54 protein-coding genes and 2 pseudogenes (2 of these 56 cut by a window edge) are annotated in these 56,859 nt (G+C 60.0%); 33 read left to right on the forward strand and 23 right to left on the reverse strand.

Annotation, left to right across the window (positions count from 1 at the left end):
* The 4 genes from HGI47_RS05195 to HGI47_RS05210 form a co-directional block, all read right to left on the reverse strand.
* Positions 1-460: the 5' end (the start) of an FAD-binding oxidoreductase gene (locus HGI47_RS05195; protein WP_168851709.1), read on the reverse strand. Its footprint begins 1,172 nt before the window's first position; only the first 460 of its 1,632 coding nucleotides appear in the window; the start codon lies at positions 458-460; its stop codon lies off the left edge, out of view.
* On the reverse strand, positions 457-786 hold the full coding sequence (locus HGI47_RS05200) for a cytochrome c (RefSeq protein WP_168851710.1): 330 nt from the start codon (positions 784-786) through the stop codon (positions 457-459). Before HGI47_RS05200 ends, HGI47_RS05195 begins: the two co-directional genes overlap by 4 nt.
* Positions 787-886: 100 nt before the next feature.
* Positions 887-1,537, reverse strand: a complete 651-nt coding sequence (locus HGI47_RS05205) for a TetR/AcrR family transcriptional regulator (RefSeq protein WP_168851711.1) — start codon at positions 1,535-1,537, stop codon at positions 887-889.
* Positions 1,534-2,442 carry a helix-turn-helix domain-containing protein gene (locus HGI47_RS05210; protein ID WP_168851712.1) on the reverse strand — a complete coding sequence of 303 codons (909 nt, stop codon included), beginning with the start codon at positions 2,440-2,442 and terminating at the stop codon, positions 1,534-1,536. The genes HGI47_RS05205 and HGI47_RS05210 overlap by 4 nt, the downstream gene beginning before the upstream one ends.
* A gap of 112 nt (positions 2,443-2,554) precedes the next feature.
* Here HGI47_RS05210 and HGI47_RS05215 point away from each other — a divergent pair, with 112 nt between their 5' ends.
* Together HGI47_RS05215 and HGI47_RS05220 are read left to right on the forward strand one after the other, a co-directional pair.
* On the forward strand, positions 2,555-3,742 hold the full coding sequence (locus HGI47_RS05215; RefSeq protein WP_168851713.1) for a cytochrome P450: 1,188 nt from the start codon (positions 2,555-2,557) through the stop codon (positions 3,740-3,742).
* A gap of 153 nt (positions 3,743-3,895) precedes the next feature.
* Positions 3,896-4,510, forward strand: a complete 615-nt coding sequence (locus HGI47_RS05220) for a murein L,D-transpeptidase catalytic domain family protein (RefSeq protein ID WP_240949990.1) — start codon at positions 3,896-3,898, stop codon at positions 4,508-4,510.
* Here the strand turns inward: HGI47_RS05220 and HGI47_RS05225 are convergent, their stop codons facing one another.
* Positions 4,511-5,371 (reverse strand): LysR family transcriptional regulator, encoded by an 861-nt coding sequence (locus HGI47_RS05225; RefSeq protein WP_168851715.1) that lies wholly within the window; start codon positions 5,369-5,371, stop codon positions 4,511-4,513. It abuts the gene before it with no gap.
* 101 nt (positions 5,372-5,472) lie between these two features.
* On the opposite strand from HGI47_RS05225, the gene HGI47_RS05230 reads away from it, so the two are divergent.
* From HGI47_RS05230 to HGI47_RS05255, 6 genes are all read left to right on the forward strand, one after another.
* Complete coding sequence (locus HGI47_RS05230; RefSeq protein WP_168851716.1) at positions 5,473-6,636, forward strand: isovaleryl-CoA dehydrogenase; 1,164 nt, start codon at positions 5,473-5,475, stop codon at positions 6,634-6,636.
* Between the two features lie 20 nt (positions 6,637-6,656).
* Complete coding sequence (locus HGI47_RS05235) at positions 6,657-7,658, forward strand: alpha/beta hydrolase family protein (protein ID WP_168851717.1); 1,002 nt, start codon at positions 6,657-6,659, stop codon at positions 7,656-7,658.
* Positions 7,655-9,259: a carboxyl transferase domain-containing protein gene (locus HGI47_RS05240; protein ID WP_168851718.1), complete on the forward strand. Its 1,605-nt coding sequence runs from the start codon at positions 7,655-7,657 to the stop codon at positions 9,257-9,259. The genes HGI47_RS05235 and HGI47_RS05240 overlap by 4 nt, the downstream gene beginning before the upstream one ends.
* A complete protein-coding gene (locus HGI47_RS05245) occupies positions 9,256-9,597 on the forward strand; it encodes a nuclear transport factor 2 family protein (protein WP_168851719.1) in 342 nt (113 codons plus the stop codon). The genes HGI47_RS05240 and HGI47_RS05245 overlap by 4 nt, the downstream gene beginning before the upstream one ends.
* Positions 9,594-11,537: an acetyl/propionyl/methylcrotonyl-CoA carboxylase subunit alpha gene (locus HGI47_RS05250; RefSeq protein WP_168851720.1), complete on the forward strand. Its 1,944-nt coding sequence runs from the start codon at positions 9,594-9,596 to the stop codon at positions 11,535-11,537. The genes HGI47_RS05245 and HGI47_RS05250 overlap by 4 nt, the downstream gene beginning before the upstream one ends.
* 131 nt (positions 11,538-11,668) lie before the next feature.
* A complete protein-coding gene (locus HGI47_RS05255; RefSeq protein ID WP_168851723.1) occupies positions 11,669-12,127 on the forward strand; it encodes a MaoC family dehydratase in 459 nt (152 codons plus the stop codon).
* On the opposite strand, the gene HGI47_RS05260 is transcribed toward HGI47_RS05255, so the two are convergent.
* Complete coding sequence (locus HGI47_RS05260; protein ID WP_168851725.1) at positions 12,102-13,001, reverse strand: LysR family transcriptional regulator; 900 nt, start codon at positions 12,999-13,001, stop codon at positions 12,102-12,104. The genes HGI47_RS05255 and HGI47_RS05260 overlap by 26 nt on opposite strands.
* A gap of 122 nt (positions 13,002-13,123) precedes the next feature.
* Here HGI47_RS05260 and HGI47_RS05265 point away from each other — a divergent pair, with 122 nt between their 5' ends.
* The 5 genes from HGI47_RS05265 (at position 13,124) to HGI47_RS05285 (ending at position 17,817) form a co-directional block, all read left to right on the forward strand.
* Positions 13,124-13,846: a pirin family protein gene (locus HGI47_RS05265; RefSeq protein ID WP_168851727.1), complete on the forward strand. Its 723-nt coding sequence runs from the start codon at positions 13,124-13,126 to the stop codon at positions 13,844-13,846.
* A gap of 59 nt (positions 13,847-13,905) precedes the next feature.
* Positions 13,906-14,322: a DoxX family protein gene (locus tag HGI47_RS05270; protein ID WP_168851728.1), complete on the forward strand. Its 417-nt coding sequence runs from the start codon at positions 13,906-13,908 to the stop codon at positions 14,320-14,322.
* A gap of 78 nt (positions 14,323-14,400) precedes the next feature.
* A complete protein-coding gene (locus HGI47_RS05275) occupies positions 14,401-14,979 on the forward strand; it encodes a nitroreductase family protein (RefSeq protein WP_168851730.1) in 579 nt (192 codons plus the stop codon).
* Between the two features lie 43 nt (positions 14,980-15,022).
* Complete coding sequence (locus HGI47_RS05280; protein ID WP_168851732.1) at positions 15,023-16,642, forward strand: NAD(P)/FAD-dependent oxidoreductase; 1,620 nt, start codon at positions 15,023-15,025, stop codon at positions 16,640-16,642.
* Positions 16,639-17,817 (forward strand): NAD(P)/FAD-dependent oxidoreductase, encoded by a 1,179-nt coding sequence (locus tag HGI47_RS05285; protein ID WP_168851734.1) that lies wholly within the window; start codon positions 16,639-16,641, stop codon positions 17,815-17,817. Before HGI47_RS05280 ends, HGI47_RS05285 begins: the two co-directional genes overlap by 4 nt.
* On the opposite strand, the gene HGI47_RS05290 is transcribed toward HGI47_RS05285, so the two are convergent.
* Positions 17,814-18,017 carry a hypothetical protein gene (locus HGI47_RS05290; protein ID WP_168851735.1) on the reverse strand — a complete coding sequence of 68 codons (204 nt, stop codon included), beginning with the start codon at positions 18,015-18,017 and terminating at the stop codon, positions 17,814-17,816. The two genes, HGI47_RS05285 and HGI47_RS05290, sit on opposite strands and share 4 nt — an antisense overlap.
* A gap of 358 nt (positions 18,018-18,375) precedes the next feature.
* On the opposite strand from HGI47_RS05290, the gene HGI47_RS23035 reads away from it, so the two are divergent.
* A complete protein-coding gene (locus HGI47_RS23035) occupies positions 18,376-19,944 on the forward strand; it encodes a HAMP domain-containing sensor histidine kinase (protein ID WP_168851737.1) in 1,569 nt (522 codons plus the stop codon).
* The gene (locus tag HGI47_RS05300) at positions 19,941-20,624 is read left to right on the forward strand and encodes a response regulator transcription factor (RefSeq protein ID WP_168851739.1); all 684 of its coding nucleotides are present in this window, start codon (positions 19,941-19,943) and stop codon (positions 20,622-20,624) included. The genes HGI47_RS23035 and HGI47_RS05300 overlap by 4 nt, the downstream gene beginning before the upstream one ends.
* 61 nt (positions 20,625-20,685) lie before the next feature.
* On the opposite strand, the gene HGI47_RS05305 is transcribed toward HGI47_RS05300, so the two are convergent.
* Both HGI47_RS05305 and HGI47_RS05310 read right to left on the reverse strand, forming a co-directional pair.
* On the reverse strand, positions 20,686-23,112 hold the full coding sequence (locus HGI47_RS05305; RefSeq protein ID WP_168851740.1) for a TonB-dependent receptor: 2,427 nt from the start codon (positions 23,110-23,112) through the stop codon (positions 20,686-20,688).
* 156 nt (positions 23,113-23,268) lie between these two features.
* A complete protein-coding gene (locus HGI47_RS05310; RefSeq protein ID WP_168851742.1) occupies positions 23,269-24,096 on the reverse strand; it encodes a nuclear transport factor 2 family protein in 828 nt (275 codons plus the stop codon).
* A 299-nt stretch (positions 24,097-24,395) separates the two neighbouring features.
* On the opposite strand from HGI47_RS05310, the gene HGI47_RS05315 reads away from it, so the two are divergent.
* The 8 genes and pseudogenes from HGI47_RS05315 (at position 24,396) to HGI47_RS05350 (ending at position 31,228) form a co-directional block, all read left to right on the forward strand.
* Positions 24,396-25,430 carry a TIM barrel protein gene (locus HGI47_RS05315; RefSeq protein WP_168851744.1) on the forward strand — a complete coding sequence of 345 codons (1,035 nt, stop codon included), beginning with the start codon at positions 24,396-24,398 and terminating at the stop codon, positions 25,428-25,430.
* A gap of 13 nt (positions 25,431-25,443) precedes the next feature.
* On the forward strand, positions 25,444-25,818 hold the full coding sequence (locus tag HGI47_RS05320; RefSeq protein WP_168851746.1) for a DUF6379 domain-containing protein: 375 nt from the start codon (positions 25,444-25,446) through the stop codon (positions 25,816-25,818).
* Positions 25,819-25,942: 124 nt separating this feature from the next.
* Positions 25,943-26,776: a DUF1080 domain-containing protein gene (locus HGI47_RS05325; RefSeq protein WP_168851747.1), complete on the forward strand. Its 834-nt coding sequence runs from the start codon at positions 25,943-25,945 to the stop codon at positions 26,774-26,776.
* Between the two features lie 337 nt (positions 26,777-27,113).
* Positions 27,114-27,743, forward strand: a pseudogene (locus HGI47_RS05330) (transposase); the annotation flags it as partial.
* Positions 27,744-28,151: 408 nt separating this feature from the next.
* Entirely contained in the window at positions 28,152-28,361 is a 210-nt protein-coding gene (locus HGI47_RS22570; protein WP_240949991.1) for a hypothetical protein, read from the forward strand.
* A gap of 103 nt (positions 28,362-28,464) precedes the next feature.
* On the forward strand, positions 28,465-28,962 hold the full coding sequence (locus tag HGI47_RS05340) for a heme-binding protein (protein ID WP_168851749.1): 498 nt from the start codon (positions 28,465-28,467) through the stop codon (positions 28,960-28,962).
* A 96-nt stretch (positions 28,963-29,058) separates the two neighbouring features.
* Entirely contained in the window at positions 29,059-30,228 is a 1,170-nt protein-coding gene (locus HGI47_RS05345; protein ID WP_240949992.1) for an FAD-binding oxidoreductase, read from the forward strand.
* Positions 30,229-30,334: 106 nt separating this feature from the next.
* Positions 30,335-31,228: a LysR substrate-binding domain-containing protein gene (locus tag HGI47_RS05350; protein WP_168851752.1), complete on the forward strand. Its 894-nt coding sequence runs from the start codon at positions 30,335-30,337 to the stop codon at positions 31,226-31,228.
* On the opposite strand, the gene HGI47_RS05355 is transcribed toward HGI47_RS05350, so the two are convergent.
* The 9 genes from HGI47_RS05355 to HGI47_RS05395 all read right to left on the reverse strand — a co-directional run bounded on the left by HGI47_RS05355 (position 31,194) and on the right by HGI47_RS05395 (position 42,986).
* A complete protein-coding gene (locus HGI47_RS05355) occupies positions 31,194-32,783 on the reverse strand; it encodes an amidase (RefSeq protein WP_168851754.1) in 1,590 nt (529 codons plus the stop codon). The two genes, HGI47_RS05350 and HGI47_RS05355, sit on opposite strands and share 35 nt — an antisense overlap.
* 16 nt (positions 32,784-32,799) lie before the next feature.
* Complete coding sequence (locus HGI47_RS05360; RefSeq protein WP_168851756.1) at positions 32,800-35,415, reverse strand: TonB-dependent siderophore receptor; 2,616 nt, start codon at positions 35,413-35,415, stop codon at positions 32,800-32,802.
* 620 nt (positions 35,416-36,035) lie between these two features.
* Complete coding sequence (locus HGI47_RS05365) at positions 36,036-37,346, reverse strand: aminotransferase class V-fold PLP-dependent enzyme (protein WP_168851757.1); 1,311 nt, start codon at positions 37,344-37,346, stop codon at positions 36,036-36,038.
* Between the two features lie 40 nt (positions 37,347-37,386).
* Positions 37,387-37,851: a RidA family protein gene (locus HGI47_RS05370; RefSeq protein ID WP_168851759.1), complete on the reverse strand. Its 465-nt coding sequence runs from the start codon at positions 37,849-37,851 to the stop codon at positions 37,387-37,389.
* A gap of 9 nt (positions 37,852-37,860) precedes the next feature.
* Positions 37,861-38,592, reverse strand: coding sequence for an amino acid ABC transporter ATP-binding protein (locus HGI47_RS05375; RefSeq protein ID WP_168851760.1), 732 nt, complete (start codon positions 38,590-38,592; stop codon positions 37,861-37,863).
* On the reverse strand, positions 38,589-39,674 hold the full coding sequence (locus HGI47_RS05380; RefSeq protein ID WP_168851761.1) for an amino acid ABC transporter permease: 1,086 nt from the start codon (positions 39,672-39,674) through the stop codon (positions 38,589-38,591). Before HGI47_RS05380 ends, HGI47_RS05375 begins: the two co-directional genes overlap by 4 nt.
* Positions 39,671-40,798, reverse strand: coding sequence for an ABC transporter permease subunit (locus HGI47_RS05385; RefSeq protein ID WP_168851762.1), 1,128 nt, complete (start codon positions 40,796-40,798; stop codon positions 39,671-39,673). The genes HGI47_RS05380 and HGI47_RS05385 overlap by 4 nt, the downstream gene beginning before the upstream one ends.
* Positions 40,798-41,832 carry an amino acid ABC transporter substrate-binding protein gene (locus HGI47_RS05390; protein ID WP_168851763.1) on the reverse strand — a complete coding sequence of 345 codons (1,035 nt, stop codon included), beginning with the start codon at positions 41,830-41,832 and terminating at the stop codon, positions 40,798-40,800. Before HGI47_RS05390 ends, HGI47_RS05385 begins: the two co-directional genes overlap by 1 nt.
* Positions 41,829-42,986 carry a PLP-dependent aspartate aminotransferase family protein gene (locus HGI47_RS05395; protein ID WP_168851764.1) on the reverse strand — a complete coding sequence of 386 codons (1,158 nt, stop codon included), beginning with the start codon at positions 42,984-42,986 and terminating at the stop codon, positions 41,829-41,831. Before HGI47_RS05395 ends, HGI47_RS05390 begins: the two co-directional genes overlap by 4 nt.
* A 273-nt stretch (positions 42,987-43,259) precedes the next feature.
* Between HGI47_RS05395 and HGI47_RS05400 the strand changes: the two genes are divergently transcribed.
* The 4 genes from HGI47_RS05400 to HGI47_RS05415 all read left to right on the forward strand — a co-directional run bounded on the left by HGI47_RS05400 (position 43,260) and on the right by HGI47_RS05415 (position 47,427).
* Positions 43,260-45,308 (forward strand): carbon starvation CstA family protein, encoded by a 2,049-nt coding sequence (locus HGI47_RS05400; protein WP_168851765.1) that lies wholly within the window; start codon positions 43,260-43,262, stop codon positions 45,306-45,308.
* Positions 45,309-45,334: 26 nt separating this feature from the next.
* Positions 45,335-45,475, forward strand: coding sequence for a YbdD/YjiX family protein (locus HGI47_RS05405; RefSeq protein ID WP_370521640.1), 141 nt, complete (start codon positions 45,335-45,337; stop codon positions 45,473-45,475).
* A gap of 61 nt (positions 45,476-45,536) precedes the next feature.
* Positions 45,537-46,787 (forward strand): dicarboxylate/amino acid:cation symporter, encoded by a 1,251-nt coding sequence (locus tag HGI47_RS05410; protein WP_168851767.1) that lies wholly within the window; start codon positions 45,537-45,539, stop codon positions 46,785-46,787.
* A gap of 157 nt (positions 46,788-46,944) precedes the next feature.
* Positions 46,945-47,427 carry a hypothetical protein gene (locus HGI47_RS05415; protein WP_240949993.1) on the forward strand — a complete coding sequence of 161 codons (483 nt, stop codon included), beginning with the start codon at positions 46,945-46,947 and terminating at the stop codon, positions 47,425-47,427.
* Positions 47,428-47,545: 118 nt separating this feature from the next.
* Here the strand turns inward: HGI47_RS05415 and HGI47_RS05420 are convergent.
* The 3 genes and pseudogenes from HGI47_RS05420 to HGI47_RS05430 form a co-directional block, all read right to left on the reverse strand.
* Positions 47,546-47,848: pseudogene (locus HGI47_RS05420) on the reverse strand (IS3 family transposase); the annotation flags it as partial.
* A gap of 134 nt (positions 47,849-47,982) precedes the next feature.
* Complete coding sequence (locus HGI47_RS05425) at positions 47,983-48,210, reverse strand: hypothetical protein (protein ID WP_370521636.1); 228 nt, start codon at positions 48,208-48,210, stop codon at positions 47,983-47,985.
* A 7-nt stretch (positions 48,211-48,217) separates the two neighbouring features.
* Positions 48,218-48,460, reverse strand: coding sequence for a hypothetical protein (locus tag HGI47_RS05430; RefSeq protein ID WP_168851369.1), 243 nt, complete (start codon positions 48,458-48,460; stop codon positions 48,218-48,220).
* A gap of 153 nt (positions 48,461-48,613) precedes the next feature.
* On the opposite strand from HGI47_RS05430, the gene HGI47_RS05435 reads away from it, so the two are divergent.
* The 6 genes from HGI47_RS05435 (at position 48,614) to HGI47_RS22370 (ending at position 54,872) form a co-directional block, all read left to right on the forward strand.
* Positions 48,614-49,282 (forward strand): FCD domain-containing protein, encoded by a 669-nt coding sequence (locus tag HGI47_RS05435; protein WP_168851769.1) that lies wholly within the window; start codon positions 48,614-48,616, stop codon positions 49,280-49,282.
* 60 nt (positions 49,283-49,342) lie between these two features.
* Positions 49,343-51,679, forward strand: coding sequence for a TonB-dependent receptor (locus HGI47_RS05440; protein ID WP_168851770.1), 2,337 nt, complete (start codon positions 49,343-49,345; stop codon positions 51,677-51,679).
* Between the two features lie 2 nt (positions 51,680-51,681).
* Positions 51,682-52,641: a fumarylacetoacetate hydrolase family protein gene (locus tag HGI47_RS05445; protein WP_168851771.1), complete on the forward strand. Its 960-nt coding sequence runs from the start codon at positions 51,682-51,684 to the stop codon at positions 52,639-52,641.
* The gene (locus tag HGI47_RS05450; protein ID WP_168851772.1) at positions 52,641-53,423 is read left to right on the forward strand and encodes a cyclase family protein; all 783 of its coding nucleotides are present in this window, start codon (positions 52,641-52,643) and stop codon (positions 53,421-53,423) included. The genes HGI47_RS05445 and HGI47_RS05450 overlap by 1 nt, the downstream gene beginning before the upstream one ends.
* Positions 53,420-54,610 (forward strand): MFS transporter, encoded by a 1,191-nt coding sequence (locus HGI47_RS05455; protein WP_168851773.1) that lies wholly within the window; start codon positions 53,420-53,422, stop codon positions 54,608-54,610. Before HGI47_RS05450 ends, HGI47_RS05455 begins: the two co-directional genes overlap by 4 nt.
* An 88-nt stretch (positions 54,611-54,698) precedes the next feature.
* The gene (locus tag HGI47_RS22370) at positions 54,699-54,872 is read left to right on the forward strand and encodes a hypothetical protein (RefSeq protein WP_206066025.1); all 174 of its coding nucleotides are present in this window, start codon (positions 54,699-54,701) and stop codon (positions 54,870-54,872) included.
* Positions 54,873-55,206: 334 nt separating this feature from the next.
* Here HGI47_RS22370 and HGI47_RS05465 read toward each other — a convergent pair whose 3' ends face one another.
* Complete coding sequence (locus HGI47_RS05465) at positions 55,207-55,989, reverse strand: enoyl-CoA hydratase/isomerase family protein (protein WP_168851774.1); 783 nt, start codon at positions 55,987-55,989, stop codon at positions 55,207-55,209.
* Positions 55,986-56,859, reverse strand: the 3' portion of a protein-coding gene (locus tag HGI47_RS05470) for a phosphotransferase (RefSeq protein WP_168851775.1). It continues 185 nt past the right edge of the window; the window shows 874 of its 1,059 coding nt (coding positions 186-1,059); the start codon falls outside the window, past its right edge — the gene reads right to left on this strand; the stop codon is at positions 55,986-55,988. Before HGI47_RS05470 ends, HGI47_RS05465 begins: the two co-directional genes overlap by 4 nt.

Genomic DNA, 56,859 nt, shown 5'->3' on the forward strand with positions numbered 1-56,859 from the left:
GTGCCGTGCCAAGTTCGGCATCGACTTCGATGATGCGGTTCATCCGTTTGAGATCGAGCACCATCTGGCCCGATGTGGCTGGCGTGGCATTGCCATAGCCCATGTTCTTGCCGGTAGAGACGGGCCAGAGCGGCAGGCCAGATGTGTTGGCAACCTTCAGCACGGCCTGCACTTCCTCGACCGAGGCCGGGGCGACCGCGCCGGATGGCAGGTGCTTGCCATCTGGGTCTGGCGTGAACGTGCTGGCATAGGGCAGCGTGCTGTCCGCATCGGCAAAGACCCATTCCGCACCAACGACTGCGCGCAGTTCCTTTACGGCGGCGGCAAATCGATCAGAACCGAGGCCGGGCGGCATCATGCGCGGACCATCGAGTGGGTTGGCGAATGCGCTCGTGGAAGCCAGCGCTGCTCCTGCGGCACCGGCGCGGATCAGATCACGGCGAGAGACTGTGCCGGTCATTTCCCGTGCTCCTCCGCATTGGCTTTGGATTTCTCGATCCAGCGGCTGAGCGCTGCGAGTTCGGCGTTGGTGATCTCTGTCGGGCGGAAGGCGGGCATTGCGCCTCTGCCACCGCGCACCATCGTCTGCACCGTGGCCGCCGGAATGCCGCGACCAAGGATGATCGGGCCGACATTGTGCCCGTGGCAATAGCCGCAGGCGACCGCGTAAACCCGCTCTGGCGGGCGGCCTGCCGGTGGTGTTTCAGCCGCCTTTCCTGCTGCAAGCGCCGCACCGGCAGAACCGGCAAGACCGCAGGCAAGCAGCAGCGCTATCGCCATGCGCATATTGCTCTCCCATTTCAATTATTACGTTATGTCCATTTTGATAATGGATGCAGACGCGCAGAGTCAAGCACCGGAATGCGATTGGTTCAGGCAATTGGGATTACAGGTGGGGGAGAGGCATTTCCGCGCATTGGCGGGCATGGCCGGGCGCACAGCCAAGGCCTGCAAGAACCGCGCGCGCCACGTCAGCCGGATAAGTTTCGGGCGTTTCCTCACGCAACTGGGTGAAGAGCGACGACAGCGCGGTGCCCATCACCATGTTGCGGCCGATACGATCATCATTCAGATTGAATGATTTTGTTTCAATGCCTTCGGCCACGGTCTTGCGAGCCTGTGCGAAGGTTTCTGCGCCAAACACGAAGCCACTGGCCGAAAGATTGACGATGGACCAGGCCCACTGCGGGTCGGCCCTGCCCCGCCCCAGATAGTAACGGATCGCCGCCGCCGTGCGGCACGCGGCATTGGGCAGCGTATCAAGCGCTGTGGTAACGGCGACGAGGAAATCGTGGCTGACTTCGTAAGCCAGCGCATCGCGCAGATCGTCCATGCCGGTGAAGTGGTTGTAGAACGTCTGCCGGGCGACACCGGCGGCTTCACACACTTCCTCGACCCGCGTGTAAAGGCCGTTCTCACGCCCGAAGAGGTCGAAGGTGACAGCGAGAATGCGCGAACGGGTGCGCGCGCGGCGCTCGCGACCGATCTCTGCGCGGCGTGCAGGATCGATATTGCGCTTGCGGGTCTGGCCGGTCATGATGGTTCCCTATCGCGGCGCTCGCCATCCGACCAGACAAGATTGTGGCGGAATCTGCTGGCGGTCTGCCCGCTACGTGCCTTGAAAAATCGGGCAAAATAGGCCGGATCAGCAAAGCCGAGGGCGTAGGCGATCTGCGCCACGGAAGCGCCGGTAAAAGCAAGATTGCGCTTGGCTTCAAGCAGCAGGCGATCATGCAGCAGATCGGCCGGGGCCTGCCCGGTGAGCGCGCGGGTGGCGCGGGTGAGTGTGGAAGCCGTGGTGCCGAGCGCGGCGGCATAGGCCGTGACGGCCCAGTGATCACGATAGTGTGCTTCGACCAGCGTGCGGAAGCGGGCGACGAGCGGCGAGTGGGCCTGTTGGCTCGCAGGGGTGCCTGCCTGAGATACCGCCTGAAGCGCGGTGACAAGGATCAGCGCCACTTGCGCCAACAGGCCCGGACCGGCTGCCTGCCCTGCGCGCTGTTGTTCGGCAAGATCGGTCAACAGCCAATTGAGGCGGGATGCGGCAGCGGGATGCCCCGCCAGAGAGTGTGCCTGTGTGTGCTGCAAATGGGCAAAACCGGTGAGTAGACCGGCAGTGCGCGGATCGTTGATCATATCGGCGGCGAGCGAGAAGACCCAGCCTTCGACGGCGGGTTCGAAATGGAAGGCATGAACGCAGGCGGCAGGGACAACGATCAGCGCCGGACCTTCTACGGACTGCATCGCCGTATCGCCATGAACATGCGCAACGCCGCTTTCGATCAGCAGGAGTTGCAGCATATGCGGATGGGCATGTGGCGCGATCGTCCAATCATGCAGGCTGGAACGATCAAAGATACGTTCGAGATGAACGAACTCTGGCGGCAGCGCCGTGCCGCTTTCGCCATAAAGAGCGTATCGATTGAAGCCGCCGAGTGACATGAGCTGCAATGTGCCTGCTTGCGTGAAAAGTGCAAGATTTTGCACGCAAGCTGCGTGGCGCGTGGTGGCCGTGGTTGGCACTTTCCGCCCACCTGAGAGAGGAAACATGCCAATGGCAAGCGTTCTTGAGCGGCCTAAATTCCGCTTCAATCCCTACTCCCCGGCAATCGATGCCAATCCCTTTCCCGCGTACAAGGTGCTGCGCGACGAACATCCCTGCTTCTGGTCTGAAGAGGCCGGAAAGTGGGTGCTTTCGCGCTATTCCGATGTGCTGAATGCCTTGCAGGACTGGCGCACCTATTCGTCGGCCAAGGGCAATCTGGTGGACGAATTTCCCGGTCGTGCCGGATCGACGCTGGGGTCCAGCGATCCGCCGCGCCATGACCGGTTGCGCGCGCTGATCCAGTCGGCAGTGACCAAGCGGGCGCTGGAACATATCATCGAGCCTGCAAGAGCGGCGGCGCGCGCGCATCTTGCGGAACTGGCAGACAGGCCGGTGTTCGATCTGGTGGGCGATTATACCTCGAAAGTGACGGTGGACCTGCTGTTCTACCTTTTCGCCCTGCCGGAAGAGAACGCCGACCTGGTGCGCCAGAATGCCGTGCTGATGGTGCAGACCGATCCGGCAACGCGGCAGAAATCGCCCGAACATCTGGCCGCGTTCCATTGGATGGCGGACTATGCCGAAAAGCTGGTGCAGGCGCGCAAGGCCGATCCGGGCGACGATCTGCTTTCGAACTTCATCACCGCCGAAATCGATGGTGAAAAGCTGCTCGACAAGGAATTGCAACTAACCGTGACCACGCTGATCATGGCGGGAATCGAAAGCCTTTCGGGCTTTATGGCCATGTTCGGACTGAACCTTGCCGACCACCCGGAAGCACGGCGGGCCTTGGTGGCAGATCCTACGCTGATCCCCGATGCGATAGAGGAATCGCTGCGGTTCAATACGTCAGCCCAACGCTTCAAGCGGACGTTGACGCGCGATGTGGAATTGCACGGGCAGGTGATGAAAGCTGGCGATGCGGTAATCCTCGCCTATGGTTCGGCCAACCGTGACGAGCGGGTGTTCGAGAACCCGGACGTTTACGACATCACGCGCAAGGCGAAGCGACATCTGGGCTTTGGCGGCGGGGTTCATGCGTGTCTTGGATCGATGATCGGCAGACTGGCAACGCAGATCGCGTTCGAAGAACTGCTGGCGGCAGTTCCAGACTTTAGCCGCGTGGACGAAACGCTGGACTGGGTGTCGTCATCGAACTTCCGCAGCCCCAAGGTTCTGCGACTGAAGAAGGGGTAGCCCGCACGGCAGGTGGCGGAACATGCACGATTCGTCGCAAGGATGGTCCGCCACGCTTGCAGGTGTGACGCAACGCATACATTTTGCGAGACCAAGGACGGTAAACCGGGGTCTCGCAGAATGGTTCCTGAGCGGCGCAAATTTTTAGGCGCCATGATTGCTACGGCTGGCAGCGCGATGGTGGGCGGACCGCTCGGCAGCGCGCCCGCATTTGCGATCACGCCGGTGCGCGAACCGGAAGTCTCTCCCTTCGCCCACCCCACCCGCCCGCTGATTGTGCAGCGCGCGGCGGCGGCGCTGGATGCGCATGGCGCGCACATTCGCAACCGCGATCTCGTAGGCTTGGTCGATTTCTCCAAGGCATCGCGCGAGGCACGGTTTCATCTGATCGATATCGAGGGTGGCAAAGTGCTGTCTTCGCACCTCGTTTCGCACGGGTCCGGCTCGGACCCGGCGAACAGCGGTTGGGTGCAGCGGTTTTCCAATCGCTACGGCTCCTATGCCTCAAGCCCCGGGGCATTTCTGACGGGCGCGGCCTATAGCGGCAAGCATGGTCGTTCCCGGCGGCTGATCGGGCTGGAAGACGAAAACAGCGCGGCGATGGAACGTGGAATCGTGATCCACGCCGCCAGCTATGTCAGCGACGAGATGGCGCAAACACAAGGGCGCATCGGGCGCAGCCAAGGGTGCTTTGCCTTTTCAGACAAGGACATAGATGGCGTTCTTGCAAGACTGGGCGAAGGACGGCTGCTCTACGCCGCGAAATGATCAGCCGCTGAAACCGGCGCGGCAGGCTTCGGCCAAGGGGCTGCGCTGTTCTACCAGATCGAATCTTTCACGCGTCGCGATCAGGCCCAGAGTGCGGCGGAAATCGTAGTCCGCTAGCGGCACTGCCACCACACCTTCTCGCGCAAGCGACTGCGGTGCAGTTGTCACACCCATCCCTGCGCGGACCATCTCGATGCAGCGATCATCGTTGGTCGAGCGCAGGAAGAACGGCGGGCGCACGCCGCGTTGGGTGAACCATCGGCTTGTTTCGCCCAGCACCTCGCAGGAGCGGCGGGCGATCATGGTTTCGGCGGCAACATCGCGCGCATCAAGCAGGGCTGCTGTGGCAAGCGGATGGTCTGCGGGCATCAGCAGGCGATAGCCTTCATCAAGCAACGGCAGCGAAGGCCTGTCTGCATCTTCGGGGCGTAGCAGGGTGATCGCGGCATCGATCTGCCCTTCCCCCAACTTGCGGCGCAGTTCCGCATCGGTGCCTTCGAACAGCGCAAGCGGTTGCGCACCAGTCCATCGGCGGACGGTGGCTGAGAGCATCGACGTGGCGATCGAAGGGAGCGCACCAAGGCGCAGAGGCTTAAGCGGCGCAGGCACATCGGCAAATGCGGCTTCGGCGGCGCGAAATTCGCGTTCTATCGCGCGGGCGTGATTGACGAGCCGCGCACCCGCATCGGTCAGCCGGACCTGCCTGCGTTCGCGCAGGAACAGTCTTGCACCGGCGAGACGTTCCAGTTCTGCAATCGCAGCGGACAGCGTGGGCTGGGAAATGGCCAGACGCTCTGCCGCGCGGGTGAAGTTCCCGGTTTCGACAACTGCCAGAAACTGCCGGAGGTGCGCACGCTTCATCATAGAAAAAACCTATCGCAAACCGCGATATAAATCAATTTTGAGCGAAGGTTTTATGATGGTAAGCTTTGCTTCGAAAAGTTTGCGAGAGGATGCCCACAATGCGCGCCACGCCCGATTTCGACTTTGGCCTGACCGAAAGCGCGATGATGATCCGCGAGGCGGCAGGCCGCTTTGCCGATGAACAGATCGCGCCGCTGGCTGCGGAGATCGACCGAAACGATCGCTTCCCTCGCGAATTGTGGGAGCCGATGGGCGCGCTCGGCCTGCATGGCATCACGGTGGAGGAAGAATTCGGCGGACTGGGCCTGGGCTATCTGGACCACGTGATCGCGGTGGAAGAAGTGAGCCGGGCGAGCGGGGCTGTCGGCCTGTCCTATGGCGCGCATTCCAATCTTTGCGTCAACCAGATCCGGCGCTGGGGCAATGAAGATCAGAAGGCGAAATACCTGCCGAAGCTGATTTCGGGCGAGCATGTGGGTTCGCTGGCGATGTCGGAAGCGGGCGCGGGATCGGACGTGGTCTCGATGAAGCTGCGGGCGGAACCTGTGGCAGGTGGATTCCGGCTCAACGGCACCAAGTTCTGGATCACCAACGGCACCTATGCCGATACGCTGGTGGTCTATGCCAAGACATCGCCCGAAGCGGGCAGCCGCGGCATCACCGCGTTCCTGATCGAAAAGGACATGGCCGGTTTTTCCATTGGCCAAAAGATCGACAAGATGGGCCTGCGCGGGTCACCCACGTGCGAGCTGGTGTTCGACGATTGCTTTGTGCCGGAAGAAAACGTGATGGGGCCACTGCACGGCGGCGTGGGCGTGCTGATGAGCGGGCTGGATTATGAGCGCGTGGTGCTGGCGGGGATGCAGATCGGCATCATGCAGGCCTGCCTTGACACCGTGATCCCCTATGTGCGGGAGCGCAAGCAGTTCGGTCAACCGATTGGCACGTTCCAGCTTATGCAGGCGAAAGTGGCGGACATGTATGTCGCCATCCAATCTGCGCGGGCCTATGTCTATGCCGTGGCCAAGGCGTGCGATGCAGGGCAGACGACGCGCTTCGACGCAGCAGGTGCGATCCTGCTAGCCAGCGAGAACGCCTTCCGCGTTTCGGGCGAGGCCGTGCAGGCACTGGGCGGCGCGGGATATACCAAGGACTGGCCGGTGGAACGCTATCTGCGCGATGCGAAGCTGCTGGACATCGGCGCAGGAACCAATGAAATCCGTAGGATGCTGATCGGCAGGGAGCTGATCGGCGCGCGATAAAAGCAACTGCGGAGAGAATGATGCGCCTGAAGACGATCCCTGCCTATGTGGCCATTGCCTGTTTTGCCCTGGCTGGCCTTGGCCAACCCGCGATGGCGCGGGTGGAAAAAACGACCGTTCACGGCGCTTCCTTGGAAGGTAACCTTGAGGGCAATTCGGCTGACCGCACTGTCTATGTTTTTCTGCCCTACAGCTATGACAAGGCGAAGGGCCGTCGTTACCCGGTGGTCTATTTCCTGCACGGCTACAACTCTACGGCAGACCAATATGTCGAACGGACCGATTTCGAAGCTGCCTTGAAAGCCGCAGGCGCGGAAGTGATCGTCGTGGTGCCCGACAGCATGACCAAGTGGGGCGGATCGATGTATTCGAATTCGCCCACAGTGGGGAACTTCGAGGATTTCATCGCCAACGATCTGGTGGCGTGGACCGATAAGACTTTTCGAACCGTGGCGAGCAGAGAGGCGCGCGGCCTTTCCGGGCATTCGATGGGTGGCTACGGCACGCTAAAGCTGGGCATGAAGCGGCCCGACGTGTTCGGCGCGCTCTATGCGATGAACCCGTGCTGCCAGATTCCGCGCCCTGCATCGTCCGCAGACCCGAAGTATGAAAGCTGGACGGTGGATCAGGCGCTGACGGCAGACTGGATGAGCCGGGGCAACTTTGCCGTGGCGGCGGCATGGTCACCCAACCCCGGAAAGCCGCCGTTCTTTGCCGATCTTGGCACCAGCGAAGGCAAGGTCAACGATCTGGTGATCGCCAAGTGGGCGGCCAATTCGCCCGTCGCAATGGCATCGCAATACCTGCCCGCGCTGCGGCGGATGAGCGGCATCGCCATCGACACAGGCGATACGGATTTCGTCCGGGCTGACGATGAACTGATCCATGAAACGCTGACTCGCTTCGGCATAGCGCACGACTGGGAAATCTATGTCGGCGACCACGGCAACCGGGTGAGGGAACGGTTCGGCACGCATGTGCTGCCATTCTTCGCCAAGCATCTGAAAGGCAGCAGACGTTGAGCGCACCGGTTTTATCAAGCAATGTCGACCTTTCGTCGGAACAGGCGCAGGCGCGCGCGGCGCATAACCGCGCGCTGGCGCAAGAGCTTCGGGCGAAGGTCGCCAAGGCGGCGCTTGGCGGCGATGAGCGCAGCCGCGAACGGCACGTTTCGCGCGGGAAGCTGCTGCCGCGTGACCGGGTGGAGCGGCTGCTCGATCCCGGTTCGCCCTTTCTGGAAGTCGGCCAACTTGCAGCCAATGGCATGTATGGCGATGAAGTGCCAGGCGCAGGGATCATTGCTGGCGTGGGCCGGGTTTCGGGCCGCCAATGCATGATCTTTGCCAACGATGCGACGGTCAAGGGCGGCACATACTTCCCGATGACGGTGAAGAAGCACTTGCGCGCGCAGGAAATCGCACAGGAAAACCGACTGCCCTGCGTCTATCTGGTGGACAGCGGCGGGGCGAACCTGCCCAATCAGGCCGAGGTTTTCCCCGACCGCGATCACTTCGGGCGGTTCTTCTATAATCAGGCAAACATGAGTGCGCTGGGCATTCCGCAGATTGCCAGCGTTATGGGATCGTGCACGGCTGGTGGTGCCTATGTTCCGGCGATGAGCGATGAATCCGTGATCGTGAAGGAACACGGCACGATCTTTCTTGCCGGACCGCCGCTGGTGAAAGCTGCGACGGGCGAGGAGATTACGGCAGAGGCGCTGGGTGGCGGCGATCTGCACGCGCGCAAGAGCGGCGTAGTGGATCATCTTGCCGACAATGACGAACACGCGCTGACGATCGTGCGCGATATCATTTCGCATCTGGGTAGCGTGAATGCGCCTGAGGCCCCCGCCTTCGCGGGGGTGCAGGAGCCGTTGTATCCGGCCGAAGACCTCTATTCGATCATCCCCGAAGACGTGCGCGCACCTTATGACGTGCATGAGGTTATCGCGCGGATCGTGGATGGCAGCGAGTTTCACGAGTTCAAGGCGATGTATGGCAGCACACTGGTTTGCGGCTTTGCGCATATCTGGGGCAAGCCGGTGGCGATCCTTGCCAACAACGGGGTACTGTTTTCGGAAAGCGCACAGAAAGGCGCGCACTTCATCGAACTGGCGTGCCAGCGCAAGATACCGTTGCTGTTCCTGCAGAACATCTCGGGCTTCATGGTCGGCGGGAAGTACGAGGCCGAGGGCATTGCCAAGCACGGCGCGAAGCTGGTGACGGCCGTGGCGACGGCGCAAGTGCCGAAGCTGACCGTGCTGATCGGCGGCAGCTTTGGCGCAGGCAATTATGGCATGTGCGGGCGCGCCTATCAGCCGAGGTTCCTGTTCACCTGGCCTAACGCGCGGATCAGCGTGATGGGCGGGGAACAGGCGGCTTCTGTATTGGCCACCGTCCACCGCGATGCGGACAAGTGGACACCGGAAGAGGCCGAGGCGTTCAAGGCTCCGGTGCGGCAGAAGTATGAGGATGAGGGCAACCCCTATTACGCCACGGCGCGGCTGTGGGATGATGGAGTGATCGATCCGGTGCAGACGCGGGATGTGCTGGGGCTGGCGCTGGATGTGTGTTTGCAGGAACCGATAGCGGAGGCGCCCCGGTTCGGGGTGTTTCGGATGTGACCAACCTAACCGAATTCGCACAGCAATGGATAGACGACTGGAACAGTCACGTTCTTGAAAGGGTACTTGACCACTACAGCGAGGACGCAGAGTTTCGCTCGCCATTTGCGGAAAAACGAACTGGCAACGGAATCGTCAAAGGAAAGGCGGCGCTGCGAAACTCTTGGGGACCAGCGTTTGCGCTTCGACCAAATCTTAAATTCACCCTGAAAAATTGTTTTGTTGGGCATCGCACACTGGCGATCCACTACTCGGACGAACTTGGCCGTGAAGTCATAGAAACACTGGTTTTTGACGAAAATGGAAAAGCCACTTTTGGAAGTGGGTGTTACGCATGATCAAATCACTCCTCATCGCCAATCGTGGCGAAATCTCCTGCCGCGTTATTCGCACCGCTCGCAACATGGGCATCCGCACGGTGGCAGTCTATTCCGATGCTGATCGCAATGCGCTGCATGTACGCTCTGCTGATGAAGCGGTGCATATTGGCCCCTCGCCCGCGCGGGAGAGCTATCTTTGCGGGGACAAGATCATCGCTGCGGCCAAAGCTACCGGGGCTGAGGCGATCCATCCGGGCTATGGGTTTCTTTCAGAGAACGCCGAATTTGCGCAGGCCGTGATCGATGCCGGGTTGGTGTGGGTGGGGCCGAAGCCTGCTTCGATCACCGCGATGGGGCTTAAGGATGCCGCAAAGGCACGCATGATCGCGGCGGGGGTGCCGGTGACGCCGGGTTATCTGGGCGAGGATCAATCGCCCGAACGGTTGCAAGCCGAGGCTGATGCGATTGGCTATCCGGTGCTGATCAAGGCGGTGGCCGGTGGCGGCGGCAAGGGGATGCGGCGGGTGGAAAGCTCAGCCGACTTTGCGGAAGGTCTGGCGTCATGCCGTCGAGAGGCGGCGTCTTCGTTCGGCGATGATCGGGTGCTGATCGAGAAATACATCCTCTCGCCCCGGCACATCGAGGTCCAAGTGTTTGGCGACAGCCACGGCAATGTCGTCCACCTATTCGAACGCGATTGTTCATTGCAGCGGCGGCACCAGAAGGTGATCGAAGAGGCCCCTGCCCCCGGCATGAATGAAGCTACGCGCGAGGCGGTGTGCGGCGCGGCGGTGCGCGCGGCCAAGGCGGTGGACTATGAAGGCGCGGGCACCATCGAATTCATCGCTGACGGATCGGAAGGCCTGCGCGCGGACCGCATCTGGTTCATGGAAATGAACACGCGGTTGCAGGTAGAGCATCCGGTGACCGAGGAGATCACCGGCGTCGATCTGGTGGAATGGCAGTTGCGCGTGGCTTCGGGCGAGGCGTTGCCCAAGCGGCAGGATGAGCTGAGCATCAACGGCTGGGCGATGGAAGCGCGGCTCTATGCGGAGGATCCGGCGAAGGGGTTTTTGCCGAGCGTGGGGCGGTTGGAGCATCTGCGTCTTCCAACAGAGTTGCATCCACGCGAGTGGGTCGATCACCTGGGTGAGCGCCACGAGGTTGAGCGCAGCTATGGAAAGCGCGCCCGGATCGACACTGGCGTTACCGAGGGCGATACGATTTCGCCGTTTTATGATCCCATGATCGCCAAGGTGATCTGGCATGACGAAGACCGGACGATGGCTGCTATCGGTCTAAGTTCGGCACTCCAGCAGCTTGAAATCTGGCCTGTGCAGCACAATGCCCAATTTGTTGCTTCGCTCCTGCAAAGTCCGGCCTTTGTGAAGGGGCAAGTCCACACTGGCTTCATCGAACAGCATTGGAGTGTCGATCAGCTACTGACCGAGGCTAGTGAGCCCGATTGCGCCTTTGCTGCTCAAGAACTGGTCGAGATGTACGACCGTGGTGGCCCGACTGGCTTTCGGCTCAATGCGAGTCCGACCCATGAGGTCATGCTGACGGTAAATGGCAAGCCTGCAGTTGGAGATTACAGAGCAAGATACTCGCCGTCGCTTCGGAGCATGTATAGCGTTGAACGCGCCGACGATGAGGCTGTTTTTGTCTCGATATTCGGATTTACAGGACGATACACTGCTCGCGAAGTTCGTGGCAGCTCCATTCACGGCCCACAGGACGGCGCGATCCTCTCGCCCATGCCCGGCAAGGTCATTTCCGTCGATGTGGCGGCGGGGCAGTCCGTCACCAAGGGGCAGAAGTTGCTGGTGCTGGAAGCCATGAAGATGGAGCATGCCTTGACGGCTCCGTTCGATGGCGTGGTGGCCGAGTTGAACGCGGTTGCAGGCGCGCAGGTGCAGGTTGAAGCGCTGTTGGTGCGGATTGAGAAGGCGGATTGATCCTCCCCGATCCGGGGAGGGGGACCATGCGAAGCATGGTGGAGGGGAACTCGGCAGGCGCGGTGTTTTGGGGATAGCCCCCTCCACCACCGCTGTGCTTCGGTCCCCCTCTCCTTGCAGGGGAGGACTTTATGGCAGGGCGGTACTTCGATCAGTGGCAGGTGGGCGACACCATCGCGCATGAAATCCGGCGCACGGTGACCGAGACGGACAATCTGCTGTTCTCCACCATGACGCACAACCCGCAGCCGCTACACATTGATGCCGAAGCAGCCAAAGCCAGCGAGTTTGGGCAGATACTGGTCAACGGGACGTTCACCTTTGCGCTGATGGTGGGGCTTTCGGTGGGGGACACTACGCTGGGCACGCTAGTGGCGAACCTTGGCTATGACAAACTGGTGATGCCCGCGCCGGTGTTCATCGGTGACACCATGCGCGCGACGAGCGAAGTGGTGGAACTGCGCGCCAGCAAATCGCGGCCCGATGCCGGGATCGTGACGTTCCGGCACGAACTCATAAACCAGCGCGGCGAAGTGGTGTGCCGGTGCCTGCGTTCGGCCTTGCTCAAGATTTCACCAGACGCTGCCTGAAGGCTTCGCGCAGCCAGTTCTGTGCTGGGCCACCGGGGCAATCGCGCCGCCATAGGGCGTGGAAGCGATAGGCCATGCCGGGCCATTCGGGGATCGTCAGGCGCTTTAAGCGGCCAGAGGTTAGATCGCTGTCGATCAGGTGCAGCGGCATATTGCCCCAACCGATGCCTTCGCGCATCAGCGCATGGCGCGCGCCGAGATCGCCCAGCCGCCAGGTGCTGGCGGAAAAGACCGAGAAATCGCGCCCTTCGGTGAGTTTGGAACGGTCCGTCAGGACAAGCTGGCGGTGCTTGCGCGCTTCCCCCGGCGGGATCATCTCCATACGCGCGAGGGGATGATCGGGCGCGGCGACGGGGACGAGATCGACCTCGCCAATCGCTTCGCGTTCAAGATCGGGCATCGCGACGAGTTCCGGGCCGCCAATGCCAAGTTGCGCCTCCCCATCGACCACAAGCCCGGCGATGGCCCCCAATGCCTCCACATGGAGGCGCAGCAGGACGGTGGGGAACAAGTCCTGAAATTCCCGCAGGGTCGCGGCGAGCAGCGGCGTGGGGAACATCACGTCGATGGCAAGGCCAAGTTCGGCCTCTAGCCCCTGATTGAAGTTGCGCACGCCGGACAGCAAGGCATCAACATTATCGGCAACCGCCCGCGCCTGCGCCAGCATCGCCTTGCCCGCAGGCGTGAGTACGGGCCTCTTCGATCCCTCACGATCAAACAGGGTCACGCCCAACTGGCTTTCAAGCGTGACGATGCCGTAGCTGACGACAGAGATCGCCCGCCCCAGCTTTCGCGCGGCGGCGTTGAAGCTGCCTTCGTCGACCACGGCGAGGAACAGGCGAAGCTGATCGAGAGTTGGCTGCCCGATGTCCAAATCCGCACCTTTCAATTTATTCGAACATTCTGATTTATTTTATCGGGATATTCCGAACGAACTGCAAGGCCTATGTCCTTCTCATCAGGGCGCGACATGATCGCCCGACCGGAGAAATCGCCATGACCCAGACTGCTATCAAAGCGCACATTGAACTGCGGCCTTTTGCCTCGCTCGGCGCGGCTAATCACGGTTGGCTTGATGCGCATCACCACTTTTCGTTTTCGGAGTACCACGATCCCGCCCGTGTCCACTGGGGCGCTCTGCGGGTGTGGAATGATGATCGCATCGCCCCGCAAACCGGCTTTCCCACCCACCCGCACAGCGACATGGAAATCGTGACCTATGTGACAAAGGGCGCGATCACGCACCGCGACAGCCTGGGCAACGAAGGCCGCACCGAAGCGGGCGACGTTCAGGTCATGTCCGCCGGGACCGGCATTCGCCATTCGGAATACAATCTGGAAGACGAGGAGACTCGCCTTTTCCAGATCTGGATCATCCCCGACCGTCGTGGCCACGCGCCTAGCTGGGGTGCCCGCCCCTTCCCCAAGGACAGCCGGGAAGGCGCATTCGTGCCACTGGCATCGGGCATTGTCGGAGATAGCGACGTGCTGACCATCAACGCGAACGCCCGCGTTCTGGGCGCCACCGTAAAGGCCGGTGAGACGGTACGCTATGCACTGACCGAAGATCGCCATGCATACCTCGTCCCCGCCAAGGGCAAGGTGCGCATCGGTGATGTGGAAGCCAATGCCCGCGATGGCGTGGCGATCACAGGAGTGAATGAGATTGTCGTTATCGCTCTTGAAGATGCCGAACTCGTGCTGGTCGACGCAGCCTGACCATGACTGAAATTTTTCCACACATTCCGCAATCACGACTTTTGCAAAGGACCGATCCCATGACATCCATCACACTGGATGCTGCCCGCGCATCATCCTCGCCATCTGACTTTCTGGCCGTTGCAGGGCGAGTTCTGCTGGCAGCGATCTTTGTGCTGAGTGGCGCGTCGAAGCTGGCAGACCCGGCTGGCACCATCACCTATATCGAAAGTGCCGGGCTGCCGCTGGCAACGTTTGCCTATGCCGCAGCCGTGGCGGTGGAACTGGTCGGTGGCTTGCTGCTGATCGCCGGATACCAGACCCGCATCGTCGCTTCGGCCATCGCGGCATTCAGCCTTGCCGCGGCGTTCAACTTCCATGCCAACCTTGCTGACCAGAACCAGTTCATTCACTTCTTCAAGAATGTGGCGATGGCCGGTGGCCTGTTGCAGGTTGCCGCGTTTGGCTCTGGCCGGTTCGGTTTCGACCACCGCTGAAACGTCCCCCCGCAGGCCGGAGCGCTTGACCGCTCCGGCCTCACCTGTCTTTCTCTCCACCTCTCCAAGGAGTATCCCATGACCCGTACCGCTTCCCCCAAGGTTCTGCCGCTGATCGTAGACCGCTGGAGCCCGCGCGCTTTTGATGGCTCCGCTGTGCCGCAGGCAGACCTTGACGTGATCTTCGAAGCGGCTGGCCTTGCTGCCAGCGCCTATAACTATCAGCCGTGGCGCTTTGCCTTTGCGCACAAGGGCGATGCCAATTTCGATGCCTTCCTTTCAGCGCTGGTGCCGTTCAACCAGAGCTGGGCCAAGGAAGCGGGCGTGCTGGTATTCGCTGTGTCGGACGAATTCATGCGCAGCGACAAGGGCAACAACCCGAACCACAGCCACAGCTTCGACACGGGCGCAGCGTGGGCCAGCGCAGCGCTTCAGGCGATGCACATGGGCTATCACACCCACGGCATGACCGGGGTGGACTTTGCCAAGGCCGCCGAAGTGCTGAACGTGCCCGAAGGCTATCGCGTGGAAATGGCCTTCGTGATCGGCAAACAGGGCGATGTGAAGCAACTGCCTGAGATGCTGCAGGAACGTGAAGTGGTGAGCGACCGCAAGCCGGTGAGCGACATTGCGTTTGCGGGGCCGTTTACAGCTTAACGCACAAGTGGCGCTGCCTGCGCGTTTTCGCTAGGGCGGCGCCATGCTTCGTATCAATGAACTGAAACTGCCTCTCGATCATGCCGCCGACGATCTGCCGGTGGCGATTTGCGCGCGGCTGGGGATTGAGGCCGCAGACCTCGAACGATTCCAGATTTTCCGGCGCGGCAACGATGCGCGCAAGAAGCACGCGATCCTGCTGACCTATGTGGTTGATTGCGTGGTGCGCAATGAAGCCGACGTGCTGGCGAGGTTGGCCGGTGACCAGAACGTGAAGCCCACGCCTGATACATCCTACAAGTTTGCCGTCATGGCTCCCGCTGGCTGGGATGGCGAACGCCCGGTGGTCATCGGTGCGGGGCCATGCGGATTGCTGGCGGCGCTGATCCTTGCACAGATGGGATTGAAGCCCATCATCATTGAGCGCGGCAAGGCCGTGCGCGAGCGTACGAAGGACACCTGGGGCCTTTGGCGGCGTTCGGTGCTGGAGCCGGAATCGAACGTGCAGTTCGGCGAAGGCGGCGCGGGCACATTTTCGGACGGCAAGCTCTACAGCCGGATCAAGGATCCGCGCCATCTGGGCCGCAAGGTGCTGGTAGAGTTCGTAAAAGCGGGCGCGCCTGACGATATCCTGACCGAAGCGCATCCGCACATCGGCACGTTCCGCCTCGTCACGATGGTGATGTCGATGCGCGAGACGATAGAAAGCCTTGGCGGTGAATATCGCTTTCAGACGCGGGTTGAGGATTTCGAGATCGAAACCGGCGCGGATGGTGGCCGGCAACTTGCGGGTCTCCACCTTTCCGACGGATCATTCCTGCCCGCGCGCCATGTGATCATGGCGGTTGGGCATTCGGCACGCGATACCTTTCAGGTGTTGTTCGACCGGGGTGTGCATGTGGAGGCAAAGCCCTTTGCCATAGGTGTGCGCATCGAACATCCGCAAAGCTGGATCGACAAGGCGCGATACGGCCCCAGCGCGGGCAACGAAATCTTGGGGCCTGCGGCCTATTCGATATCGCACACCTGCAAGAACGGGCGCACCGTCTATTCGTTCTGCATGTGCCCCGGTGGGCGCGTGGTCGCGGCGACGAGCGAGGAAGGCCGCGTCGTGACCAATGGCATGAGCCAGTATTCGCGCGCGGAGTTCAATGCCAATTCGGGCATCGTCGTGGATATCGATCCGAACCGCGATTATCCCGGCGGGCCGATGGCAGGCATTGCCTTCCAACGCCATTGGGAAAGCCTTGCCTTCGAAGCCGGTGGACGAAACTACATGGCACCGGGACAGAAACTGGGCGATTTTCTGGCCGACCGCCCTTCGACTCAATTTGGCGAGGTGATTCCCAGCTACAAGCCGGGCGTCCACCTGACCGAACTGAAAAAATGCCTGCCCGATTTCGTGATCGAATCCATCCGCGAGGCTCTGCCCGCTTTCGGGCGCATGGTGCCGGGCTATGACAATTCAGATGTGGTGATGACCGGCGTGGAAACGCGCACATCCTCGCCCGTGCGCTTCACGCGCGGGAAGGACTGTCAGAGCCTTAACACGCGGGGGCTTTATCCTGCGGGTGAAGGCGCAGGATATGCTGGCGGCATCCTTTCGGCGGCTGTCGATGGGATCAAGGTGGCAGAGGCGCTGGCCGCCGAAGTGCTGAAGTGAGCGGCCACACTTTCGATGCCATCGTGATCGGTGCGGGCGCGGCGGGGCTGATGGCCGCGCTTACGGCCGGGCAGCGCGGGCGGCGGGTGCTGCTGGTCGATCATGCCGATGAGCCGGGGAAGAAAATCCTGATCTCCGGCGGCGGGCGTTGCAATTTTACCAACATTCACACGGCGGCAGATCGCTACATTTCGGAAAATCCGCATTTCGCGCGGTCTGCGCTGGCACGCTATACGCCTGCGGACTTTCTCGAAATGGTGAACCGCCACGGTATTGCGTGGCACGAAAAGACGCTGGGGCAACTGTTCTGCGACCGGTCTGCCCGGCAGATCGTGGACATGCTTATGGCCGAATGCCGTGACGGTGGTGTGCAGTTTGCTTTCGGCCAGCCCGTTTCGGCGCTCGATCATGCGGACGGGCAGTTTCGCGTGATGCTTGACGGGCAAGAGCGCAGCGCGCCTGCGCTGGTGCTGGCAACGGGCGGGCTTTCGATCCCCAAGATGGGCGCGACCGGCTTTGCTATGGACGTGGCGCGGCGTTTTGGCCTGCCGGTGGTGCAGACCCGCCCTGCCCTTGTCCCGTTTACACTGGGTGAGGATGAAGCGCTGTTCCGCTCTCTTTCGGGCGTATCCGCCGATGTCGTGACCCGCTGGGGCAAGGCCGCGTTTCGGGAGGCGGCGCTGTTCACGCACAAGGGCCTGTCCGGCCCGGCGATGCTGCAGATTTCTTCCTACTGGCAGCACCGCACGCCGATCACCGTGGATTTTCTGCCGGACGAATTGCCAGACTGGCTAATAGAGGAAAAGCGCGCACGACCAAAAGCAGGATTGCGTTCAGCGCTGGCGCGGCGTTTGCCTGAAAGACTGGCTGAAACGCTGGCGGGCCGGATCGCTCTTGATGGTGAGCTTGGTTCTTGCCGCGATGCAGCCTTGCGTAGTGCGCAAGAGCAACTGGCGCGCTGGCCGTTCCATCCCAACGGCACGGAAGGCTATGCCAAGGCCGAAGTCATGGCCGGGGGCATTTCAACCAAGGCTTTGTCGCAAAAAACGATGGCGGCCACGAAGGTGCCGGGCCTTCATGCCATTGGCGAGGCCGTTGACGTGACCGGATGGCTCGGCGGCTACAACTTCCAGTGGGCATGGGCCAGTGGCCGCGCGGCGGGCGAAGCGCTCTAATCCCCTATCAAATCAAGATAGGCGACCACGTCGTTGTCCGTGGCGATAAACAAGCCTTCCTGCACATCTTGAGGCTGGGCTGCGGCGATTTCCAACGCACGATGAAGCGGGCCGTAGAGCAGCGTTTCCGCCGCCCCTCCTTCGGGGCCATCGGAAAGGTGATAGAGCCTGACACTGACTTCATCGTGGGTCGTGCGCATAGAAAGGGTCTTGGCAGAAGCGGTTACCGGTGTCACGCTTAAGGTAATCTCGCCATGCTGTGATTTTGATCACACGTCGGCAAAAAACCAATTTTTCGTGCTTTCATCGAAACTTAATTGGACTATTCGTTGCGTGTAGTCGACTTGGCCGACAAAATGACCATAGGCAAAACCTGCAAATGCAGCGCAATATCGCTGTGATCGTGTGCGCCGCTGGCGCCATTGGGCGGGTTTCGGGGGAAACGGGTTTGATGTTTGAATACGCACGAGGCGGAGCAAAATCTGCGTCACAATCGAATGCGTGCATTCCTGTAAGGGAAAATGCACAGTCGTGCATTCGGTCAGGAGCCGTCGTTTCGTGACATCACTTCGCATCAAGCTATGGTTTGCGTTGTTGTTCGTCATCGCCCTTGTTGTGGGGCCTGCACTGGTTGCATCGCACGCAATCCGCATGGTCAGCGCGCATTTTGAGTTAAGCGATGCTTCCACCCAATCGCTGAACGCGCTGCAGCGGCTTGCCGTGTTGGGATATACGGTGCAGCAGGAACGCTTCACCGATCCAAGCGCATTCCTTGAAGAACGCGATAGCTATATCGACGGGGTGCGAGCGCACGTTTTGAACGCCGACCGCTACCTCAACAACGAAATCAGGTTGTTGAGCAAAACGCCATTGCCACCTGAACGCCGCGCTGCTGCCATCAAGGAAGAAATGAACCAGCGCGAGCAATTGCAACTGATTGGCACGCATTTGGAGCGGGCGCTGCTGGGCGATGGCAAAGACACACAGTGGGAAGACTACGCCCTCAAGGCTATCAGCGTTGAAGAACGCGAGGTCAAGACGACCAAGCGCGTTGCGACCGAAGTGTTCGAAGGCGTTATCTGGACGCTGCTAGGCACGTCTGTTTTTGTTGGTCTGCTCGGTGTGCTTGGTGTGTTGTGGGCCCAACGCAAGATGATCCGTCCGCTGGGCAATCTGTGGCGCAGCACCCAGACGATTGCCGAGGGTGATTACACCCAGCGCACGCCATTGATCGGCACCAGCGAGTTTCGCGCTATCGCAAACAGTTTCAACGCGATGGCGGAAAAAATCGAAACATCCGCAACGGCAATGCAGCAGGCGAACGATGAACTGGAACGGGCGGTTGCCCGCAGAACGCACGAACTGGCCTCAACCAATCGCTCGCTGGAACGCGCCAACCGATTGCGGCAGCAGTTCCTTGCTGATGCGAGCCATGAATTGCGCACGCCGCTTTCTATCATGCGCAGTGAAGCCGAAATCACTTTGCGCAATGGCGATGCCTCGCCTGACGAATTGCGCGTGGGGCTGAATCGGGTGGTCCGCGTTTCGACGCTGATGGGCGAAATTATCGAAGACATGCTCCAGATCGCAAGAGCGGAAGAACCGTTGCTGCAGACGAGCATTGCGCCGATGGATGCTGCCGCTGCGGTGCAGACCTGTGTAGAGGATTTCCGCCGGGTCATCGAAGCCGATGGCGGACGGATCACCTTGAAACACCCCCTTGAATCCTTGACCGTCGAAGGCGACGAGACGCGACTGAAACAAGTGATCCGCATCGTTGTAGACAACGCCGTTTGTTATTCGTCAGATGCGCCGCAAGTGGACGTGACCGTGGCGGCGGAGGAAGGCGAAGCGGTTATCACCGTGACCGACCGAGGCAACGGGATTGCTGCGGAGGATATCCCGCATCTGTTTCAGCGCTTTCGCCGCGGCGGTCGCAAGGGGCGAGTTGGCGAGGGACAAACGTTACACAACGGGCAAGGTCTTGGCCTTTCAATCGCCCGATCGATGATGGAGACGATGGGCGGCACGATCAGCCTATCCAGCCGCCTTTACGAAGGAACTACAGTTTCGATCCGCCTGCCCCTTATGTCTAACGCCGATTTGGCGCATGGAACCGTGTCATGAAATTGCTGATCATCGAGGATGAAGTCGAACTGGCAGGCGTGCTTCATCGCGGCCTTTCGAAAGAAGGCAGCACGGTTACGCTGGCGACCGATGGCAGCACAGGCATCGAACTGGCGTGCAGTGTCTCGTTCGATTTCATTCTGCTGGACATCAACCTGCCCGACCGGAACGGCTTCGAAGTGTGCGAAACCTTGCGCGAAACGGGCGTGACCACGCCGATTATCATGGTCACTGCACGCGATGATGTGGCCGACCGCATTCGTGGACTAAAAAGCGGCGCAGACGATTATCTTGCAAAGCCGTTTGCCTTCGAGGAATTGCTGGCGCGCATGGATGCCATTACGCGCCGGATCGAACGCCCTGCCGTCCGCGCCGGGCATCCTGACGGCAGGATAACCGTAGGCGATCTGCACTTCGACCCGCGCACAATGACCCTGACCCGAAGCGGTACACCGGTTCAACTGACCGTCAAGGAAATGGGCGTTTTGCGACTGCTGATGGAAGCGCCGGGATCGGTGATCTCCCGCAGCGAAATCCTGAAAGCGGTATGGGGGATCGAAGATGATCCGCTGACGAATATCGTCGAGGTCTACCTCAGCCGCCTGCGCCGCAAACTGCACGCGCTTGGCCCACCGCTGGTCGAGAACGTGCGCGGCTTCGGCTATCGACTGATCGTATGAGGATAACGAAAAAGGGGAGCAGCGATGCGCTCCCCTTCTCCATTTGTAACGCAGCGAAGACTTAGAAATCAACCGCGAGGCGGACGCCGTAAGTCCGCGGCGTACCGAATTGCCAGTTGAACACGTCGTCGTTCGGACCTGCCGAAACGAAGCTACCGTAGGTCAGCGGGCGTTCGTTCTCGAGGTTCTTGGCGAAGGCCGTGATCGAGAAGCGCTCGTTTTCGGGCTTGTACTCAAGGCTGACGTCCGTCTGCGTGAAGGCCTTCTGCGTGCCATCCCGGTAGTTGTAGAAGTCAGTGAAATACTTACTCTTGAACGTGGTATTTGCACTGGCCCGCACGGTTCCAGCGCTGCCCAAGTTGAAGATATGATCGTAACCTGCGGTAATCACCCATTCCGGCGAGAACGGCGGGCGGTTACCCGCAAAGTTCGGCTGCTGTGCGCCCGGTGTGACCGGATCAAGATCACCGATGCCGTTGCGACTGTCACACACGCTTTGCGGGCGTCCTGTGGCAGGAAGGCAGTACACGTTGAACTGTGCAAACAATTCCTTGTACTCGGCGTTCAGGTAATTGGCCGAGGCGTGGAAGCGGTCGTTGTCGCTGAGCGCGAAGTCGGCTGACGCCTCGATGCCCCAGATCTTGGCCTTGCCTGCGTTGAAGGTCTGGCCGCCAACGGTGGTGTCGAGCAGGACCGAAACCTGCAGATCCTTGTAATCGTAGTAGAATCCACCGAGATTGAACTGGTGCTGGCTGCGGTCCCCAAAGGTCTGCTTCCAGCCCATTTCGTAGGCAGTATTCGTTTCGGGCTTGTAATCACCGATCGAGTCAAAACCGCCGCCCTTGAAGCCGGTCGAAACCTTGGCGAACACCAGCGTATCGGCATTCGGCTTGTAGTTCAGGCCAGCAAGCCATGTGATCTTGTCTTCCTTGCTGGAAAGCGGGAAGATCGTCTTGAAACGAAGATCAGTGAAGCTCTTGGGGGTGATTGCACCATTGAACAAGAGCGGATCGGGCGGGCCAGCACCGAACGGCGTCGCATTGCGATAGAGCGCATCGCGCGAGTTCTCTGTATAGCGCAGGCCACCAACGGCAGTCAGCGTTTCGCCGAGCGGCACTTCGACCTGACCAAAGGCCGACTTGCTCTCGCTGGTGATGTCGCGATCGAAGTAGGATAGCGTCACGACATTCGGACCGAAAGTGGTGACGAAGCTGCTTTCGGCGTTGACGGTTTCCTTGAAGTAGAAGCCGCCGACCTGATAGGTGATGCCGTTTACTTCACCATTTAGGCGCAGTTCGTGGCTCTGCGTACTGGTGCGCTGATCCCAGTTGAACGAGCGATAGGTGACCGGCAGCGTCAGGAACTGGCCCGGCGTACCTTCAAACTTGCGGTAGCCGCCGATGTACGAGATCGTAAGGGCATCGCTGACCTCATAGGCTACGCGACCACGGATGGCGTAAGTATCCTGCGTCAGCTTGCCGAGACCGAAAGCAGGTGCGGCGTACTCGCCTCGGTTGATCCCTGCAAGCAAGTTCGTCTCGTTGGGAATGCACAGCACTTGGCCAAGCGCCGATGCATAGACAGGCGCGACGGGCGTGAAGCCGCTGGCAGTGGTGCAGCTGGCGTTGGTCGGACGAACACCTGCTGCGTTGAGGTCAGCTGCGGCAAAGGCCTGCGGCGTGAATTCGCGCTTCGCATATTCACCAGCGAGGTAGACTGTGAGCGCATCGGTCGGCTCAAGCTGGACCGAACCACGCACGCCGTATGACTTGTTGTCGTCCGAGCTGGCGCCCGGGAACGCCGGGTAGGTATAGCCTGCATTGTAGGACGGGCGAGCCGGGTGCTTCACATAGCCGTCGTGCTCGTCATAGAAGCCGGCAACGCGGACGCCGCCGATTTCTCCGAGCGGAACGGTCACGCCGCCGTCAAGCCGCACGGCGTTGTAGTTGCCATAGCTGGCCGAGGCGTTTGCCGCAAACTCCTTGCCGGGTTTGCGGGTGATGAAGTTGATGGCACCGCCGGTCGAGTTGCGGCCATAGAGCGTGCCCTGCGGACCGCGCAGAACTTCGACGCGATCCAGATCGAACAGCGCGATGCTGAGTGCCTGCGGGCGGTTCATGTATTCGCCGTCGATGTTGACGACGACCGAGGTGTCCTGCGATTCGTCGTTCGAGTTCGTGCCGACGCCGCGGACGGTGACCTTGATGGTTCCTTGGTCCTGGTTGAGCTGAACGGCGGGCGCGATCTTGCCAATATCGTTCATGTTCGAGAAGCCGGCCTGCTGCAGCTGTTCGGCGTTCACGACATTGATCGCGATCGGAACGTCGTTGACGTTCTGCGCGCGGTTCTGTGCCGTAACAATGATCGTGTTGGCGTCGATCGTTTCCGCCGCAGTGGATTGGGCGCGGTCCTGCGCCATGACCGGGGTGGAAAGCGCGACTGCCCCCGCGCCTGCGAGCAGCAGATTCCTGATCGATTGAGATTTCATGCCTGTCATCCTCCCTCTTGGTGACATTCGCCGGTTCGCGAATCCGAATGGTGGTTTTGGTATAGCAATTCTATTTTTATCTCGCCACAGAATTTTATTTCAAACTCCGCGTGCGTACCGTGGGGTGGCACGCACGCGGTGCCGCCCAATCAATCTTCAATATTCGAATGTTTCGCTGAACGTGCGGTACGGCTCCGGCGGACGCACCTCCAGCCGCTGCGACGTATCGGTCCGATAGGTGTTGGACAGGATCGTTGCAGGCCCATCGGGCTTTGGCATGAACACGGGCTTGCCGTCATCACCCACATACATCAGGTCGACATTGAAGGCATCGTCCTGCGCCGCTGCTGCGAAAGGAATCCAGCCCATGCCATAAGGTGCGCGGGCCACTTCGAAGCAGTGGAAATGCCAGATCTTCCACTGGCCGTCCTGTTTGATGAAATCGACGCCGTATTTGATGTAGACGTTGTGCATCCACACCTTCTTGCCCTGCACCAGATCCTTTTCGAACATCCACGCAGGCATGTTCTTCGCCTGCTCCACATCGACAAGGCCGGATTCAAGGCCGTTGACGATCCACAGCCCCTTCGCGGTCTGCCCGTCGCCCGCCACTTCGATCACGGGCGTGGTGACATAGTGGAACACCAGCTTGCTGACCGGCGATGGCCGCCCCTGATGGTAGGACATGATCTTATCCCAATCAGTGTAGACGCCAAGATTGCTGTACTGGGCGCGGACGCCCGGCGTCCCCTTCTTCGCCCAGAGCGGGATGATATACGTGTCGCGAAAGGCATTGTGCAGATACATGTATTTGGAGAACAGATTTTCCACCGCGCCCCGGTCGCGCGTAGCTTGAACTTCGGCCTTAAGCGCCGCCACCTGCTCCTTTATCGCGCCGAGATCATCTTTCGCCTGCGCTGGCGCACCAAGGCCGGTTACAGCAGCAAGGCACAGCACGGCCGCCTGCAAGTTCCTCACGGTCATCCACAATCTCCCAATACCAGGCATTTTTGCCGGGCTTCGCAAAGGCGTGTCGATCGCGCCGATCATCGCCATTACCAAAATAAGTATGATCATTCTAAATTGAGATCAAGCTCCATTTGAACGCTCTTGACGACGGGCCCGACTTAGTAGAACGTAAATTCCAATAGAGGGCATTAGACCCTAGGAGAGAGCGGAGGGCGGGCGCTGTGCGCCCTTGCGCAATCCCCGACATGCAAACTCGGCACTGACCCCGTATCAGCCCGTGTCCGGCTATCGCAAAACCCACCAAGAGGTGACCTGTGTCCAGTAAAATCAAGCGGGGCGTAAGCCTCTATTCCTACCAGAACGAGACCTTTCAGGGTAAGATGACCCTTGAGGACTGCATCCGCGTAAGCTCCGAACTCGGTGCAAAGGGCATCGAGATCATCGGTGAGCAGACCTTTTGGGGCTGGCCAGAATGTGGCGTTGCGCAGGATGATGTCGATAACTGGCACCGCCTGATCGCAAAGTACGATTGCACTCCGGTCAGCCACGATTTCATGCTCGATTACAAGCGCTACAAGGGCCGCGAGATGCCCTTCGAAGAGCAGGTGGCCAGCGTCAGAAACGATATCGATTTCGGCGCGCGCCTTGGCATGAAGTATATCCGCGCGCTCGTCTCGATCGCGCCGGAAGTGCTGGTCGCCGCCGCACCTTATGCCGAAGAAAAGGGCATCAAGATCCTGATCGAGGTGCACGCGCCGTTGCACTTCGACCATCCGTGGATCGTCCGCCACGCCGAAGCCTTTGAAAAATCCGGCTCTGATGCGCTGGGCTTCCTACCCGACATGGGCATGTTCCTGTTTTCTTTCCCGCCCGTGTGGAAGGAAAAGTTCATGCGCATCGGCGTGCCCAAACACATCGCCGACTACATCGAGAAGGCCTATGAAGACCGCGTCCTGTCGGAGTACGTGATCCTGAACGTGCAGCAGATGGGCGGCACCGGCCCGGCCATCGCAATGGCGGAAACCATGCGCCACAACGCCGCGTTCGAGCCTAAGCGGATGCTCGACTACATGCCGCGCATCCACAATATCCACGGCAAGTTCTACCAGATGAACGAAGACTGCGTGGAACCTTCGATCCCCTATGACGAAATCGTCAAGGTGCTGCAGCAGGGTGGCTATGAAGGCTACATCTGCTCGGAATACGAAGGCAACCGCTGGATCGAGGATGCCGAAGAGCCGGATTCGGTCGAACAGGTCCGTCGCCAGCAGGTGATGCTCGCCAAGCTGCTGGGCGAAACCGAAGTGCCGACAATCAAGACGCCGCTCATGGCCGTGGCTGCAGAATAAGGAAACCCTGCTGATGATGGACAACAAGATGATCGTCGAAGGCAGCCTTCAGTCTGTCGACGGTGGCTTTTCCTTCCTTGGGCGCCTGCCCTACTACCGTGGCCTGGGTCTTTCGATGATCGAAGACATTCAGGTTACCGTGGATGGCGAAGTTCAGCCGCGTGAATCCGTGCGCTTTGCCGTTCGTGGCAAAACCTACACGCTAGATGAAATGGAAACCTGCTACGACAATCGCTGGAACTTTGGCGAAAAGGCGCAGATCATCGTGCTGAACGGCGGGCTTTCCGCCGGTAGCCACACGATCACGTTCGCCGTGCGCAATCGCGTATCCTACCTGCCCTTCGTCCCCACGACGAAGGACACCAAGGATCTTGCGCTGGCCGCATAAGATAAGATCCGCAGCGCCCCCGCGAAAACGCGGGGGCCTCGGTATCGAACCGCGCCCAAATTTATCGCTGAGTCATCAGTGAGCCGCACTGCGACGGCAAGATTTCTTCAAAAAGCGAAGTCCGATGCTCGCCCGCCGCACCTTGCTACATGGCCTGACCGCCGCGGCGGCCACTGCCGCGCTACCCCGTATCGCCCTAGCCGCGCATACTGCTTCGGAATGGCGTCCGCTGTTCAACGGCCGCGACCTCGATGGCTGGACGATCTATCAGGACGGCGAAGGCAACGTTGATCGCCACAACGCGATCCGAATAGAAAAAGGCGTGCTGCACATGTTGGGCAGCAGCTTTACCGGCCCGGATAAGGCAAGTTTCGGTCACATCGCCACCAAGACCATCCACGCCAATTATCACCTGCGCATGGACTTTCGCTTTGGCGAGCGCCGCTTTGCGCCGCGTGCATGGCAGCGCCGCAATTCAGGCTTGCTGTATCACATGGGCGCTGAGCTTGATCGCCTGTTTCCCGATTGCGTCGAATTCCAGTTCGAAGAAGGCGATATCGGTGATGCAATCATGGTAAACACCAAGGCGCTGCAAGGACCACAACTGGGCGGAACCCCGCTTTGGCCAACTTACTTCCCCGGGTTGCCAACGACTTACACTGATCCGCTCACTGCCGGAGGAATCGCGCGTCAATGGCACCGTCATGCGGGCAATTATGAAAAGATCGATGGCTGGAACACCGTAGACTTGGTTGTCTTTGAAGATCAGGCCGCGCATCTCGTCAACGCACGCATCGTCAACACTCTGTTTCGCATGATCGGGCGCGATGGCAAGCCGCTCAAGCAAGGCCGCATCGCGCTCGAATTCGAAGCGGCGGAAGTGTTCATGCGCAATGTTATGATCCGGGATTTGTCGGTCGATGACATTGCACTGATAAGGAAGCAAGGTTCCTACTGAAACATTCAGCAGTGGCGGGTTGAATGCGATGCGCAGGCCCTGAGCGGCTCATAGAGCCGCCATATGCTGTGGTGCATAGGGGCGCTTCTGCTCGTGACGGCCGACATATAGACCGCGTGACAAAGTGCAGCACAGTTTAAAAATCAGTGCAATCCGCCTCCAACGCAGCGAAGCGCAGCAATTCTAACTATCAGATATAATTAGGAATTATGGTAGCGGAGGAGGGATTTTTCGATTCCGCCTAATCCATTGAATATATTTTATTTTTTACAGCGATCGCGCCAGATACCCCTATTGATACCCCCACAGACTGGATAATGCGACAGTCCTCTCCCTGCTGGGCAGGGATATCGGGCCATCGGAGGCCGAACCCTTCTGGACTGCGTTTCTGCGCAAGCTGACGCGCCGAGGGCTGCGCGAGGTGAAGCTGGTGATCTCCAATGCCCACGAAGGCATCAAGGCGGCTGTCTCCAAGCTGCTGTGTGCTACCTGGCAACGCTGCCGTGTCCACTTCATGCGCAATGCACTAGCCCATGCCGGCAAGAGCGGTCGGCGCGTGGTGTCCGCGTTCATCGGCACCGCCTTTGCTCAGGAAACGCCCGAGGCCGCGAGCCAGCAATGGCGCTCTGTCGCTGACCAGATGCGGCCAAAACTGCCAAAGCTCCCGCTTTGATGGACGATGCTGGCTGAACCCGACGTGCTGGCCTACATGACATTCCCCAAGGAGCACCGCACCAAGCTGCACAGCACCAACCCCATCGAGCGCCTGAATGGCGAAATCAAACGCAGGACCGAGGTCGTAGGTATCTTCCCCAACGAAGCGGCCATAACTCGCCTGATCGGCGCCATCCTCATGGAACAGTCCGATGAAGGGACCGTCCAGCGCGCACGCTACATGACACTTGAAACCATGGCCCCAGTCAGCGACAATCCCATCGTCATGCTCTCGGCTGTACCCGGAGCATGACAGGTTCAAACTGATGCCGAAATCGGCGGTGGCCCAATAAGCTACACCATGCCATGGGACACGATCCCCGATATTGCGAGAGTGGCGCTTGTTTTGAGGCTTGGCCAGTGATCGGCGGTACGGGTCTAAGCTAAGGTCTGGTTCAGGTAGGCAGACGATTGCGGCTCCTTTCAACCAAGGAGTCGTCTCATGACCAATGTTCTATCTGATGCCCCTGTCACTTCCCTGCGTAGGCGCATGATCGAAGACGTGAACATGCGCCGGTTCACGCGGAAGACCCAGTTTGATTACGTGCAACATGTCGCCAGATTCGCCACTTATCTTGGGCGCCCCCCCGATACTGCGACGGCAGAAGAACTCCGGCAATTCTAGGTCGAACAGCGCGAAGCGGGCATAGGCATCCCGACCATGAACGGCAACGCTTCTGCGCTGCGTTTTTTCACGCACACCATTGAACGCCCGGATCTGTCCCGCAAGCTCTATACGGTGAAAAACCCGCGCTCCTTGCCTGTTGTCCTCAGCCGCGACGAGGTCATGCTCCTACTCGGCGCGACCAACTACTTGAAGCACCAGGCTGCCCTGCCCTCGCAGGGGGCACCCATCAGTTCAAACCTATAATCGTGAAACATGGACTTACAACCGAAGGACCATTGTTACTTATCGCCGGGCAGGCGAACATGGAAAGAGGAAATTCGCCCGTCTGAAAAGGTTGCCTTCTTCCATGTCTATCTCTCTGACTTGGTCAGCCCCAGCGCATGGCGTGATGTTTGTGCTATCGGCCTTGCACGCAGGCCCAGCCGCAGCCCAGCAGGGCCTGTACTATGGAGAACCGCTCACCTTGAAGGCGGCGCAAAAGCTTGCCCGCTTGGCGCGGGAAGAGGCGCAAGCGCGCGGGCTGGCGATGGCCGTGGCTGTCGCCGGGCCCTCCGGCGACCCGATCCTGCTTGAAGTGATGGACCGCACGCAATATGCCTCCACTGCGATCGCCCCAGCTAAGGCCCGCACGGCCGCGCGCTTTCGCAAGCCTACCAAGGTGCTGCAGGACGCCACGGCGACAGGCGCGCTCGCCTATGTTGGGGCCGATGGCGCGCTGGCGCTGGAAGGTGGCGTGCCAGTCATCGTCGCCGGCAATATCGTCGGGGCACTGGGCATCAGCGGCGGCACTTCGACGCAGGACGGCGAAGTGGCTGCTGCCGCGCTAAAGCAGTTCAAACCATAAGGGGGCATCACCGCCCTACGACAATCAATCAGGATCAATTGGAGTAACTGTGCCATGACGTTCCAGCGCAGGGCAATTCTTGGTGGGTTCGCGGCCATGGCCGCCGTTCAAGCAGCAGGCGCATTTGCAAAGCCTGGCCGCAAGCTGCGCATCGGCGTGATAGGTGGCGGCCTGATCGGCGCTTCGGTTGCCGCGCAGCTGGCCAAGGCCGGTGCAGAGGTTATCGTCTTCGAGAAGACTCGACCCGCTGCAGGCGCCACGGAAAAGTCGGTCGCATGGATCAACCCGGTGGTCAACGACGCGCACTATATGCAGCTGCGCCTCCAAAGCATGGACGCTTGGCTCGACGATGACCGCACGCTGGGAATGAATGCGATCTGGGGCGGTTCAATCAGCTGGGCCTATGCCGACAAAAAGGACTCCCTCCAGACAAAAGCTAGTCTGCTCGAAACAACCGACGATCCGCCAGTATATCTCACCAGCGAGGGCATCACCCAAGCCAGCCCTGGCGTGTTTCCCGGCGACGAGGTCAAGCTCGCCTTCCAGACCGCCAAGGACGGCCATGTAGATCCGGTCTTCGCCACCCAGCGCTATCTGGCTGCAGCCAAGCGCTACGGGGCCAAGGTGCTTTATCCGTGCGAAGTAACCGCCATCAAGGTCGTCGGCGCCGCGATTGCGGGTGTGAGAACAACCAGAGGCGATTTCGCGCTAGATCATCTGGTTAGCGTGGCTGGTACCGACACGCCGCGTATCATGGCGCTCATGGACCGCAATCTGGAACTTGCACACAAGCCGGGTCTGGTGATTCATACCGCTCCACGCCCTGTCACCACGAAACTTGTGTATGAAGCGTCCAGCATTCTGGAGTTCAAGCAGTATGCCGACGGGCGCTATCTCACCAGCTTCACTGGCGGACCACCGAACCTGCCCCAGCACGCAGAGATCCTGCAGCACCAGATGGCCTATCCGGACCCGGCGCTGCAACAGTTCCACGCAGACATGCTGATTGCTCGCACCGCCGAATACATGCCCGCCATTGCGCAGGCAAAGGCCACCAAAGTTCTGCTCGGCTTCCGCCCCTACCCACTCGACAACAAACCGATCGCCGGGCCGGTGCCTGGTATTGAGGGTGCCTATGTAGTCGTCACGCATAGCGGCATTACGCTCGCACCGATCCTTGGTCGCTATGCCGCGCAGGAGATCATGACCGGCGTGGCCGCGCCGATTCTCACACCCTATCGCCCCACCCGGTACATTTCCGCATGATCTTCGTTGTCCGAACGGGAGTAAGCTTCCCCATCCTACAAGGGCGGCGTTCAATGGCGCCCGGCAAAGAATTTACAGCTTTGCGGCCAAGGACTATCAGTCCTCCATGAATTTCCGACAACTCGAAATCTATCAGGCGCTGATGATCGGTGGCTCCGCGTCCCGCGCCGCAGAGTTGCTGAACATTACCCAGCCCGCCGTCAGCCGGGCTATTTCCGAGCTGGAGTACCGAGTGGGCTTCGCGCTGTTCGACCGGGTGAAGGGTCGCCTCATCGCCACCCCCGAAGGCGAGTTGTTTTTCCGCGATGTCACCAAAGCCTTCACCGGTCTGGATACCCTCCGCGCCTCAGCCGCGCGCATCCGCGATTTCGGATCTGGCAGCCTGCGTATTGCCAGCCTTGCAGCACTGGGCTCTACACTCGTGCCACGCGCGGTGCGCAAATTCCGCGAGACCAATCCGCAAGTCTCGATCACTTTGCAGATTCTATCTTCCGCAGCAGTACGCGACCACGTCGTCAACCAGCATTTCGACATCGGCCTTGCTGCCGACGAGGTGGACCTTTCAGGCGTAGACCACAGCGTGTTCCAGAGTGTACGCGCGGTTTGCGTGATGCCACCTGATCATCCTTTCGCAAACCGGGATGTGGTCCGTGCGGAAGACTTGGATAACATGGCCTTCATCGCGCTCGCCCCTGAAGACCGCGCCCGCGCCCGCATGACCGAAACGTTCGAAGCTGCCGGCGCCCGCCCCCATATCGTGGTCGAAACCCCGGCATCGCTAACGGTCTGCGCGCTAGCTCTGGAAGGTGTGGGCCTCGGCCTCGTCAATCCGTTCGCGGCAGACGGGTTCGAACAGCGCGGACTAGTGATCAAGCCCTACGAGCCGGCAGTCTATTTCCGAGCCTATATCCTGTTCCGGCCGGACGCGCAGCGCGCGCGGCTGGTGCGCGATTTTGTCTCGTCGCTCAATGGCGCCTTGCGTTCGGGGCCGGGTCAGTAAGGCAAACCAGCGCCTTTGCGCTCTCGCAGGGGATGATCCGGGGCAGCGCAAGGCGCGCCTGCCATGCGGCGGCGATGGCCAGAAGCCGACGATCGTCCCCTCGCCTGCCCAGCAGTTCGAGCGACACCGGGCGCAAGCCACCCGTTGTCAGAACCGCACCGATCGGAATGGCAATGGCCGGGCGCCCTGAGTAGGCGGCAAGTCGGTGGGTTCCGGCTGTCTCAGGCCCGGCGTCAGCTGTCGCAAAAGGGACCTGCACGGATGGGTATACGATTACGTCCACGCAAGCACGACCGGAGGTGCAGTCGAACGCTTCGTCCAACCGATCCGCAACATATCGGTCGCGAAACATGCCATTGACCCGGAACCGGGGGTCGCGTGCCGCGCCTGCGCGATTGGTGATGAATTTGGCCACGTCCTCGACAACGCGGGGATCGGTGTTTCCGTTTGCGGCCTGGTGGCGCAGTTCGGCTAGTAATGCGCCTGCATCGTGGGGAACTCCAGCACGCCAAGGCAGATATGCGTCCATCACGCCCGGAAAGTCGAAGACCGAACGGCTGGCAAATGTCGCAGTCTCTCCGATGGGAGCGTTCTTGCCGACCAACACCGTTTCGTCACGCAGATGAATATCGGCTACGGTAGCACCCGCCGCACGGAGCCGCTCCAGCGCCTGCGTCTCAGCCTTCGCATCTGGCCGCATGAATGCGGATAGTACCCCGACCCGCAGGTTTTTGAGCGGCCGACCCGCAGGCGTGTCATGTGTGCTCGTCAGCACAGACCAAACCGCCGCACAATCAGCGACGTGGGTGCACATTGGTCCGATCACGTCCTGCGAGGGGCTGAGCGGCAGCACGCCGCCCATTGGCAACGCACCAAACGTCGGCCGCAAACCGACTAAACCGGACAAGGCGGCGGGCACCCGCGCGGAACCTGACGTGTCGGTGCCAAGAGCAATTGCTCCGAACCCGGCGGCCAACGCAGCCGCGTTGCCGGAAGAAGATCCGCCAGCGCTCTCTGAAAAAGCAAAAGGACTAGTCGTCTGGCCCCGGATGGACGATCGCCCCCGGTAGTTAAAGGCGAACTCGGACATATTTGTCTTGGCGACCACGATCGCCCCGGCTCGCTTGAGCCGTGCCACAACCCATGCGTTATCAGAAGCGACATTACCTGCCAGAGCCACCGAACCGGAGGTGGTCACCATCCCCGCCACATCGATGTTGTCCTTCACCAGCAGTGGCACACAGGCTAGCGGCAAGGCCCGCCTTGCCCTGCGAGGGAGAGCATCGATACGTTGGGCCTCGTCAAGCGCAATAGGACTAATAGCAGTCACGGCATGCAATGATCCGTCGAGCCGCCTGATGCGGTCGAGCCGCGCCTCAATGACGGACACGCAGCTAGTCTTGCCCGAAGACAGCCGAGCCGAAATCTGCGTGATCTGGCTGTCGCCCGCGCCGGGAGGGATCGGCGCGGGCGATCGAGCGGCGGCACTGCTGCCGGGATAAAAAGCGCCCGACAGCGTCAAAAGAATTGCCTTCAAGACGATGGTGCGACGCATCACACTACTTGGCCGCTCAGAACTTAAGTGTGGCCGAGGCGAAGAACGACATGCCGTTGAAGCCGAACGGCGAAATTGCGTTGTAGGGCAGTGTGCCACCATTATCCGAACCGTTGGTCCCCGCCGCGACACTCGCGACGGTGGAGCGCAAGTTCTGCGTAGGATAGATGTCGAACAGGTTGTTAACGCCTGCGCTCAAAGTGATGCGAGGTGTAAAGTCGTAATTCACCTGGATGTCGGTGACGATCTTGCCCTTGAAGTGCTGGATCACCTGCGAGTTGGCGCTGGTCGAGGACACCGGCACCAGCGTGACGTCGTAGCCGGGCGTCACTGCCGCGATCTGCGCGGGGGTGAGACTGGTGAAGGCTACCGCCGAGACCTTGCCATAATAAGTGTTGGTCAGCCCCAGCGAGAAGTCGCCTGACTTCCAGTTAAGGTTGAGCAGCACCTTCGACCGGGGCTGGCTGTCCGAGATACGTACCTGCTGCGTCAGGTCGAACAGCGGCGCAGTGATACCAAGAGCCGCGATTTCAGCAGGCGTCCCGGCGATCTTGTCGAACTTAGTCTTGTTGTAGTTGGCGGCAAGCAGGACCGAGAGCTCGCCTAGTGAACCAAGATCAAACTTGTCCGACAAGGTCACGTCGACGCCCCGCGTTGTGGTATCAACGGCATTGGTAAGATAACTGGCTGCACCAATATTTGGGATGCCATTGGCCGTAAGAAAGGTCGTCAGCGCCGTACTCTGGAATTGTGTTGACTGGACAATCCGGTCACGAAGCTTGATTTGATAGGCATCGACCGTCAGCACCAGTCCGTTGGAGTCAAAAACAAAACCTGCCGAGATATTCTTTGATTTTTCAGGACGAAGATCGGTTGCGCCAAGCAATTTTGCCGCTTCGCTGTCTACAGGCAGATTGCGCACAAGTACAGGAGCGCCATTAATGAAATTAATCGTCGAATTGCTGAAAAATACCTGAGCAAGATGTGGAGCACGGAAACCGGTACTATAAGAACCACGCAGTGCCAGCGGCTGCATAACTTGCAGACGACCTGATACCTTATAGTTTGTAGTACCGCCAAAGTCTGAAAAATCTTCGTGCCTCACTGCGCCACCGAGCGTCAGCCGACCAAAGAATTCCTTTTCCAATTCTGCGTAGACTGCCTTGCTGTTGCGCTTGCCGAAAGTCGCATCCAGCGGACTGATACCCGGGCTTGGCTGGAAGCCCACGGGGGCTGGCCTGCCGGCGTTCGGACCGTCGATGATCGCCACTCCACCATTGGCGTAGCTGACCAGTTCACCCGCTATGAGTCGGTATGTTTCCTCACGATATTCAGCGCCAAACGCCAAATTCAACGGTGTATCATCACCTACATCGAACTTGCGTGTAAAATCGAGATTCGTAGTCCACTGATCATAACGAGTCGACCCAAGGTACGCACTTGTTGGGCTCTGCAGCCCATAGGATGCGTTGTTTGCATTGCTTGTATTGTTGTCGATTAGACTTTTGCCGTAGCCGGTTGAGATATCCCAATCAAATCCGAGCAAATCTTCGCCGCGCACCCCTCCGGTCGCTGCAATATTTCGCAAACGGATATCACCATATGGAATGAAGCCATCGGGATGCAGTGCTCGTACCGTCTGGTCCTGACCCGCCCGTCGGAAGAAATACGGGGTCTTGCCATCCAGATCACTGTAGCCACCGAATGCATAGAATGCAGCATTACCATTGTTGGTCGGCAACTCGGCGTTGAGAAACGCCGACTTCATTTCGAACTGAGAGTTCCCTTGACGCGATGTACGTCGGTCGATCGTTGCTTCACGCGCATCCAAGACACCATTCGACGCAGTTAGACCTGTGCCAGAACCGAAAAACGCTGATGGCGCAACTGGCCTTCCTGAAGAATTGGTACCAAAATACTGCTGGCGTGTGTCTTCCGAAGATCGATCAGTTCCGCCGCGATTCTGATACTGCAAAGTGGCGCGCACAAGGCCACTGTGGGCTAGAGGCAAGCCAAAACCGGCAGCAACATCGATAAACTCACCGTCACCTTCCTTGGTGATACCTGACAGGACTCTGGCTTTGATGTCAGTTGTCCTATCCAGGGTGAGATTGATGACGCCGGCAATAGCGTCGGAACCGTATTGAGCTGAAGCACCGTCACGCAGTATCTCTACGCCTGAAAGCGCCATGCTGGGGATGGAGTTGAAATCGTATGCTACGTCGCCTCGTCCAATTCCGTTGCTCGTGCTTAGATCACCAGAGGAATGGCGACGCTTGCCATCTACGAGTACAAGGAGCTGACCGGTGGACAGGCCGCGCAATGTCGGCGGCGTTGTGAAATCCCCTACGCCAGAAGCACTGGGGCGTGGCGTGCTGAAACTCGGCACAGAGACCTTGAGCATGTCCTGTATTTCAGTACGACCGCCACGTGCCAATTCATCCGCACTGATCCGATCAATCGGGACAACAGATTCTGCGGCCGAGCGACTGCCGAAGCGGGAGCCTGTAACTACGATGGCTGTCCCTTCGTCACCCTCAACTTCCTGAGCGTGCAACGCAGTGACCGGCATGGCTATCGCAATAACCACTAATCCAGTGGTTGCCATGGCGATGTTGCGGATTTTCCTCATGGTTCTTATTCCCTGTCTGGCCTAGAAAATGTGGAGCTTCCGCGATTCTTGCGAATGCAGCAGCATTTCGCCGCTGTTTGCGGCGCAGATTTTCTTGGTAGTTGCTGAAAACGCGGGCTGTTTCGACAATGTCGAGAGTTTGACCTAGCAAACTCATCTCAGCCAATAATCACTCACTAGCCGAGTGATCTGAACTGGCTGCTCAATTTTGAATGCATGCTTTCCCCCTGGTAAAGAATGGCACGCCCCCTGCGAACGCAAAGCGGGCTCTGTTGCGATGCCCCGGAGCCGTACCCCTTTGTCCTTCCGTCCATGCCATTTTGCGCGCCTGCTCCCAAGGGACAAGTGACGGGTGTGAACGAGTCCATGCATGAACCTTATAGATCTTGGCCAGCCCCATCAGCTCCCTGCAAATCACCCTCGCCACCTGCCCTTCAGGTTCATCAGTGAAGCGACAATGGGTTTGCGATCTCCGGGCGCAGCGCTCCCTGATCAGCGTTGCACCTCCGGCAGTTTTGGCAGAGTACGACCGCAGCACTGCCAAAAGAATGAGCGAGGCCGCGGCAAGGCAAAGATGCCTCGCTCACCTACCGCGCTCATATCCTCGCAAGCGGAGTAAGTCAGACGAATGTGCGCCGCTCTTGATGGATCGCGGCCACCAGACGGTCGAGTTCGACACTGGTGTTGAACAATGCGGGTGTCACGCGCAACACCATCCCCGAGGCAAGGCCCGCTTTGGCGACGACCAGCAGCTTGTACTTCTCCATGAACAATGCCTGTGCCGACTTGGCCTTGGCGGGGCTGTCCACGCCAGGCAGCCGGAAGGCACTGATCGCGCCGTAATTGCCCGGCTCATCTGGAAGCATTAGCTGCAGACCAGGCACGTCTCGCACACGCGAAATCCAATAGTTCCGCAAGCTCTTGAGGTGCGCGAACTTGCGTTCAATACCTATCGTCGCCTGGGCTTCCAACGCAGCAGGGATCGTCAGACGCGCGGCGAAATCGACGGTGCCGGTAGGAATGCGCGAACGGATATCGTCTGCCGAATGGATCCGGTTACCCAGCCAGGGCTGGATATCCGCAAGGCGCGACTTGCGGATAAAGATTCCGCCTGTGCCGAGTGGTGCCGCCAGCCATTTGTGCAACGAGAAGCCGATGAAATCTGCACCAGTATCGGCCACGTTGAACGGCATTTGACCGACCGCCTGCGCACTGTCGAGGATCACGTCGACGCCCCGCGCCTTGGCCATCGCGACGATTTCCTTTACCGGCGGGATCAGCCCGTTGCGGTTTGAGACATGGGTGAGAAGCAGCAGTCTCGCGCGCGGCGTCTCCTTCAGAACCTTTTCGTAAGCAGCAAGGATGTTCGCGCGAGTATGCGGTTCAGGCAGGGAAAAGCGCACGACCCGAGCACCCCGGCTCTGCTCCAGATAGTCCATCGCAAACTGCATCTCGTCATAGTCGACATCGCAGTAGATCACCGCGTCGCCCGCCTTGAGCAGCGCGTAATTGGTGATCAGCGCATAGAGTCCCTCGGTGCCGCCGCCGCTCAGCGCCACCTCGTCCAGCGAGGCACCGATCAGGTCGGCCACGGCTGTCCGCGACTTGTCCAGTTCCTGATCGCGCGGCATGCCGGGCACGCCGCTGCGAAGGAAAGTGGAGTTGTAGCGGTTCACCCACGCGACCTTGTCGAGATAGGCTGCGTGCACCGACTTGGTCATGGCGCCGTAATAGGCCGCATCGAAGTTCACGACCGACCTGTCGATTTCGTAGAATGCGCTCAGGCGCTGCTGCGTCTGCTCGAACGAGAGCCCCGCCTCGAACAGCCCACCTAAGCCCCCCTGAGCCGGCGCGGCCAAAGTACGCCCGGCCAACAGCGTGCCCATGGACGCGGCCCCTGCACCGACAAGGAACTGCCGTCTGTTAGTCATGTCTTTCCACTCCGAAACAGGATTTGAATGAAGCGCCGTTTCAAGCGCGAATTTCGATGACGGCATCCACTTCGACGGCGTAGTTCAGCGGCAGCCGGTAGACACCTACTGCCGAGCGCGAATGCTTTCCGTCCTCTCCGAAAACCGCGACCATGAGATCCGAGGCACCATTGATCACACCGGGAACACCGAAAAAGGAAGGCCCAGCCTGCACGTACCCGCCAAGCCGCAGGACCTGCGTTACTCGGTCAAGATCGCCGCCGCAGGCCGCACGAAATTGCGCAATCAGGTTGATCGCGCACAGCCTTGCGCCGAGCGCAGCCTGTTCGGGCGTCACATCTTCGCCAACCACGCCCTTGATCTCCTGCGCAGCGCCTTTCGACAGCTGACCGGAAACATGGACGATCCGACCGGAGCGCGTGTAGGGTACATAATTGGCTACTGGCGCGGACGGCTCGGGCAAGATGATGCCGAGCTGGGCAAGCTTGTTGGCGATGCGAAGCATAAGGTCTCCTTAGAAGAGTATCTTTTCAAGGAACGCCCGCGTGCGTGGGTGCCCTGGATTGGTGAAGAAGGTCTGCGCGTCGGCGATCTCGATGATCTGGCCTTCGTCCATAAAAACCACGCGGTCGGCCACTTCGCGGGCGAAGGCCATCTCGTGCGTGACGCAGACCATCGTCATGCCCCCGGTTGCGAGCGCTTTTATGATGTCGAGCACTTCTTTGACCATTTCCGCATCAAGCGCGGATGTCGGCTCGTCAAACAGCATCAGCGCCGGATCCATGCACAGCGCCCGCGCGATCGCCGCGCGCTGCTGCTGACCGCCGGAAAGCCGAGTTGGGAACTTGTCTGCCTGATCGGCGATGCGCACGCGCTCTAGCATGGCATGGGCGACTTCGCGCGCTTTGTGCTCTGACAGGCCGCGGACGCGCATCGGCGCAAGTATGCAATTCTGCAGCACGGTCAGATGCGGAAACAAGTTGAAGTCCTGAAACACCATGCCCACTCGCGACCGGATCTCACGCAAGACCAGCGGATCGTCCGATACGCTTAGTCCGGTGACCAGGATGTCGCCTGCGTGATGCTGTTCCAGACCGTTGACGCAGCGGATCAGCGTGGACTTGCCTGATCCTGACGGACCGCAGATGACAACCCGCTGCCCCTCCTCGACATGCAAAGTCACGTTGCGCAGCGCATGAAAATCGCCGTACCACTTGTGCACGCCGACGAAGGACAACGCGTTCATTGCCAGTCCTCCGCCAGTGTCCTTTCAAGGTGCAACGAATAGCGCGTAACCCCGTAACAGATCGCGAAATAGATCAGCCCGACCATGAGATACGTCTCGGCATAAGGCATAGGCCAAGCAGGATCGTTGAGTGCCACGCGCCCCGCGCTCACGAGGTCAAACAGGCCCACCACCATGACAAGGCTGGTATTCTTGATCACCACGATGATCGTGCTGGTCAGCGGCGGCAGCACTTTACGGATCGCCTGCGGAAGTATCACGGTGAACAACACATCGCGCTTGCCAAGGCCCAATGCCTGCGCCGATTCCCACTGGCTGCGCGGTACGCCTTGCAAGCCGCCGCGCAAGACCTCGCACAAGTAGGCCGCGCTGACGAGGGTGAACACGCCCAGAGCCCGCGCGAGGTTCTCCAACCGGATCCAATCGGGTAGCAGAAGCGGGGCCAGGAACGAAGCTGCGAATAGCAGTGTCACCACCGGTATCCCGCGCAGCAATTCGACGAAACCAGTGGCGCAGCAACGAATGAGGGGAAGCGAACTGCGCCGGGCCAATGCCAGCGCCAAACCAAGCGGAAAGCCGAATGCGAGCGATAGCACCGTCAGCAGCAGCGTCACCGGCAGTCCGCCCCAAGATGACACCGGCACCGGCGACAGCCCCGCGACCCCGCCAGCCATCAGGGCCAAGACCAGCAGCAGCCCGCCAGCCCATGCTGCTGCCGTAATACGGGTCCAGTGCGCACGAGGCATCGTCCACAAAGCCAGCCCGACAAGGACAGTCACGACGGCGATTGGTCGCCAAATCTGCGTCTCGGGATAGATCCCGAAAAGAATGAACGGCCCTTTTTGGCGCAGGAACACCCAACAGGCACCGGCATCGCGGCAGGCATCGCCATTGCCTTGCCAGACCCCGTGCATGACGGCCCATGCAAGAAGGTGCGGCAGCGCCTGCGCGATCACAGCCACGAAGACCAGCGTGGCAAGCAGGTTCACGCCGCCCTTGAACAGCAAGGCAAGACCATTTGGACTGGCTGGGCGCAGCGTTGGAGCCAGCCGGGGCTCGGTCATTGCCTGGACGAACGTCATAGTGCCCACCGCCCGCTGCGCCGCTCCAGCAGAGCCATGCCGAGCGAGATCATGGCCGCCAGCGTGAAATAGATCAGCGCGACAAGCGCAACGCATTCGAGCGCATGGCCGGTATGGTTCATCGTCGTATTGGCGATGGAATTCAGGTCGGGATAGCCCACGACCAGCGCTAGCGTCGAGTTCTTGAGGATGGCGGCGAACTGGTTGGTCATCGGCGGCACCATCACCCGTAGCGCCTGCGGTACGATGACCAAGCGCAGGCACTGGCGCTCGCTGAGCCCCATCGCCCGGCAGGCGTCCCACTGCCCCGCCGGCACCGCCGCTATGCCGGCGCGGATGATCTCGGCGGCAAAACCGCTGGCGTACAAAATGCTACCGAGCGCGACCGCCGCGAACTCTGGTGTCAGGCTGACCCCGCCGACGAAATTGTATCGATCGAGGTGCGGCACGTCCGGCGCGATGCCCAGCCCAAGCGATAGCCAAAGCACGCTTGCCGCAATCACGCCTGCAAGCGTTACCACGCTGGCCTGATGGAGACGGCCACGCCATGCTAGCACCGCCACCACCAGCAGCCCGCCCATGGCCACCAGGAAAAGCGGCAACGCCGTCCCGGTAATCCCAAAGGACGTGATGTAAAGCCCGCGGTCGTTGAGGAAGATACCGGGAATAGGCTGTAGCGCATTTCCCGGCGGCGGAAGCGTCACAGTCAGCACGCCGTACCAGAACAACAACTGCACCACGAGCGGGGTATTGCGCACCGCGTCGATGAAGGTCCCTGCGGTGCCGATCGCCAACGGATGGCTGGATCGCCTCGCAAGCGCCAGCGGGATGCCCAGCAAGGTGGAAAACACACTCACGACTAGCGCAAGCAGCACAGTATTGCCCAAGCCGGCGACAAGCGCACGCGCGAACGTGCTAGAGGGCGAATAGGCCAACACCGATTCGGAAAGCGGGAACCGAGCCGTGCTGCTCAGAAAATCAAAATCGAGCACGATGCCACGAACGGAAAGGTTCTGCGCCGCGACGAACATCGTGATCGCGCCGACCACTGCGACGGCCAGCGCGAATAGTGCCTGTGGCAGCCACCAACGCAGCAGATCGCGTGAAGCGAGTTGTCTGCGCATCAGTAGAATCCAATGGGAACCATCAGCCCGCCGTCCCGCCGCAATCGGTTGGGCCCGCGCGGGATGTTCAGCCCGCTGGCCGCGCCAAGGTTGATATCGTAGACTTCCGCGTAATTGCCTACCTGCCGTACGATCTGGTAGGCGAAATCGTCCCGCAGACCCAGCGCGCGGCCGTTGCCCGGCTCTACGCCCAGAAAGCGTCTGATAATCGGATCGCGCGACTGACGCTTCGCTTCGACATTGGCCCGAGTGATGCCCAGATGCTCAGCTACGAGCATCGCCTCAATCGAAAACTTTACGATATCGAACCACTGGTCGTCGCCGTGCCGCACCGCAGGTGTCAGCGGTGCGATATCATCGCTCGCGGGAATGATGGTAAAATGGTGGCTCGGCTTCATCGCACGTAGCGCGACGAGTGCTGACTGGTCTGTCGCCAGAGCATCACATCGGCCCGCCAGAAACGCCTGCCGGGTGCTCTGCACATTGTCGAAGATCACCGGGTGCAGGACTATCCGTGTGCGCCGCGCAACGTCGGCAAAGACGATCTCGGTCAATGAGCCGGTCTGCACGCAGACCGTGGCGCCATCCAGATCGCGCAGCGTCTTTGCTCCGCTTTCCGCACCAATCATGAACGCAGTGTAGTCGTAGTAATTGGGAATGGTGAAATTGATCCCGCCCGCATCACGCTGCAGTGTCCATGTTGTGGTACGAGGTAGCACGTCGATCTCGCCGGTCAGCAGCGCGGTGATCCGTTGCTGGCCGGTCAGTGGCACAAATTCCGCCTTGTCACGGCTGCCCAGTGCCGCCACCGCAATCGCCCGGCAGGTGTCCACGTCCAATCCCCCCCAGTGGCCATGCGCGTCGGGCGCGCTGAAGCCGGTGGTATCCTTGCCCGCGCCGCACCGCACAAACCCTCGTGCGCGCACTTCCGCGAGCGTTGGGCCGCTTGCAGTTGGCACCGCCGGTCTTTCCGAACAGGCCGACAGCGAAGCGACCAGCCCTGCGAGGGTTAGCAAGGCGCGAGCAGCCGTCATGAAGCGACCAATCTGTCCAGCAGGTCGAGCAGATCGCAGAGCAGATCATCCTTATCCTCAAGCCCGATGCTGATGCGCAGCAGTCGCCCGGCAGGATAGCCACCAAGTCGTCCACGCACCGTCATCGGCGCAACAAGGCTGCGCGTTCCGCCCCAGGACGCCCCAATTACGAAGACCTGCATGGCTGCCAAAGAGTCGTCAAGCCGGGTGTCCAGCTCTGGACGAAGTGCAACACTGAACACACCGCTGGCCCCCGTCATGTCGCGCTTCCAGAATGCATGGCCGGGGCATTCTGGAAGCGCCGGGTGCAGCACCTGCGCTACGGCAGGGTGGGTCCGCAGCGCCTCGGCAATCGCGGTCGAGACTTTGCCGATATGGTTTATGCGCACGCCCAGCGTCTCGATCCCGCGCAGCACAAGCGCGCAGTCGTCAGGCGAGACGCCGATGCCTAACACTTTGGCCATGGCCCGCAGCCGTACATACCAGGTCCGCTCGCACAACGTCACACTGCCAAGCAGCACGTCGGAATGACCGGCGGCATACTTGGTCAGAGCTTCGACGGAGAAATCCATGCCAGCTGCAAGCGGCTTGAACAGGAGCGGGGTCGCCCAAGTATTGTCGCAGCCGGTCAAGATGCCCCGTCGCCGGGCGACCGTTACGATGGCCGGAAGATCCTCTACTTCCATCGTTGCCGACCCGGGGGATTCGGTCCAGATCAGGCGGACGCTATCATCGATGAAAGCCTCTATCCCGGCGCCCGTCAGCGGCGGGTAGATACGGTGCATGATGCCCTGAGCCGCCAGCACATCAGCGCACAGGGCGCGGACCGGCGGATAGGCGGTATCCGGGATCAGCACGGTGTCCCCGGGCTTCAGCACAGTCAGGAAAAGCAAGGCGATCGCCGCCTGCCCTGATGGAAGGAGGATCGTGCGTTCGCCCTGCTCCAGCGCGGCAATCTGCGCTTCCAGCACCCGCGTGGTCGGCGTACCTCCAAGTCCGTAGGCATATCCATCCGGCTCGCGCGCCTGGCGTCGGGTATAGGCATCGGCGCTTGGAAACACGATTGTCGAGGCCCGATGCGTCGGCACCGAAAGGCTGGAAAAGCCTGTCTGGTCCACCTGCGGGCGATGAACGAGTTGCGTCAGATCCTTCATCAATGTCCTCTTGCGTGGCAAGCACAATGCCGGGTCCAGACTGAGACCTCAATTGGCGTCTTGTTCGCGGTCCATGCACCTTTGTTATAGGACCGCATACTTCCATAAACGCACGCCTGAATGCCGAGCCTTGACACGCCGCCCCTGCCAAGCAGCGCCCTATAACATCAGGACATGGAGTCGTGCGCGGCGATCACTTGTAATGCAGCGCGCGTTGGAGTGGTTTCGCCATCAATGCGGGTGGCCCAGTTAGGCTGCTGTCGGGGAGCCAATATGAATCGTCACATCCCCTGGATTTTTCTGGCGATCGTCGGAGCATCGTGTCTTGCAGTGCTGGCAACTTCGCGCGGAGAAGCCGTGAACGCGCTTTGGATTGTGTGCGCGAGCGTCAGCTGCTTCCTGGTCGCATACCGCTATTATGCACTCTACATCGCGTGCCATGTCATACAGCTCGATCCGAACCGCGCGACGCCTGCCATCTACCGCAGCGACGGCTTGGACTATGTCCCAACCGACCGGCGTGTCCTCTTTGGCCACCACTTCGCCGCAATTGCAGGCGCAGGCCCGCTGGTGGGGCCGGTACTGGCAGCGCAGATGGGCTATTTGCCAGGAACCTTGTGGATCCTCTGCGGCGTCGTGCTGGCGGGAGCGGTGCAGGATTTCATGGTGCTGTTCATTTCGATGCGCCGCGATGGCAAGTCGCTGGGCGAACTAGTCCGTCTGGAGATGGGCGCTTTGGCCGGCACAATTGCGCTGGCAGGTGCCTTCCTGATCATGGTGATCATCCTGGCGGTGTTGGCCCTGATCGTCGTGCGCGCGTTGGCCGAAAGCCCTTGGGGCATGTTCACCGTCACTGCCACAATCCCGCTGGCGCTGGCGATGGGGGTCTATACCCGTTGGATCAGGCCGGGCCGGATCGGGGAAGTCTCGGTTCTGGGCTTGATCGGCCTAATCGCAGCCATCTTCTTCGGGCAGAACGTGGCCGCTTCCGAGGTATGGGGTCCAATTTTCATCTTCACCCCGCAGACGCTGTGCTGGATCCTGATCGGCTACGGCGCGCTGGCTTCGGTGCTACCGGTCTGGCTGTTGCTGGCGCCGCGCGATTACCTCTCCACTTTCCTCAAGATTGGTGCGATCACCGCGCTCGCTATTGGCATCGTCGTCATGGCACCGCCGCTGCGCATGCCAGCACTGACCCAGTTCGTCGGCGGCGGCGGCCCGGCATGGTCGGGCGCGTTGTTCCCGTTTCTGTTCATCACCATAGCCTGCGGCGCCGTCTCCGGTTTCCACGCGCTGATCGCCAGCGGCACCACGCCCAAGCTGATCGCGGCGGAGACCGATGCGCCCTTCATTGGCTACGGGGCAATGCTGATGGAGGCCTTCGTGGCGATCATGGCGCTGGTAGGCGCCTCGATCCTCGATCCGGGCATCTACTTCGCAATGAACAGCCCCGCTGCCGTGCTCGGTAATGACCCTGTCAGCGCGGCCCATGCCGTGACAGCGATGGGCTTCCCGATCAGCGCCGATACGCTGGTCCAGACGGCGCGCGATGTTGGGGAGCACACGATCATCTCACGCACAGGCGGCGCACCGACGCTGGCGGTGGCTATGGCTGAGATTTTCAGCCACGTCGCTGGCGGAACGGCGATGAAGGCGTTCTGGTATCACTTTGCGATTTTGTTTGAGGCACTGTTCATCCTCACTGCCGTCGATGCGGGCACACGCGCCGGACGCTTTATGCTGCAAGACCTGATCGGCCTTGCGGTGCCTTCGTTCCGTGCCGGGACCTCTTGGGTTCCGGGCATCGTGGCAACGGGTATTTGTGTCGCCAGCTGGGGGTTCTTCCTCTATCAGGGCGTAACCGATCCGCTGGGCGGGGTAAACACGCTGTGGCCGGTGTTCGGCATCTCCAACCAGATGCTGGCAGCAATCGCACTGATGCTTGCCACCGCAGTGCTCTTCCGCATGAAGCGGCAACGCTCCGCCTGGGTGACGGTAATCCCCACCGTGTGGCTACTCATCTGCACCCTCACCGCCGGATCATTGAAGTTGCTATCGAGCGATCCCTCAGTCGGCTTCCTGACCCATGCAGCAAAATTCGCCTCCGCCCTCGATCGCGGCGAGGTGGTGGCACCCGCCAAATCGGTGGCCGACATGCAAGCCATCGTTTTCAACGACCGCATCGATGCGGGGCTGTGCGCAGTTTTCTTGGCGGTGGTCCTGTCACTGCTATTCTTCACCATACGCACCTGCCTTGCCGCTTTGCACGACCCGGCGCCCAGCGTGAATGAGAGCCCCAAGCAGATGGTTCCGACCGAATGAGAATGCTGCACACCATGCTGCGCCTGATGGTTGGACAGCCGCCTTACGAGGCTTATCTCGCCCACATGGCGCAACGCCATCCCAGCACCCAACCGATGAGCCGCACCGACTTCTTCCGCAACCGAGAAGAGGCTAGGTACGGCTCAGGCGCTGGAAAGTGCTGTTGAAGGTCTCTGACACCGCAGCCGTCGCCCCGCCCGGTTCCGCCTTTTCCCAAAGATCTGATCCATGCGCCTGAACGCGACCGCTTCCATTCTTGCCGCAATGGTCCTTGGCTTGGCTGCAGGCACTGTTGCCCATTGGTGGGCAGGTGACAATGCTGCGCGCGCCGATGAGGTGGCAGGTTACTTCAGTCTACTAGCCGACATATTCCTCCACCTGATCAAGATGATCATCGCACCGCTGGTCTTCTCGACGCTTGTCACGGGCATCGCACATATGGGCGATGGCGCAGCGCTGGGACGGATCGGCGGGCGGGCGCTGGCATGGTTCATTACCGCCAGCCTGATCTCGCTGACGATCGGGCTTGTGTCCGTCAATTTCTTCGCGCCCGGCGAGGGCCTTGGCCTGGTGCGCTCCGCCACAGATCCTGGCGTGAATGGACAGACGCTCAATCTCCGCGAATTCGTGCTGCACGTGTTCCCGACATCAATGGTAGGTTCCATGGCTCAGAACGCGATCTTGCAGATTGTCGTGTTCTCGCTGTTCGTGGGCGTGGCCCTGCTCGCGATGGGTGAAGAAGGCCGCCCGATTCTGGTCCTGGCGGAAACCCTGACCGGCCTGATGCTGCGGATAACCGGCTATGTCATGCGCATTGCCCCGCTGGCTGTGTTCGGCGCGCTTGCAGGTGTAGTGACACGGCAGGGCCTTGGCGTGCTGACAACTTTCGGAATGCTTGTCGGTGAGTTCTACCTAACGCTGGTGGTGCTGTGGGCGTTGCTGTTTGCGGCAGGCGGGATATTTCTTGGACGGCGGATTTTCACGCTTGCCCGGCACCTACGCGAGCCGCTGATGATCGCATTTTCAACCGCTTCGTCAGAAGCTGCCTATCCCAGGATGCTTACTCAGCTTGATCGCATTGGCGTGCCTCGACGCATCTATAGCTTTGTCCTGCCGCTGGGCTACAGCTTCAACCTTGACGGATCGATGATGTACGCAACCTTTGCGACGATCTTCATCGCGCAGGCGTATGGCATCGATCTGCCCCTCACCAGTCAGATCACCATCCTGCTTGTGCTGATGGTGACGAGCAAAGGCATTGCCGCTGTCCCGCGCGCCAGTCTTGTGGTCGTCGCGGCAACTCTGGGGCAGTTCGACCTGCCGGTCGAAGGCGTGGCTTTCATTCTCGCGATCGACCATTTCATGGACATGGGGCGCACCGCCACCAACGTGCTGGGCAATGCCATCGCTACCTGTGTAGTCTCGCACTGGGAAACCCGACGAGACTTACGCGAAGGCGGGCGGTCCGCACAGGCATAACAGAAGTGCATGGACTGAAAAGCGCTGGTGAATTGTTCGGTACGCAGCCGGTCGTAACATCCTTTTTGACCAAAGCATCGGAGCCACAAGAATGACCGCGTTAAAACCTAATCTAATCGCCCTTACTCTCGCCTCTATAACCGCCGCAGCTCCGGCGATGGCGCATCCCGGCCACGCAGATGCCGAACTTCCAGATTCCTATGCGATCTCGACCCCGCAGATCGCGTTCTACAACACGCCCAACCGAAAACACGTGTTGATCACGAAGGGCGAGGCCAAGACCCTGGGCACGGTCATGGTCGATCTGAAGTCGGCTTCCAACGTGCTGGTGCAGTTCACCAGCGGCCTTGCATCCGTGGCACCCGAGGGATGCCCATGCTCGGTCCGGGTGTCGATCCAGTTCGACGGACGCGATCCGATAGTCATCAAGCGCGTGAACCTTGGCGTTGCCAAGACGATGATCGGCGACAAGTATCAGGTCGATCGCCAGTCTGCAGATGGTTCCTTCGTTCTTCCACTGCCCGCTGGTCATCACGAGATTTCACTCGTCGCGCAGCGCATAGAGGGCGACAGCGAACTCCTGCATGCCTTCTATCCGAATATTCAGGCACTTGTCTTCCCAGCCGCGCCGCAAAAATAGTGACGTTTCGTGCTCTTCAATAATCCAGACCTATTGTTCTGTTCGAGGTCAAATTCGGCACGAGGTCAAATTCAGGTTATCGGCGAGCTTGGACCTGTACTGAATAGCCCCTAGTTTTCTAGATGCCTTCCGCTTTCAAAATTTGCTGCCGTTCGAACTCGACGCGCGACAGCATCCCGTTCCTGACCTGCTTGCGGATCGGGTTGTAGAACATCTCGACGTAATCGAACACGTCGTGCCGGGCTTCCTCGCGGGTTTTGTAGGTGCGGCGCCGGATGCGCTCGCGCTTGAGTGACGAGATGAAGCTCTCCGCGACGGCGTTGTCATGGCAGTTGCCGCGTCGGCTCATCGAGTGCTCAAGATTGTGAGCCCGGATGAACGCAGCCCAGTCGATGCTGGTGAACTGCGAGCCCTGATCCGCTGCGAAACCTCAGCTAACGGATAACCCCGTTCGGTGATCTGGGCCACCGCATCACGCTTGAACTCATCGCTGAAATAAGCCTTCCCCATCGTCGCCTCCTGTCCTCAAAATTGGGATCGAAGGCGTCCAGAAATCTAGGGGCTATTCAAAGTGATGTTCACCCCACTCGCGACGGATGCGCGAATGGCCATCAGTCCTGAGTGGAAGTAGGTGCCATCCCCCATATTCTGGAAAACATGATCTGTGCCGACATAAGGTGCGAGACCGACCCAGTTTGTCCCCTCGCCTCCCATATGGGTCGGTGGCAGCGCGATCTCAGGTCGCACGAAGTTGACCATGGTGTGGCAGCCGATGCCGGTCATTGACAGGCTACCGTCTGGAACACGCGTCGAGCGGTTGTGTGGGCAGCCCGAAAAGAAATAGGGACTGCGCTTCGGCAAGCCGTCTGCTGCGTCCAAGGGCCTTGACGCCATCGCTGCCCGTAACTTCACCAGCCGCATCAGCGAGCCATTCCGTGTCGATTACGAGCCCTTGCGCCATGCTTACAACCGAGCAGCCGAAGCTGTTTCCAACAGTCTGAATCGAATGGCCGATGTCGTTGAAGGTTTGCACTTGTCTGCTCCATCCATTTGCACAGGGTCATGGGGCCCGTGCCACTCCCAAGCAAAACGACTACAGTCAGGATTGCCGGAAGTTTGCATTATTATCGATAATGTCTTGCATCGTCGCCTATGTGTTGCTATCCAAGAATCGGAGGAAAGCTGAATGGCAAAGGTCAACGTCGAAGATCTCGTGCGCGATCACATCCTGCGTGGTGTATTCAAGCCAAGTGCGCAGCTGCGCATGGAGGATCTGAAGGAAAGATTCGATGTCGGTCATTCGCCGATCCGCGAGGCTTTGTCTCGGCTGGCAGGTGAAGGCCTCGTTCTGGCGGAAACAAACAAGGGGTTTCGTGTTCGGCCACTTAGCCGTGCCGACTTGCGCGATATAGCCATTGCACGATGCGCGATCGAGAAGGAAGCTCTGCGTCGATCCATCATCAATGGCGGGGACGATTGGGAATCCGAGGTTGTTGCCGCGATGCATAACTATCGCAAGAAGGCTGCCAATGCCTTTGAGAGTGCAGACACTCTGGCCGCCTGGGAAAATGCCCACGATCGCCTGCATTCCGCACTTATATCGGCGTGCGGATCGCCGCGCCTGCTCGACCTGCAACAGCGTTTGCAGGAACAACACACGCGGTATCGACGGCTGATCGTGATCCCCAATGTCCAGGCCGATGCGCATGGAGACGAACACGAGCGTCTCGTCTCGACAGTACTTGACCGTAATGTCGATGAAGCCGTGGCGATGATGGAGCGCCATTTGATGATCACTGTCGATGCACTCGAGGAAGCCGGGTTCTGGGATAAGCAGCCGGGCTCCGAAGCCTGACCCTTTGGATCGCGAAATGGGCCAGCTCAGTTAAGGGCGGCCCTGAGGGAGGTTATGTCAATGAAGGTAAGAAAAAATGCGGCTTCGGCCGCAACGGTAGCCCTGTGCCTGTTTTCCGGGACTGTCTTCGCGCAAGATGCCACGTCAAGCTCAGCTGAGAATACAATCGCTGGCCCTGAAGAAATCATCGTAACGGCACAGCGCCGTGACGAAAGGCTTCAGGATGTTCCAGTGGCAGTCAGTGCGCTGTCAGGCAACTACATCGCTGAAAACCAAGTGCGAACGCTTCAGGACCTGGGCGCCACTGTACCAGGCCTCGTCGTTACCAATTCGGTCAATTATGGCTCTGCCCCACTCTCGATCCGCGGCATCGGAGGTGCAAACGGCGGTGGCAACGTGTTTGCCGATGAACCGGTGGCGGTCTACGTTGACGATGCCTACGTTGCACGCCTCCGGCTTTCTACGGCAGACCTGATTGATATTGGTGGTATCGAAGTTTTGCGAGGACCTCAGGGAGTCCTCTTCGGCCGGAACTCAACGGCGGGTGCAATTTTGGTCCGCTCGGCCACACCGACGAAAAACTTGACTGCAAAGGTCCAGGCGTCAGCCAGCACGATAAACGAATACCGGGCTCAAGCAGCAGTGTCTGGCTCCCTGGACAAGGAAGGCCGCGTCAAGGCGCGTCTGGCTGGTGGATACTCCAACCGAGGTGGCTGGGGAACAAACAGCGTGCCGGGTCCCAAGCTGAATCGTGGAGAAGACTGGCAGGTTCGTGCTTTCCTGCAGCTTGAACCCGTCGATGGGCTCATCATAGATCTGATCGGCGACAAGAGCTATTCGAAAAGCTTTCCTGGAACCATCAACATCTCGGATGTCTCGAACCTGCGCGACCAGACCACGAACCCGGCCGGCAGTAACGTGGTGTTCCCCTACAAGCTCCGACCGGATCTTCAGCAGATTCTCGACAATGATCGCTTTGCTTTGAATTTTCCGACGTTCACAACAATCAATGGAACCAATCTTACGGGACGCATCAACTGGGACCTTGGGCCTGTCACGCTGACGTCGGTTACAAACTTCCGCAGATGGCACTTGGTCGGCACTCAGGATTCCGATGGAACGGCGTTCGATCCGCCGACGCCCAACTTCGTAACCGGAACTGTTGCAAACATCGGCAACAACGCAAACGGGAATTCTCGCGACCGGCAGATTACGCAGGAACTGCGGCTGGCTTCAAACGGAGACGGCAGGATCAGCTGGCTGTTGGGCGGCTACTATTTCAACGAACGCAACTCGGTCGACCCGGTTACAATTTCCAATTTTCTGGCAGGACCAGGCGGTGCCGGCACATTGGTAACCTTCGTGTCTAACCAAGATACCGAAAGCTGGGCGGTTTTCGCAAATGCGAGCTACGAACTCACCGATGGGCTGAAGCTGTCGGTCGGTGGCCGCTATTCAGAAGAGACTAAGGACTTCTTCAACAGCCAGTTGGTCCAGACCATCAACACGTTCGATCCTCCGGGCCCAGTGGTATTCAATGCCGGCCAGGTGCTCGCCGCCCCTCCGAACCTGAACCTCAACCGCAAGGACACGGACTTTTCTCCTCGGGTTGTGCTCGACTACAAGCCAACCGAAAGCACCCTGCTCTACGCAAGCTTCAGCCAGGGCTTCAAGTCAGGTGGCTTCAACGCGTTTCGTGGCTCGACTGTCACCTTCGCGCCCGAGGGAACCGACGCGTATGAAATCGGCCTGAAGACCGACATCGCCCGTCAACTACGCCTCAATCTGTCGGCATTCCGGTATGACTATTCCAACCTGCAAGTCCGCACCCCTGTGCCAACCGGTGGCGTTGGCATCGAAAGCGCCGCGAAGGCACGCAGCCAAGGCGTGGAAGTGGAAGCCAGCCTGTTTCCGACAAATGGCCTGAGGTTCGACATCAACGCTGCTTATCTCGACGCCAAGTTTCTCTCCGGAAGCCTCTCAGCGGTGCAGGCCCAAAGCTATGTCTTTGGCACCAATCCACCGGTCGTGGCCGAAAACGTCGCAGGCAATGCACTTACCCGAGCCCCCAAGTGGCAGATGGGGTTCAGCGGTCGCTATACCTGGGAGCTCGGTTCAAAAACCAAGGCGACGATACAGGGTTCAGTTCGTCACCAAAGCAAGGTCTACTTCCTCGAAACGCAGCAGCAGGCGCAGACCTATGTCGGACAGGCATGGGAAGAAGTGGATGCACGCGTCGCAATCGGAGACACGGACGATAAGTGGGAACTCTCCCTCTTTGCCAAGAACATGTTCAATAACCGCCACTTCAGCCAAGTGACCGCATTCTTCGGCTTGCCGAACGCGGCACTGAACGACCCACGTCGGTTCGGCATTCAAGCAAGCATGAAGTATTGACGATGAAACTGATGACCTTTGACCACGGAAAGGGCCCTCGCCTGGGGGCTCTTTCCAGCGATGGCCTGATTGTCGATCTGGCTGGGCGACACGATGTGCCCGCTTTTCAATCGCTGCAGGCCTTCATCGAGTCTGGCCCGGACGGTCTCGCCCTGGGCTATGAAATGCTGCAGAAGACTGGGGCCACACTGGATCCCGGATCCGTGCAATGGTTGGCACCACTGCCCTGCCCTGTCCAGATGCGTGATTTTCTGGTCTTTGAAGAACACATGTCCATGGCCGGATGGCGGGGTGCACAATTGCGTGCAAAGTGGGGAGCACCACCTGCCCCTGCTGAGCCCATGCCAATACCACAGATCTGGTATGAACAACCCATCTACTACAAGTGCAATCGCTTCGCCGTCGCCGGACCTGACTCGACTGTCGACTGGCCTGCAGCAAGCCATGTCATCGATTACGAGCTGGAACTGGCTTGCATTATCGGGAAGGGCGGTGCCAACATCTCTGCGAACGATGCAGCAGATCACATCTTTGGCTACACGATTTTCAACGATCTGACTGCGCGCGACCTCCAGTTCAAGGAGATGCAAGGCCCCCTCGGTCCGGCCAAGGGCAAGGACTTCGACAACGCAAACATCCTTGGACCAGTGGTGGTCACCGCAGATGAGCTTGGCCTCAATCCAGACCTTGCCATGAAGGCGTTCGTCAATGGGGAGCTATGGAGCGAGGGACGCTCAGGCACCATGCATTGGGGCTGGGAACAAATCATCGAGCATGTCAGCAGAGGAGAAACCCTTCATCCAGGAGAGGTGCTCGGGTCAGGCACCGTGGGTTCGGGATGCGGCCTCGAGCTTGGCAGGTTGCTCAAGCACAACGACGAAATCCGCCTCGAGATCGAGATGATAGGCACCCTGATCACACGCATCAATGCTCCGCATGTGCTCGAAGGCATGGTGCTCTGATGTGCCCCCATTTCTTCGATCTGTCCATGCCCATCAGCGCATCGATCGTCACCGATCCTCCACCGCTGCGTCCCAAAATCCACTATTCAGGTCACAAGGACGGTGTCGCGCAGATGCTCCCGTTCTTCCCGGGCTTGCGCGAGGACCAGTTGCCTGACGGCGAGGCATGGGCAGTTGAGGAACTGGAGCTGTCAACTCACAGTGGCAGCCATATGGACGCGCCGTGGCATTATCATTCGACCACCCTTAATGGCGAGCTGCGCAGTCCGACGATCGATGAGGCGCCCCTGGACCTGTTCTTGCGACCAGGGGTAAAGCTCGATTTTCGCTCTTTCCCGGATGGTTACGTAGCCACCGCGCGAGACGTAAAGGCCGAACTGGGTCGCATTGGCCATGAGCTGAAACCGTTCGATATCGTGCTGGTCAACACAAGTGCCGCTGCTGCCTACGGTCGGGAGGATTATCACAACTCAGGATGCGGCATGGGACGAGATGCCACCAATTTTCTGACAGATGCTGGTGTGCAGGTTGTTGGCACCGACGCGTGGAGCTGGGACGCGCCATTTGTTCACACGGCCAAACGATTTGCCCAGTCAGGGGATCCCGCCATAATTTGGGAAGGCCACAAGGCAGGCCGCGAGCGTCCCTATTACCAGATGGAAAAGCTGCATAACCTCGAAGCTTTGCCACCGCATGGCTTTACCGTCGCCTGCTTTCCAGTGAAAATTGAACGGGCATCGGCCGGATGGGTCCGGGCAGTGGCGTGGGTAAATCCTGAATGAGCTCTCTCACGGACAACGAATTGGCCAAGGGATGGCGTGTCCTTGCCGGATCTTTCATCGGCGTCGGCATCGGAGTCAGCTCGCTCTACTTCTATTCGCTCGGCGTTTTCATAAAGCCCTTGGCAGCAGAATTCGGATGGTCACGCGGACAGGCATCTCTCGGAGCACTGGTCGGAACCGCCTGTGCCGCATTGATGTCTCCTGTCATAGGGCGTATCGCCGACCGAGCAGGGTCCTTAAAGGTCGCGATCATGTCGCTGCTTCTGCTTGCAGGCGGTTTTGCAGCCCATGCTGTTCTGGTCACCGGGCTCACCAGCTTTCTGGCGGTAACCGCCCTGTTATCCTTGGCCACAGCTGGCTCGAGCCCTCTTCCATATACAAGACTTACCGTTGCCAGCTTCGACCGACACCGAGGGCTGGCACTTGGCCTTGTTCTGGGTGGCACTGGCCTCGGAGCCATTCTTATTCCACGTTTCCTCGTGCCTTATGTGGGCGCAGAGGGATGGAGGGCGGGATATCTTGCGCTGGGGCTGGCTGCTCTAGCTGGCACACCGTTCGTAGCACTGCTGCTTCGTAGCGTGCCAGATCTGGCGATATGCAAGCCCGCCCCACTCTCTTTTGCCATGATCAGGCAAACGCGCGGTTTTCTGTCGCTTGCATCGATGTTTCTACTCGCTGCCGTGGCAATCCTGGGAACCGTCGTGCAATTCGTGCCCATGTTGACCGACGCCGGACTGGGGCCTGAAGAGGCAGGCGGAATTGCCGCATTGATAGGGGCCTCTGCAATTGTAGGGCGTCTCGCCATCGGAGTTCTTCTCGATCGCCTGCCAGCCAACAGGGTTTCGGCAGGGCTATTCGCCGTCGCGTCGACCGGCCTTTTTTTGATGTCCCAAGGTGGAATGGCGATGGCTGTGCCTGGGGCCCTGATTACCGGCGTTGCCGTGGGCGCCGAGGTGGATCTGCTGTCATTCCTTACGTCGCGATACTTTCCAAAGCCAGCATTCGGCCAGGTCAATGGCATCCTCTATGCGGTGTTCCTCGTGGGCGGCGCTCTCGGACCATATATTTCAGGTTTCCTCTATGATCTTTCGGGCGATTATGGACTGTCCCTGGTTCTCGCATCGACGCTGCTGGCGATCGCTGCGGCAATAGGCTGGCTTCTGCCCCCACCATACGACGCCGCCTGATTGCCCCTGAGAGGCCGTTTCGAAAGGGGTTGAGCGGCTGAGGTTGCTGTGATTCCGGGGGTTATGCAGACAACCCGGAAATCTTGATGTGGAACCAGCGACCGGCGCGCAGCATACGCGGGTTTCGAAGCGTTACCAGACGGATTTGAGCGATGCCGAGTGGGCGCTGATCAATCCTTGCAACCGAACGTGGCACGTCATGGACGGAGTCCGGCTTTCGAGAGTCATGGCGCAAGGGCTGTCAGAAGGCTGGCGCCACTGACCTGACGTTCCACGATTTGCGCGGGACCGCCGTGACCCGATTGGCGATAGCAGGATGCCCGCCATCCGACAGGCCATCATTGATCAAATATCGCGACCTCCGCCAGACCGATGCCCTCATTGCGGTGGGACCCCATCAGTCACGCATTTCAAACTTCTGCCAAAGTAGTGCTAGAAACACTGGATGCTCGCGCTACGACTGAGAAGCAGAGATCGAAGCACACTGCTCCCCTTCGGCGGCAAGGATCCAACCCCGACTGGTTTTTGGACAAAGCCCGCGCTCTCTGGTGACGGATCGAAGAACCGGTCTTGCCAAAAGCCTGCATTCAAGAATCTCATTCCGGCTGAAATGATGGCCTACGACGGGCAAGGAAGGCGGCCACGCCTTCGCGACCCTCGGGGCCATCGGCTGCTGCAGCGATAGTGCGGGCCTCGCGGTCCAATTGGTCAGCAAACGCGCTGGTCGATGAAGCGGCGAGCAGACGGCGTACGTCGCCGAACGCGGCAGTGGGTCCGCCCGCGAGGCCTATGGCGAGCTTTTGCACTTCACCGGCAAGTTCATCTGCCAACACCACACGCGTGACAAGACCAAGCGATACGGCCTCGGCCGCACTGACTCGGCGGTTGGTGAGGATCATCTCCTGCGCGGTGCGCAGGCCAACGAGCCTGGGCAACAGCCATGACATGCCACCGTCTGGCGTAAGGCCTATGGCGGTATAGGCCGCGGTGAAGTGCGCGGCCTCGCTGGCGATCACGATATCGGCAGCGGCAGCGAGGCTGAGCCCTGCCCCAGCAGCTGGGCCATTGACGGCAGCGATCAGTGGCTTGTTCATACCGGCTAGCATCAGCACAGCTTCATGAAGCGTATCCGCCAGCTTGCGGATAAACGCGCCTGCCGCATCGCCCGCGCCCCCGAAGGCGCCGATATCACCGCCCGCGCAGAACATGCGTCCCGTGCCGGTTAGCAGGACGCAGCGCACTGCTGCATCCGCCGCAACGGCCTGCGCCGCAGCGCGCAGATCACGGGCGAGCGCCATGTCGATGGTGTTGCCCTGTTCGGGGCGGTTGAGCGTCAGCGTGGCGACGCCGTTATCGATCGTGGTCAGCACAGTGGTCATCGGCATTTCTCCATGGCATCGCGCGCCAGCCCGGCCAGCCTTGGCAAGGACTTCGCCCTCTCACGCGCCTGCGCGTTGCTGGCGGTGCCGCGCAGCACGCGGCCCTTGATGCCGTGCATGATGGCTGCGAGACGGAAGAAGTTGAACGCGAGGTAGTAGTCCCAGTTCGCGATGCTTTTCCGCCCCGTCCTTACGCAGTAGGCGGCGATGTACTCGGCCTCGGTAGGCAGACCCAGCGGCACCGGGTCCGCCCCGCCGAGCCCCGCCACAATATCGCCCGGCATGCGGTACATCATCGCGTGGTAGGAAAAGTCGGCCAGCGGATGGCCCAGCGTCGAAAGCTCCCAGTCCAGCACCGCCAACACGCGCGGCTCGGTTGGGTGAAAGATCATGTTGTCGCAGCGGAAGTCGCCGTGGACCACCGTGGTCTCATCACTCTCGGGGATCGCGGTCGGCAGCCATTCGACCAGCGCGTCCATGTCAGGCAGGCGCCCGGCGAGTTCGTCCTCGAGGTACTGCTTGCTCCAGCGGCCGATCTGGCGCGCGAAGTAGTTGCCCGGACGGCCATAGTCGCCAAGCCCCACGGCCTCGACATCGACCGAATGGAGCGCTGCAATCACCTTGTTCATTGCATCGAAGTAGGCCGCGCGTTCGGCCTTGGGCACCTCGGTGAAGGCCGCGTCCCAGAAGATCCGCCCCTCGACCATGTCCATCACGTAGAACGCGCTGCCGATCACGCTCTCGTCCTCGCAGACGGCATAGATGCGCGCGGTCGGCACATAGGTCGCGGCAAGGGCCTGCTGCACGCGCGCCTCGCGCAGCACGTCGTGCGCGCCCTTCAGCAGTGGCCCGGGCGGCTTGCGTCGCAGC

Origin of the sequence: Novosphingobium sp. ERN07, assembly GCF_012641335.1 — a bacterium.
Taxonomy (GTDB): domain Bacteria; phylum Pseudomonadota; class Alphaproteobacteria; order Sphingomonadales; family Sphingomonadaceae; genus Novosphingobium.

Excerpts from the sequence above, each read along its gene's own strand:
- HGI47_RS05200 (WP_168851710.1), bottom strand. The coding sequence starts at position 786 with ATGCGCATGGCGATAGCGCTGCTGCTTGCCTGCGGTCTTGCCGGTTCT.
- HGI47_RS05205 (WP_168851711.1), bottom strand. The coding sequence starts at position 1,537 with ATGACCGGCCAGACCCGCAAGCGCAATATCGATCCTGCACGCCGCGCA.
- HGI47_RS05210 (WP_168851712.1), bottom strand. The coding sequence starts at position 2,442 with ATGTCACTCGGCGGCTTCAATCGATACGCTCTTTATGGCGAAAGCGGC.
- HGI47_RS05215 (WP_168851713.1), top strand. The coding sequence starts at position 2,555 with ATGGCAAGCGTTCTTGAGCGGCCTAAATTCCGCTTCAATCCCTACTCC.
- HGI47_RS05220 (WP_240949990.1), top strand. The coding sequence starts at position 3,896 with ATGATTGCTACGGCTGGCAGCGCGATGGTGGGCGGACCGCTCGGCAGC.
- HGI47_RS05225 (WP_168851715.1), bottom strand. The coding sequence starts at position 5,371 with ATGAAGCGTGCGCACCTCCGGCAGTTTCTGGCAGTTGTCGAAACCGGG.
- HGI47_RS05230 (WP_168851716.1), top strand. The coding sequence starts at position 5,473 with ATGCGCGCCACGCCCGATTTCGACTTTGGCCTGACCGAAAGCGCGATG.
- HGI47_RS05235 (WP_168851717.1), top strand. The coding sequence starts at position 6,657 with ATGCGCCTGAAGACGATCCCTGCCTATGTGGCCATTGCCTGTTTTGCC.
- HGI47_RS05250 (WP_168851720.1), top strand. The coding sequence starts at position 9,594 with ATGATCAAATCACTCCTCATCGCCAATCGTGGCGAAATCTCCTGCCGC.
- HGI47_RS05255 (WP_168851723.1), top strand. The coding sequence starts at position 11,669 with ATGGCAGGGCGGTACTTCGATCAGTGGCAGGTGGGCGACACCATCGCG.
- HGI47_RS05265 (WP_168851727.1), top strand. The coding sequence starts at position 13,124 with ATGACCCAGACTGCTATCAAAGCGCACATTGAACTGCGGCCTTTTGCC.
- HGI47_RS05270 (WP_168851728.1), top strand. The coding sequence starts at position 13,906 with ATGACATCCATCACACTGGATGCTGCCCGCGCATCATCCTCGCCATCT.
- HGI47_RS05275 (WP_168851730.1), top strand. The coding sequence starts at position 14,401 with ATGACCCGTACCGCTTCCCCCAAGGTTCTGCCGCTGATCGTAGACCGC.
- HGI47_RS05280 (WP_168851732.1), top strand. The coding sequence starts at position 15,023 with ATGCTTCGTATCAATGAACTGAAACTGCCTCTCGATCATGCCGCCGAC.
- HGI47_RS05290 (WP_168851735.1), bottom strand. The coding sequence starts at position 18,017 with ATGCGCACGACCCACGATGAAGTCAGTGTCAGGCTCTATCACCTTTCC.
- HGI47_RS05300 (WP_168851739.1), top strand. The coding sequence starts at position 19,941 with ATGAAATTGCTGATCATCGAGGATGAAGTCGAACTGGCAGGCGTGCTT.
- HGI47_RS05305 (WP_168851740.1), bottom strand. The coding sequence starts at position 23,112 with ATGAAATCTCAATCGATCAGGAATCTGCTGCTCGCAGGCGCGGGGGCA.
- HGI47_RS05310 (WP_168851742.1), bottom strand. The coding sequence starts at position 24,096 with ATGACCGTGAGGAACTTGCAGGCGGCCGTGCTGTGCCTTGCTGCTGTA.
- HGI47_RS05320 (WP_168851746.1), top strand. The coding sequence starts at position 25,444 with ATGATGGACAACAAGATGATCGTCGAAGGCAGCCTTCAGTCTGTCGAC.
- HGI47_RS05325 (WP_168851747.1), top strand. The coding sequence starts at position 25,943 with ATGCTCGCCCGCCGCACCTTGCTACATGGCCTGACCGCCGCGGCGGCC.
- HGI47_RS22570 (WP_240949991.1), top strand. The coding sequence starts at position 28,152 with ATGAACGGCAACGCTTCTGCGCTGCGTTTTTTCACGCACACCATTGAA.
- HGI47_RS05340 (WP_168851749.1), top strand. The coding sequence starts at position 28,465 with ATGTCTATCTCTCTGACTTGGTCAGCCCCAGCGCATGGCGTGATGTTT.
- HGI47_RS05345 (WP_240949992.1), top strand. The coding sequence starts at position 29,059 with ATGGCCGCCGTTCAAGCAGCAGGCGCATTTGCAAAGCCTGGCCGCAAG.
- HGI47_RS05350 (WP_168851752.1), top strand. The coding sequence starts at position 30,335 with ATGAATTTCCGACAACTCGAAATCTATCAGGCGCTGATGATCGGTGGC.
- HGI47_RS05355 (WP_168851754.1), bottom strand. The coding sequence starts at position 32,783 with ATGCGTCGCACCATCGTCTTGAAGGCAATTCTTTTGACGCTGTCGGGC.
- HGI47_RS05360 (WP_168851756.1), bottom strand. The coding sequence starts at position 35,415 with ATGAGGAAAATCCGCAACATCGCCATGGCAACCACTGGATTAGTGGTT.
- HGI47_RS05365 (WP_168851757.1), bottom strand. The coding sequence starts at position 37,346 with ATGACTAACAGACGGCAGTTCCTTGTCGGTGCAGGGGCCGCGTCCATG.
- HGI47_RS05370 (WP_168851759.1), bottom strand. The coding sequence starts at position 37,851 with ATGCTTCGCATCGCCAACAAGCTTGCCCAGCTCGGCATCATCTTGCCC.
- HGI47_RS05375 (WP_168851760.1), bottom strand. The coding sequence starts at position 38,592 with ATGAACGCGTTGTCCTTCGTCGGCGTGCACAAGTGGTACGGCGATTTT.
- HGI47_RS05380 (WP_168851761.1), bottom strand. The coding sequence starts at position 39,674 with ATGACGTTCGTCCAGGCAATGACCGAGCCCCGGCTGGCTCCAACGCTG.
- HGI47_RS05385 (WP_168851762.1), bottom strand. The coding sequence starts at position 40,798 with ATGCGCAGACAACTCGCTTCACGCGATCTGCTGCGTTGGTGGCTGCCA.
- HGI47_RS05390 (WP_168851763.1), bottom strand. The coding sequence starts at position 41,832 with ATGACGGCTGCTCGCGCCTTGCTAACCCTCGCAGGGCTGGTCGCTTCG.
- HGI47_RS05395 (WP_168851764.1), bottom strand. The coding sequence starts at position 42,986 with ATGAAGGATCTGACGCAACTCGTTCATCGCCCGCAGGTGGACCAGACA.
- HGI47_RS05400 (WP_168851765.1), top strand. The coding sequence starts at position 43,260 with ATGAATCGTCACATCCCCTGGATTTTTCTGGCGATCGTCGGAGCATCG.
- HGI47_RS05405 (WP_370521640.1), top strand. The coding sequence starts at position 45,335 with ATGGTTGGACAGCCGCCTTACGAGGCTTATCTCGCCCACATGGCGCAA.
- HGI47_RS05410 (WP_168851767.1), top strand. The coding sequence starts at position 45,537 with ATGCGCCTGAACGCGACCGCTTCCATTCTTGCCGCAATGGTCCTTGGC.
- HGI47_RS05415 (WP_240949993.1), top strand. The coding sequence starts at position 46,945 with ATGGCGCATCCCGGCCACGCAGATGCCGAACTTCCAGATTCCTATGCG.
- HGI47_RS05425 (WP_370521636.1), bottom strand. The coding sequence starts at position 48,210 with ATGACCGGCATCGGCTGCCACACCATGGTCAACTTCGTGCGACCTGAG.
- HGI47_RS05435 (WP_168851769.1), top strand. The coding sequence starts at position 48,614 with ATGGCAAAGGTCAACGTCGAAGATCTCGTGCGCGATCACATCCTGCGT.
- HGI47_RS05440 (WP_168851770.1), top strand. The coding sequence starts at position 49,343 with ATGAAGGTAAGAAAAAATGCGGCTTCGGCCGCAACGGTAGCCCTGTGC.
- HGI47_RS05445 (WP_168851771.1), top strand. The coding sequence starts at position 51,682 with ATGAAACTGATGACCTTTGACCACGGAAAGGGCCCTCGCCTGGGGGCT.
- HGI47_RS05450 (WP_168851772.1), top strand. The coding sequence starts at position 52,641 with ATGTGCCCCCATTTCTTCGATCTGTCCATGCCCATCAGCGCATCGATC.
- HGI47_RS05455 (WP_168851773.1), top strand. The coding sequence starts at position 53,420 with ATGAGCTCTCTCACGGACAACGAATTGGCCAAGGGATGGCGTGTCCTT.
- HGI47_RS05465 (WP_168851774.1), bottom strand. The coding sequence starts at position 55,989 with ATGACCACTGTGCTGACCACGATCGATAACGGCGTCGCCACGCTGACG.